The following is a 43550-nucleotide window of genomic DNA, read 5'->3' as shown; positions in this document are numbered from 1 at the left end:
CGATAACGCCTTGGACTTTATCCGTGTTAAAGACCACGCCTTTACCGTTGAGATCGTTACCAATATTAAAGGTAGTGGTGCCACCGACGTTGACTTGGCTATCGGCATAAGTGACTGAGTCGCTGTTAGCAAACCCTTTGCCTTTATTGGTGTTAAGAAATGGAAAAAGCTACGATTCATGAGAGATTGTAGCTTTTGATTAAGTCTAGTTTTTTTTATATATTGCAAGCTCTATATAGACCACATACTAAAATATACTACTCGACATACGGAACATAGTTATCAAATTCCCAGTGAAAATATTTTGATAAACTAACCAATTGTTCATCTAAGCCTTTATTAAGAGTACTTTTTTTTACTAAGTCCTTGATAAAACAAAGTAAATCATGTTTATTAAATACTTCCATTACGAATATACCTTTCTCTCTGAAGTAAATATTTTTATTTTCAATAATAATCTTATCAGAACTTTTTTCGTAATCATTAACTAAGTTAAAATGATATATATCACTTCCAAGCTCATCACCTAATAGTAAGTTGATCATCAAATTAAAACCATCATAACCTTTTAATTCAAAATCAGCGAAGTCTTGATGATCTTCGAATGATATATATTGTAATGTAAGCATTTTTTAGTCCTTAATATTCAAATGTGCGTTTACGATAACAGATCTTTTCTCAGTTGGCTTAGCACCTATAGGCACTTTACTTCTGTCATAAATTATTTCAATCTGTTCAAAATTAGCTTGTACACCAGTTGTGTTATATTGAGAAGGTCTTTTTGTAGTTGGTGCTCTATAAACTCTCATGCCATCACTACTTACAAAGACATTTGCATCACTTTTACTAACTCGATAACCTGATCCTACCCAGGCTTTACCCATAGCTTCAGCTTCTGCTCGCGTTGCTGTACCCATACCTACGTTACCTTTATTTTTAGATACATTCCTCAACATTCCTGACATTCGAGCCATTTGTTGTATTTCTGCTTGACTAATTTGTCTTGAGGCGATAGACCCAGCACCAGAACCAATGAAACCGCTACCAACGAAAGCAACAAAATATGGATCTTGAATTCCGTCTTGCCAACCTTTTAGATAACCAGAGAAACTACCTTCCATTACTGACATCTGCATTTGATTTAATGCTTTAGGATTACCTTCCGTGAGGTTGCCCATATTTACAATATTTGCGATAAGGATAGGTGTCGCGTTCATAAAGTCCTGAATTTCATTCTTACGAACTATAAAATCAGTTTTTTTGGTTAACTTGTTATAAGCAGTGTATCCAATAGTATCTCCCTGTTTATTTACTACCTCAACTAATTGCCATTGGCCGTTACTCATCACCGTAGGGCGATACGTTGCTCCCTGCCCTCTAAATTCATCAATACACCTCGTCCAATTCAAGCATTGATCTTGAAGTTTATTTAAAGCATTTTCCTCAACTGCAACCTTGCTAGTCTCAGCCGCATTTACAGCATCTGTGACATTTCCTGTAGTCGCACCTACAGTTAAACCAACTAAGCTAGTAATGCTACTAATAACATCCTTTTGTTCAGCAGATAGTTCACTTGATTTTTTCTGATAAAGTAGATTAGATAATAGCGGTGCGGTGGCTTCACCTGCACTGGCTGACAAACCACCCGTTAAAGCATCATTGCCAGTAGCGTAGCTAACAGCTGCTCCTAGTAAAGCATGGGCTAGAATATGACCCGCTTGCTGTCCATTGGTCAGTCCATCCGTTTGATCAGCTTCTAGCCCTTTATAATACTGTCCAACCTTGAACGATACTGCTGGACTGACAGCTTTCGCCACATAACCTGTAACGCCATTAGTATTCGGTCCGTAAATAGCGCCAGAGACAGCGTCAAACAGTAACCCTTGTTTTTGAACTTTATCTGCTTGCAGTAGCAAATTATCTCTATCAACTGTATTTCCTAACTGATCTTGTTCTTCAGCCTCTTCTCTTAAACCCTGCTCCTTCTTATTAAGCTCCGTCTTAATCTTACGCCGCTCCTGATCAAAGGCTTGGGTGATCTCTACCTGCGCCCCCAGCTCCTCATTGACTCGGGTTTCATCAAACCCATTCTCAAGCGCCCTTGCATACTCCTCTCGATTGTCAGTGGTGATGCCACTGTTACCCGCGATACCAGTTATGCCCGCACGGGTAGTACTGCTATCATTATCACTATCCGTGCCATAACCTAAACCGTTAGTATTGCCTTGAGGCTTGTTATCCGTCATACCAAGACTGATGCCAACTTGAATAGCATCTCCGTCATAGCTACTGGTGTTCTCTATGTCTTGAGTAGTAATACCGCCTTTACTGACATACTTGTTTAGACCCAATTCTAGCGCTTTGTCTGTGGTGGTAATCGCACCACCTATCAGCGTGGTTTTACCACCAACTTCTAGATCAAAGCCACCGTCTCCTGTGAAGATGCCCGACTGCTGACCCACCGCTTTATAGTCGGCATTAATGTCAGTCTTACCACCATTGACAGATAGACTAGACCCTGCACCCTCTAAAGCCACATCAAGGGTAAAGCCGATATTCTTTTGATTACTGTCGTAGGTTGCGGTGTCTTGTAGCGATTCGATGTTGACGTCGCCAAGGATTTGGCCTTGGGCTTTATTGGTGTTGATGACCCCGCCTTTGATATTTACATCATTACCGATGTCGAAGGTAGTGGTACCACCGACGTTGACTTGGCTATCGGCATAAGTGACTGAGTCGCTGTTGGCATAGCCTTTGCCTTTGCTGGCACTGGCGGTGATACCGACACCGCTACCTGTTGATGCATAGCCCCCAATAGCCGCACTTGAGCTTGAGTTATCACTACGAGTATTGCTGTTTTGTGCCACGGCGTTAATATTTAAGTTGTTATCCGCTTGGAACAGCGCGTCATTGGTGACGTTAAGATTACTGCCATTGATGTTGATGTTGCTATCGGTGCCACCGCCGGTTGCAATAAGGGCTAGGTTATTGGTAGTGATGTTTGAGGCGTGGTTGACCTCAGTGTAGCTTGAGCTGTTTGATTGACTCTTTTGAGTGCCTATAGTGGCTTGGATACGGGTGTTGCCCACGCCTTTGAGATTGCCATCGAGTAGATCGTACCCCGCACTATTGGCCTCGGCAGCTAAGGCTTTTACCTTTAATAACCCAGCAGCACCTGCCATACCTTTCATACGTACGCTTTGGGTATTGCCACCAGCATCGACTAGGGCGTCAATGCTCTGAGCACTGTCAATCAGGCTGTTTGAAACTGACACCGTTAGACCGCTTTGTTTAAACGTCTCTTCGCTTTGATTGGTGTAGACATCTTTGACACTATCGATGTTGATCTGTTTGGCGCGGACAATAGTGTTGCCACGCTCCGTGGAATTGATGTCTTTGTCGCTATCAGCGCCCATACCAGCAATCAAGTTACTACCTGTTTGCTGGTATTTACCGCCTGCCGTGATGATGACGTTGCCGTCGATTGCGCCAACATTGCTGGCAGTATGGGTCAAGGAGGTGCTGGTGTTACTTTCATCGGTTTGCTGGCGACCAATAGTGATACTGGCGCCACCTGTGCTAAACATGCCTGACTTTTTCTCTTGCGAGATATTAGTTTTACTTGAGGTGTTCTGGGCGGCTAAGATGCTGACATCACCCTTAGTCGCAATAAGCTGAGTACCACGGTCACTGAGGGCGTTAGTGCCTGTGAGGCTGATGTTTTGTCCTGCTTGGATAAATACTTTATCACCCTCAATGTTGCTACTGATGGCGGTATCGCTTTCACTGTTAAAGCGCTCTTGGCTGGTTCTTTTACTTAAGAAGCCACTGCTGCTCATTTTACTGGCGGTTGAGAAGTCTGTGGTGGCACGGCCCTCTGTGAAGGTGACGTCATTGTCGGCAACGATACTGGTAGTGCCTGTTTGACTGTTTAGGGTAGTGGCAACGCCTGTGACGTTGTTACCTGCTACGGTTAAGTTGCCAAAGCTAGTAACATTACTACCGTTATCTTGGGTCTGACCATCAGTGTAGTAGTTATTGCCATCACCAATGGCACGAACCTCATTGCCTGTATTGATCGCATTGAATTTGACGTCGCCTTTCTCGGAGATGATTTGGGTGTTGCCACTCTTGTTACTGGCGACCCCTGCGGCAAAGACAACATCATTCTTGGCGGCAATGGATAAGGTGGTTAAGGCTTGACCATTCTCATCCACTTGTCCTTTGAGGCCATCGCCTACGCCAATTGATCCCACTTGGTCAATGCCTGTGCGCGTGGCACTACTTGCGCCAAGCTGATTGCTGGTGCTATAGGTACTACTGGCATTGGTGATGGTATTGGCTTTTAACCCTAGCGTATTATCGGCATAAATAGTAGCGCCGATGTTGCTAATTTTATCGTCAGCGGTGATTCTAGCATCAGCACCACTTAAGCGACCGCCATTGGTATTGTTGACGTTGTTAGCGTTTACGTTAAGGGTTTTATAACCGTCAATAAGTCCTTGATTGTTGAGGTCTTCCTTGAGATTAATATTGACTTGGGCTGCGGCAATAAAGCTACCATCACCTTTGATCGCGCCTTGCTTAGCTCGTACGTAGACTTTGGGGGCAAGCACTGTCTGTGTGCTACCATCGGCAAGCGTGACTTGTTGCTGCTCAAGCCAGACGATGTCACTAGTTAGATTAGCCACTTGGCTTGCTGTGAGGGCGATACCTGGACGTATATTTAGCGTTTGAGCAACACTGATGCCCGCATCCATAAGCCCTTTATACTGCTCGTCCTGATTACTATAGTCACCTAAGTAGTAGCGACCTGTGAGCATCATGATCTGGTCGCGGATATACTGCTGCTCGTAGTAGCCATCCCCCAAACGCTTTTGGGTAATGTTAGGGTCAAGCTTTAGGCGCTGTAGCATATAGTCTGAGGTTAGCCAGTTTTTATAGTTAGCAAAGGCAGGATCCGTCTCTACTAAGTAGCTATTGGTACTATCGGCATCGATAGTGTAGAGGCTGTTATTGGGCAGACTTGTCGCACCATCGACACTTCGAATCTCATCGCCTGATGGGGAGACAGCTACCGTAATTGAGCTATTGTTGGTGGGAGCAGCTCCGCCTTGTAGAGCTGATACTGCTGAGCTATTACCATCGATTTGATTATCAACGGCAATCGTATCTTGTACGGATGGGGATAGATCAGCAAACTCCTTAAATCGCGCTACTGGTAGCTTAATAGTGCTCTCTTGAGAGTCAGTAAAGGCTATTGAGTCATCATTATCACGTTGATGATAGCGCTTAAACCCGCCGCGCCACCGTGACTCACTAAACTGACTAGTACCATTTTGAATAACTAATAGTTTGCCTTCACCATCTAGCTGCTCAAGGGTACTGTTACTTTCATCAAAGTCAATACGACCCCCTGCTAGAATTTGGCTTTTGTCATTGAGGACATAATCAGCATCCAGCGTCATATTACCACCAGCAATGATCTGCGCTGGGGCTGAGTCTAGCACTACGCTTTGTCTTTGACGCTCATTAACTATAATTTTTGTCCAAGCTCTAATCTCAACACGTCCATAACCTTCGTTATAAGCGCGTACCGCATTATCTAGTGCTTCATACTTTTCACTATCTTGCTCCTCCCAACTGTTAAGCTCAGCACCATAAGCTTGCAAGGCAGTATCATACTCTTTTTGCTGCTGCTTATATTGCTCAAGCGCACTATTGTACGCACTGCAAGCTGCACTGGCAGGATCACTACAGCTCTCTTGACCTGTAGGCGGCGTAGGCTTAGTAAGGGTAGGCTCAGGTGGCGCTTCTCTATTGGGCGGGGTCAGCTCAAAGTACGCCCAAACAGGATCACTATTCTTATAATTTAAGGTGCAGACGCTAGTAGGCCCATCATCACAGGTAGTCGCACTAGGTATTGGCGACTGACCCAGCTGACCCTCTTCAATAATATTATCATCGTCCTCAGCATATCTATATTGACCTGCACGGCTCCAAGACTCCCATTTTAATTTATCTAAAGGTATTTTGTTGTCAGTGGCTTTAGGTATGATAAATGTCTTTTGGTTCTCACTGCCTGCAACGTCTTGGATCTCAGTCTTAAACGATAGATTTTTATTAGTCAATTTATCAGCAGTGATTGACATATCACCAAACGATTCGATACGACCACTTAGATTGTTAACTTCTTTGGCATTAGCCGTAACCACGCCCTTGTCATCGATAGCGCCACCAATGGTTAGATTTTGATTACTAAGTATCCATGCATTATCTTGTGCCTTACTATTGGTAACAGTGCCACTTTGGTTATTGATCGTATCAGCAATGATCACCATATTGCCTCTTGAGGCGATAATAGCGCCTTTAGGGTTAGAGCGAGACCCTTGGTTATTTACGGTATTTGCTTTGATTAATACGGTTGTACCATAAATCTTAGCACTGTCATTATCAAGATAATTGGCCTGCAAATTCAAATCATTGGCATTGATTAGGCCTTTATTATGCAAAGTCTCAGTCGCTCTAAGCGCTACGCTATCGCTTACAATCGTGCCAGTACTATCGTTAGTGATATTATTCGCTTGTAGAGTAAGTTTATTACCTGCTTTGAGCTCAGCTTGGTTATTAAATCTACCAAGTGTTTTAATAGAGAGCTGATTATTAACTTGCAGATTATCGCCTGCTTGATGCGTATAATCTTGCTTGAGTGTGATGCTTGCATCGCCTTGACTGATAACAGAGCCTTGAGCATTGCTAAATTTATCAGCGATTAGCGTTATGTCTTTATCGCTTTTAAGCTCACCTTCTGCGTTAGACAGTGCTAAGGTTTGCGCATCAGTACCTATAGTTAATGCGTCTTTACCGTAGATATACCCTTTGGTATTTTGCAGGTCTTGTGAGAGTGATAAATTATTAGTAGTACCACTGATGTACCCTTGGTTATTATTTAAGGTTTTAGCATTGATAGTAATACTTGGCGCTTGTATGCCACCTGTGAAGTTTTTACCCTCCAGCTGATCGCTATTGCTAATTTGCTGCGCGGTAATATTTATCGCTTTATCAGATAATAATAATGAGTTTTTACCGACGTTCTCTACAGTATCAAAGCCAATATCTAATAAGCCTTTGCTACGGATGGTGCCCGAATTATTAGTGAGCGCGCCGTTTGGATTTTCTTGTTTGAGGCTAATTGTTGAATTGGCGTACAGACTACCTTGGGTATTATCAATACTCGATGCCAAACCATCGATCTGATTGGCAGATACTTCGCTATAGCTTGAATTAATGCGTTTAGCAGCACCTAATGATATTTTATCATCGGCAAAGACTTTGCCATAGCTTAGATCAAGGTTCTCAGTATTTGCATTGAGTTGAATATTTTTAGCTTGCAATGTGGCTTTGTTTAAATCTAACTCACTACCTACTAGTGTTAAGCTACCAGTAGCAATCGTCTGACCTTGATTGCTTTGTTTATTTTGACTGGTAATGTTCAGATCATATTCATCAGCTGATAAAGTGCCATCCTCACTCATACCAGCAATCATTTTAGATGTCGCATCTTGCACGGTGTCTTTTGCTTGAATAAAGAGTGTAGTACCCGCAGCTATAGTTGAGTTGTCTAAATTATCTACTCGATCTTTAACCTTTATATCTATCGCTTTAGCGCTACGAACTAGTGCCTTGTTCTGTGAGATGAGCGATTGACTATCAATATCGACATCTTGCTTAGCACTTATAAGGCCTTGGGTGTTATCCAGCTTACCGCTTAGCGTCACACCAAGCGTATCCTCTGCATAAATTTTGCCTTGGGTGTTGTCCAGCTGATTAGCTTTAGTCGTAACCGTTAGACCTTGCATTAGACCTTGAGTATTATTGATATTAGCTTGCGTGATAAGCGTAATATTTTTTTGACTCGCTAAAATACCCGCTGTGTTATCAATCCCTTGCTGACTGGTTATATTAAAACCTTGTTGACTGATTATCTGACCTTGTCTATTGTCAAGTTTCGCTAAATTCCAGTCAGCGTTACTCACCTGAATACGGCTGTTATCATTGTTCAAACGATTATTTAATTGCTGGTTATCAGTAATGAGCGTATCGACGGCTATGCTCGATTTTTTTAAATTACTAATATCATTTGCTTGTACATTCACCACACCAGTAGCACTGATTCGCGCATTGCTCGTTGTGTTGTTAATAGTAGTGGCTGTGATTGAGCCATTAGCGGTTACAGGAGTGAGTATAGGAGAGGTTGCGGGCACATCAGGGTTAGGTGATGGGTTCGCAGTATTATCTACAACTTGGGTTTGTGTGCCCGTATTAGCCGTACTAGGCGCTGTATTGACACTTGGCGTCGTCGCGATAGGTTGATTTTCATAAAGCGCTTGCCCAATGATCGCCTGATCTTGATTAATGAGCTTTTGGCTTTGTACTGCTAGCTTACCCGTACCTGTTTGCTCAATAAGACCCGTATTATCTAAAGTGGCAGTCTTTATATTAAGCTGTCCACTACTAATAGTGCCAGAGTTTTCAATACGTTGCTGATTGATCGCTTCAGTTTTGTCAAAGCTACTAATAAGACCTGAGTTAGTTAGGTCTTGACTGTCTAAAGTTATGGTCTTTTGACTGCTGCTGATGGTGCCTGAATTATTGATGCTACCTGTTTTTTTGACATTCAATTCTTCTTTTGAGGATAGCATACCTGAATTAACGAGATTACCGTTGCTATCGAGCTGCAAGCCGCCAACATTGGAGGCGATGATGCTCCCTGCATTGGTGACCCCCATACCTTTGTCAGTGCCGATCAGACGGATCTTGCCGGCGTACATCGCTCCCAACGCTGAAACGTCGAGCGCCACGCCTGTCGCTTGATTGCTTGCAGCACTATTAGGAGTAATAACCGTATCTGCCGCATCGGTCTCATAGCTGACTCGATTGCTACCAGTGATGACATCTAAACTCTTAGCATAGACTGCCGCATTAATCTCCGTGGTTTTGGCGAGGATCTGGGTGTAGTCAGCACCGCTAGTATTTAAGCCCTCACCTTCAACCCGAACCGCACCCTTACTGATATCAAAGCCCATCAAGCGGCCTTGATCCATCAGCGCCTCACCGGTAGTCAAGGTAGTGCGCGAGGCATTGATAAAGCCGCAACCGGCGCAAGTGATACCAGCGGGGTTAGCGATAATCAGCTCAGCACGGCCACCAGCAATCTCAGTAAACCCGCTCAAGCGGCTAGGATCGCTTGAATTGACCTCATTAAGGATAACCCGAGCCTCACCGCGTGCTAAATAAGGATTGCCCTCGACCCAACCGGCGAGCTGGGTTTGTGCATTGACGCGACTGTTATTCAAAATAGCGCCATCAGCGCCAACATCGAATTTGCTAAAAACGTTACGCGATACCCCAGCGGCGCTTGGCGATTGAATGTTGACTTGAGTTTTACCGTTTGAGGTATTCAGTATTGTCGCTTGTTGATTGGCCGCCGCATTGCGATCAGCGACTATAGTAGTGCTATCGGCATGAGCGGAGAGGCTGACGCTTGTTGCTACGATAGTGGCAAGACCTAATGACAACAGTACCTGTGAGCGTAGAGTGTCTAATTTGCCACCTTGATAGCTGCCTGCATTACCAGAAGCATTGAGCTGTCCAGACCTTTGACCGTTAATCTGCGAAGCACCAGCCACTTGACTGATATCGCTGCCACCCTCGCTTGCATTACTGGTTTTACCTTGCGATCTAGCGGCTTCGGACACCACCATGAGCATGCCACGGGCCTTGTTAAATACTACTCGATAGCATTGCTTATTCATAAAGATGTCCTTGGATATGTTTTTTGCAAAATAAATATTTTTAAAATTAACTGTGGTTTATATAGTGACGCTTATAGAACAGACTTAATACTGCCAGCCCAAGCTAAAGCCGGTGACCCAGTCTTTATCACTGAAGTTATCTGGCTGAGCTAATGGATAGCCGGCGAACAAGTCGTAACTAGTGCGCAGTGGAGTGACATAACCTTTAACGCCTACTACCCCGCCGACTAAATGATTGCCTAGCAGTAGATCATCTTGTGCTGTATTGTCCAACTTTACATACCCGGCATCGATACCGGCATAGACCGCATGGGGTCTGTCGCCTAGATAAGCACTTAGCTCTTGGCGGATCAGTGCGCCATGATCACCACTCAAGCTGCGCCCACCATCGAAACCGCGCACACTATAACGACCCCCAATGACAAAGCGTTCACTGGGAACTAACGCCTCTGTAGCATACTGCCCCTTTAAGGTAGTTTGGTATCGTAAAGCCTGCTTACCAATAGTCAGCGGACGACTCATATCGACATCGACTTTCACAATCCCAGCACGAGCACTACCTTCATTAAACAAGGCTTCAGGGGGATCTATCGCATCGAAGGCTCCTGTACCACGCTGATAGATAATATCGCCAAGCCATTGGCTCTTTCCAATACTAGTTTCATAACCTACCCCCAGCTTATAGCCTGCAGTACGGCGGCGTTGTACTTCAACTTCGGTATCATCAATATAGTTGTTTTGTTGCTTGGCGAAGCCGCCCGCTTTTAGATAAGTCTTACTGTGACTGTCACGGTGTACTAGCTGGCTGACTAATGCTTCCGTGTTATAAGACTCACCGCTGTAGACATAATCTTGATTGGCACCGGCAACCGTCTGATCATAGTTATAACCGCTGTGTGTGAGTGTCAGTTGAGTATTATCAATGGGTAATACATATCCGACGTTATAACCCCAACTACCATCATTCTTGTCGTTCCCACCATCAAGATCATGGTTATAAGACAGATATAACAAGTCGTTGTGCCAAGTTGGGTTGTCTAGTGACAAAGTAACGTTACCTTGATAGATGCCAGTGCTCTCTTGACCGGAGTCATCGACAGTTGCAGATAAGCGCCAGCGCTTATTTTGTTGCCATTTGACTTGAATATCACTATAGCCCGGTGTACTTATACGGCTGCTAGGACTAATAGAAAAATCAGCATCGGCAGTCGGTACCCGCTTAAAGTTCTCCAGCGCCTGTTCAATATCCCGCACGTTTAATAGATCGCCAGATTGCATCGGCATAGCTGGAGCAAAGTTAGCAGGATTACCGCTATTATCGATATATATTGGTCGACTGGCTTTGACATCTATCGGCGTTATTTGATCAATACGACCAGGGATAACTGTCAGATATAGATTACCGGATTTAAGATTTTGGTTATCAATTAGCACCCGAGTAGTGACATAACCCTGCTCAATGATACGGTTTTGTACCTTAGTGACTAGCTGATTGATATCATTTAAGGCCAGACAACTGCCTATTATAGAAGCCTTGCCTGTCGTAAAAGGGGTTAATGCAAAAGTGAATTTTTCGCTTAATTCACCAATCAAATAGATATTATTAATATCAAAACATGGCATAGCTGCTAAGTCAGTATTTTGCTCATTGGTAGCGGCTAGTGGTGAGGTAACTTCAAAAGGCCGAGTGTCAATAGTAACAGTAGGAGTGCTCAACTGCTGCTGCTTCAAGGCCTCAGTGCGTTGCTGTTGATACTGCTCAGGAGTGATAGCCTGAGCACTTATACTGACCCCAACACTGGCTATGCTGAGAACCAAGTAATGCCAAGCAGCGGTTGTTTTATTATTGCAATTGTGCTTATAGTGGCTTATTTTGGGATTAAAGGTTATTGTGTACATACGTTCACCATAGATATAATAGCGAAATTATGCTCTCAACAACTGTTGATTGCAACAATTTTATAATTTTTTTTAACGCTATGCTATTGCTTTTGAACCCTTATTTTTCACAGCTTATTTCTATAGCAATATTAGCGTGTGTTGAGCGTTAGGACACGTTAAGTATTAGAACCTATCGAGCATTAATGAATGAGACGCTAATAATTTTACTACTGAGCATGCATTATGAAAAAAATTGTATTACTAGTCATCACTAGCACAGTAGCAGCTGTCCCTGTCTATGCGGCAAACTATAGTAGTTTTATTGCTCCCAGCTCTTTAGGTAAAGATGTAGAAGTCTTAAATAGTCAGTATAAGCTGGGTCTAAAGAAGCAAAATTGGAATGGCTACAGTAATGCTGGCGCTGGTGCTTGCCAGCTGGATGTTGAAGTCACTAAAGGTAACAAAATCCGCTCCATTAGGATCATCAATAGCGCAAGTTGTCGTTATATAACTAAGTCAAATGTCACTTATAACAGTAAGACCAATACAACCAAAGACTTACTTAGCCAAGTCGATGTTGAAAATATTCAGTTTATTCCGGGTTGCTTTAACTGCCCCTCAACCATTGCGATCAGCGATAACTTGCTGATCGATCGCTCTATAGACCCTTACTACACTAAGTTTGAAATATCAGGTTATAACAAATCTTACTTAGGCTATATTGCCAAAAAGCTGTTCGGTAACCCGGTTGGTGGCAATTACAATGCCATGATGGACATGCTGGAATTAAGAGCCGCGCAAGAGATAGACTTTTACGATCGTAATGCCTTTAAAATACAAGCTATCAAGAGTTATGATCTGCAAGATAAGCCTTTAAGCTACACCATTATTGTTAAATAGTTTGGGGGCATGCTACTGTTGACAGTGTCATCCCCGCTGTTCCTGTTCCTCTTCCTCTTCCTGTCCGTGTTCCTATCAGCATTGTTACCTCTATTGCTCCTGTATAGCTCCTAAGCTTTATTCAGCATTTAGTCCCTCAGCTTTTGTCGCATAGATACTCTTATACATTGGCAAGGCGCTAAATAGCATCTTCCCTATCGTAGTACCGCCACCGTTACGGTAATAGTCAGCAAGCTCAGTACTATATTGTCTTATATCAACGCTGTTACTAGCATTAGGTAACTGCGCATCAGCGGGCAAGTTTGGAAACATAGGCTCTTGGCCTCTTAATGGCAGATAGCGCTGCAGAATGTCAGTGCTGATCTGACTGCCAAGCTTAGCTTGACTATCCACTGGCGCATAGCTACGGTTATGATGCCACTGCAACTGACCGCGATTATCGAGGCCATACAGGTCTTGTATTGGCAAGCTTACTAGTGTCTCTGACTCCACTGGCTGTTGTTGCTCTGGCTCATTGCTAGCTTTTTTCATCAGTGCCAATAGCTGCTCAACTAGCACCTTACTAGTAAAGGTCTGATCCTCTGCTGATGCATTACTCAGCTCATCATCTTGGCTTGGGGTGATTAGTTGCGGATACTGTTGAGTGATATCATGATAAAAGCTCTCGGCATAGTCGCTATAAGACTGTTTATAGCTGTCAAGACTACGGGTGCGCCTAATAATTTGAGCGCTTTGTAGCATCGGGTTCAGTTGCTGGGTGGATAATTTAGGGGATAGAGCCGTCAAACTATTCGGCGCTATAAAGTCGAACTGGCTAGCGTCAGCATTGGCGTAGTTATTATCCAAAGCCTTGAGATGGGCTTTGATAACCGCACTGCCAAAACCTTTGGGCAAACTGCCATCGTCCAGCGCTAACTTCAACCATTTGTTCTGCCATTTAGTGCCTAATTTATTATCCAACAGCTCTGAATTAAACAGTGCAAAATTATCAGCCCAAAGATAGATATTGCCGCCCTTAAAATCGATATAAACCGGCTGATTCATACTAGTTTGATTATTGCGCCCTTGATACTGCACACTGCCGAGCATAGTGAATCTGCCAGCTAATGGCTGATAGACGCCTTGAGCGTTAATCGATAACGGTTTGAGTAAATAGGCATCTAGTAGTTGCGCTTTTTTATTATCCGTTACTGAGGCCATATCCTCGTAGTTATCGAACAGCTGCTGATAATAAGGCGATACTACTGCGCCTCGGCTAGTACTAGCTGCAGCAATAGTGCTGCTACTGCTTGTAGCTTGATTTTTAGCGCCCTTAATACGGCTAGTCTCAACGATAGTCGCGCCAGCCGCGCCAGAGGTTTCGCTGTTAAGCTTAGCACCCGCTTTTAGCGCTACCGCTGCGTCACGACTATCTATGCTATAGGCTGTGCTTTCACCTTCATCACTATAATCGCCATAACTGCTATCATCTTCAGGATACTGATTGGCATCCCAAGCCAAATAAGCCTCATTACAAGCTAAATAGTTCTGCTTTAGCGCTTGGCGCTGAGTCTCATAAGCGCTAGTAGAAATATCTAACTGCTGCGCTTGAGCTTGCACTAATAGATCGGCATAAGCTTGGTCATGAGTATCCTCACAGTAGTCATCGATATAGCCTGTTTTCGCTAAGGGTTGTATAGCCGCTGGCGTTGTATTGCCAGCGCTAAATTGCGCCTCATTACTTATTTCGACATTGCTATGATAGCTAAAAGACTGGCGACGCTGCTGCTGTAGCGCCGTTGCTAGAGCCGTTTTTGCAGCGCTGGGCGTGTTATTAGTGGCTATATTAGCTTGGCTCAAAGCAGTGGACTGGCACCCTGCCAATAACAAGCCGGCGCTTACTAATGCTCCTGTTAGCACTAGGCTAGTGGTTTTAATTGATTGCAAACGAGCGAGAGTAGATGCAGGTGCTATGTTCATTTTTTATCCTTAAAGCATAGTGTTAGACGTAACAGATGACCGGGAGCTGCTGTTAATTAGGTAGCCCCTACCTTTGCTAGTTAGAATCATTGACTATCAAGAGAGATATCCGCATCTTCAGTCTTTACGGCATCAACAGCGTCTATATAGTCTTGGGTAGTTTCATAGGTACTGTCGTCATCATAGCTATAGCGAGCATAGCGCGCTTGTCTCAGTTGCTCTGTGCGTTGGCGCTGGCTAGTTAACCAAGCATTACCATCCATAGCTGGTTGCGAGTTGGGGCCAAACGACTGGGCTAATAATGGCGTTAAGGCATGTTGGTTAAAGCTAGCTTGGTCATAGCGAATTTGATTGAGGACCGCAGTGCGTGCACCCATCAAATCGCCGCCGATGTTTATAGTCTGCTGTTTGGCCAATAGTCGATCTGCCCGGTCTAAATAGTAATAGTTGACCTGATTAAAGGAGATAGGACCTATAGCTTCTATCAGCTGTAGTAAGGCGCCAACATCAGCGCTTTGGTAGCCCTTATTATAGAGTTGGATTTTATTAATGGCTTTTTTCAGCGCCGCATCATCAGTATATTTATCAGGGTTAGCCTCGACATAGCGGGCTAAAGAGCGGCTGACATATTTGAGCATCTTACCGATCATCTCACCGCTTTGTTGACTACCGAAATAGACTTTTACGGCGCGTTCAGCCCCGACTTCTTTAGCAAAAGCATCGTCACGGATATCGACCGCACTGAAGTTTTCGGCCGACAACTCAGCCATACTATCTGGTATAGCAGCGATCACAGCATCATAAATCACTGCAGAAGGTAGCTGTGAGGTAATCGTTTCCGGTAAGCCAAAATTCACAGTATGGCTGCTCATTTGTTCAGGCAAAGGCGTATGTTCAGGGTTGACTAAGGCTACTAAAGGCAGTAGAGCTGAGGGGTCAATAGTGATACGGCTGTTGTTAAAATCGATCGCTAGTGGTATCTGCACTGAGGAGCTAAGCGTTGGGGTGCTATAGTCATAGCTATAAACACTTTGCAGCTGTTTTTGCTTAGGCTGATAGTGGCTAACACTATTGAAGGTTAAATGCTTATACTGATATGCATTCATCGCCTCTACTTGCTCTGGCGTACGTTGCAACATACCTAAAGCTATGCCGATCATGCCAGCGAATGGATCGTACGCAGCAGCGCCACCTTGCGTAGCCGCTTGCTGTTTCTGGTTTTGCATCGCCTCATAATCTCTTAGCAGACCCTTTGGATTTAGCCTCCCTAGTCTTGACGAGCTGGCACTGCTGTCCTCCTCATCTGAGTTATCGCCATAAACGCCGTCTTTATCATAGCCGTACTCATCCAAGCCGCGATTGTCAAAACCATTTACATCATAGCCATCGTAGTCATAACCTTGATAATCATAACCGTCTGTATTGTAGCCATCTTGGTCATAACCCTCTCGATCGTAACCGTCTTGATCATAGCCATATTGGTTAAAACCATCAGCATCGTATGACTCTGCTTCATCACTATTTATTGCCGCTACCGCAGCAGCGACAGCTGCTTGTGCTGCTTCTACCGCTTCATCGTCAGTATAAGCCTCTGCTGCATAGTCAATATCAGAGTCTACAACACAGACTTCATAAGCGTCATCGTTACTATTGTCATTACAGCTATTTGATTGCGCTGCCTCAAGCTCTGCCCTAGCCTCAGCGACTTGTGCATCAGTATCACTATCACTATAGTCAGCTGAGTTTTGGTTTTTATAAGCATAAAGCTCGATCATGGTTCGCAGTAAACTACTAGATCCAGCATCGATACTGTCGGCTTTGGTAAAAGGTACTACCTGATAATGGGCTTGCGCTACCGCCACTTGTTCGCCTGCTAGATGCTGGCGGATGGCGCTAAGCAAACGTGATTTGGCTTGGGATTCGCTATTAGGGTATTTAGTCTGATCAAATAGCTGCTGATAGCGTTGATCATTGGCTAACAGCTGAGCATTAAATGCGCTTCCTTGTGCGCTATCGACTTTATTAAAATCAATCATCGCTTGGCTAGCGTTCTTCGAGGGCGTTGGGCTAGTCTGACAACCTGACAGCACTACAGCGGCGCTACCGAACACTAACAGATAGGCGGCGGTTATTACTGCAGGTTTTTTATTATGAGGGTCAGCTGACTTCCTGAGCTGCCCCTTATAACGACGCTGGAGGTAATGCGTAGGCAATGACATAAAAATCCCTTTATTCATGCTGATAGCTATTTTTGATTACTGTTTTTGCTTGCTATTTTTGCTTAATAAGGTCGAATATTCAATGCTCACTAATGAGCTGTGCATTGGTAAAAATTAATAAAAATAGCGTCTATATTGCTATTTATAACACATAAAATTACATATTAGTAATTAATAAGCAATACAAAAATACTTATATATTGACTGCTATTACCAGTGGTAGAGCAAGGAGCATGGCAAGCTGCATTGCAACTAGCTGAACTAGGGTTTTCATGGTGGATAAACACAGCCAATTATTGAGCTTATAGAGGTAAATAGTCTGATGTATAAACTTCTATCCATAAAAAAAGCATAATCTTTACTAGATAATGCTTTTTGTTAGGCCGTGTTAGCTTTGACTGCCATGAGCTCATAGGAGTAACTCACCATAAGCGAATGTGCTCTTTATTATTTTGGTCTTGAATAACTAGACCGTTATAAAAATTTAAACTAAACCCATCATTATTATCAGTTTTGTAATGATAGCTCCTACTATCGCCTAGATTAATTAACTTATAAACCTCATCACCGCCGATATCTAAATAGCGACCAACATCACCATCTGGCCATTTAATAGTCAGCAGCTCTAAATCTGCGCGGCTACCAAAAATCTTTTTCGCTCGACTATCTATCGATGATTTGACATTAGTTAAAGTTACTAGACACTTTTTATTGGCAATCTGCATCTTATAAGCACAATTATAATAACTAGAAGCTGGGGCTTCTTCTTGTATGAACTCTTCAATTGAAGGGGCGGCTCGTACTTGGGTTACGCTAAACATAACGGCTAAACCCATAGCGGTTGCGAATAGTTTTTTCATAATGATCTCCAGATAGTATTAATAAGGTGACGACCAGGATAAAATTTTATAACAAACTATAGTCTAAGCTTTCACTCATTAATATTACTATTAAACCACTAGCTTTTGAAGTGTTAAGCTGGTTATATATAACGGACAATTCTAGCAGATAAATTGACCTGCCTATCCCTCTCGTAAAAAGGACTTTGCGATGCAAAAACCAAGCTTACAGTCTCAACAGAATCTAGCCTCCATAAAAGCTGCTATTTTTGTTATCAGTAGCTCTTTTTTAATATCGGTATCAGCTAATGCTGCTGTGCCAATCCATAGCACTATAAACAACAGTGCTATAAATACTAGTGCTATTAACCTAGCTATTATGACTGAGGCTCCAACGGTAGTGTCCGAGACTAAGCGTGTCACACGTGCCGCTCCTAATAGCCTCAAGACTATGCCTGTTACCAGACCAGCTACCGCTAAAGCGGACCAAGCTATTTATTCAAACGATGCTATCGAGCATCCGCTTTGGGCTAAGAACGGTATGGTCGCCAGCCAAGAAGCCTTAGCCTCTGATATTGGCTTACAGATACTCAAACAAGGCGGTAATGCCGTTGATGCTGCAGTAGCCGTAGGCTTTGCGTTAGCGGTAACTCTGCCTCGTGCTGGCAATATCGGCGGTGGGGGCTTTATGATGATTTATGATGCCAAGCAGGGCAAAACTATAGCGCTTGATTACCGTGAAAAAGCACCTAGTAGTGCTACCCGTGATATGTATTTGGATAAAGACAGTAATGCGGTCAGCGACTTGTCCCGCTATCATGGACTAGCAGTAGGTGTCCCAGGAACCGTGGCTGGGCTACTAAAAGCATTAGAGGATCACGGCACTATGAGCCGCGGAAAAGTGATGGCACCAGCGATTGCCTTGGCAGCCGATGGTATTGAAGTGACCCCTGGCTTATCCGAATCTCTAGAAGCCCTAAAAGATCGTATGCAAAAGTGGCCAAGCACTAGCAAGATATTCTTTAAACCTGATGGTAGCACTTATCAGCCCGGTGAGCGTTTGCGTCAGCCGGAGCTAGCTCAGTCTCTCAAACTCATTGCGGCACAAGGCAATGATGGTTTTTATAAAGGCGATACCGCCCGTAAGCTCGTCAAGGCAGTCAATGAGGCAGGGGGTAGTATGAGCTTGCAAGACTTAGCAGATTATCAAGCCATTGCTCGCCAGCCGGTCACCGGCAACTATCGCGGTTATGATATTGTCTCTATGCCACCACCCTCCTCTGGCGGTATTCACATCGTGCAGATCTTAAATATTTTAGAGGGTTATCCCCTAAAAGACTATGGGCAAAATAGTGCCCAAACTATTCATTTAATGGCCGAAGCAATGCAGTTAGCTTATGCCGATCGCTCAGAGTATTTAGGCGATTCTGACTTTATTGATGTTCCTAGTAGTGGTCTTACCGCTAGACCTTATGCCGATAAGTTACGCCAGTTAATCGATCCCAATAAAGCCACGCCAGCAGCAACTATTAAGGCCAATAATCCGCTCCCTTATGAAAGCGATCAGACAACCCATTTCTCTGTCGTTGATAAAGACGGCAATGCAGTAGCCAATACTTATACCCTTAACTTCTCTTATGGCACCGGCTTAGTCGCTGAAGGTACAGGGATTTTGTTGAATAACGAGATGGATGATTTCTCTGCCAAGTCTGGGGTGCCCAATGCTTATGGATTGATTGGTGGTGAGGCCAATAGCGTTGAAGCTGGCAAGCGCCCGCTGTCTTCTATGAGTCCTACTTTAGTATTCAAAGACAGCAAGCCTTATATCGTCACCGGTAGTCCTGGTGGCAGTCGTATTATTACTACTGTTACTCAAATCATCTCTAATGTCATCGACCATGATATGAATATCGCCGAAGCCACTCATGCTCCGCGTATTCATGACCAATGGCTACCCGATGAGATTCGTATCGAAAAAGCGCTCAATGTCGATACTATAAATAAGCTGCAGTCGATGGGACATAAAGTTAGTGCGCAACAAGCTATGGGCTCTACTCAATCTATTATGCTAACCCCAACAGGTATTTACGGCTCATCAGATCCACGCATTGTTGATGCGGCAGTAGTCGGCTATTAATCGTACGTAATGTGCTTCTAGGTAAATTTGTATTATCGACTAAAAACGCTTGGTTTTTGGTCGATTTTCAGTTAACAATAAATGACAGCTAGAAGTATTTTTGTTGACCAGCAATCTAAGCTCGGTTAAGGGCAAGACCACGAATGCCAGACCGCAAAATAATTATCATCAACCCAGTTAACATAAGCTAGGGAGAGCAGTATGAACCAGAGCCAAAGACCTAATAAAGCCGAATTAGTACAGATGTTTAGTGCCTTTATTAAGCCTGAGTATGTGATTAGCGACGAAGAAACCCAGCGGCCTTTTGAATGTGATGGCTTGTCTGTTTATTGCGATATGCCGTTAATAGTAGTGTTACCAGATACCGTCGAGCAGATACAGCAAGTGATGCGACTTTGCTATCGCTATCAGATTCCAGTGGTAGCTCGTGGTGCTGGCACTGGCCTTTGTGCTGGAGCGATGCCCAACCCTGATGGGGTGCTGCTAGTACTGTCTCGCTTTAAGCATATTCTCGGTATCGATCCCCTTGCCCGTAGCGCACGTTTGCAACCAGGCGTACGTAACTTAGCTATTAGCGAAGCTGCAAGCGCTTTTGGCTTGTACTATGGTCCAGACCCTTCTTCACAAATCGCTTGTACTATAGGTGGTAATGTGGCCGAAAACTCGGGCGGGGTCCATTGCCTTAAATATGGACTAACCGTTCATAACTTATTAAAAGTGGAAATGGTTACCGTTGAAGGCGATTTAATCACTATTGGTAGTGAAGGTCTGGACAGTAATGGCTTCGATCTGATGGCTCTGATTACTGGTTCTGAGGGACTATTAGGGATAGTTACTGAAGTCACCGTCAAGCTATTACCTAGCCCCGAAAAAGCGCAAGTGATTATGGCCGCTTTTGATAACGTGCAGACTGCAGGGGACGCCGTAGGTAGCGTAATTGCCAAAGGTATTATTCCAGCCGGACTTGAGATGATGGACAGCTTAGCTATTATAGCTGCCGAGGCTTTTGTACATGCCGGCTACCCTACTGAATCCAAAGCGCTGCTGCTATGCGAATTGGATGGTAGCGCCGCTGAAGTTGCTGAGCAAATAAATGAAGTCGAGCAGCTATTTATTGAGCTTGGTGCCACCTCAACTCGGGTGTCTCAAAGTGAGGCGGAGCGTGCTTTATTATGGAAAGGTCGTAAGTCAGCGTTTCCAGCGGTAGGACGAATATCAGCCGATTACTACTGCATGGATGGCACTATTCCCCGTAGCCAACTTGCCTATGTGCTAACTGAAATGCAAAAAATGTCAGAACACTATGGCTTACGAGTGGCCAACGTCTTTCATGCCGGCGATGGTAATTTGCACCCATTAATCTTATTCGATGCCAATGTACCAGGTGATTTTGAAAAGACCGAAGAGTTTGGCGGTCGTATACTAGAGCTATGCGTAGCTGTGGGGGGCTGTATTACTGGTGAACATGGCGTTGGCATAGAAAAGATTCGCCAGATGAGAGTACAGTTCAACGAGCAAGAGTTAATCCAGTTTCATGCTATCAAACATGCCTTCGATCCTATTGGCACTCTTAATCCGGGTAAAGGTATTCCTGTGCTTAAACATTGTCAAGAGTATCGAGCACTCGATAGAGATAAAAACGAGCCAGCGCATCAGCATCAATCACAGGGAGCGCCAGCATGAGTGATATCAGTCAGCAGCTAATAGAGCAAGTCAAACAAGCTAGTGCTAATCGCACTGCGTTAACCATCACTGGCGGTGGCAGTAAGGATTTTATGGGTCGTCAGTCTCAAGGTGAGCCACTTAGTCTAGCTGGACATAGCGGTATTGTCAGCTACGAGCCGATTGAGCTAGTGCTTACGGCGCGTGCAGGTACACCGTTAGTGGAGATTAATGCCGCTTTAGCTGAGCATAACCAACGACTGGCATTTGAGCCGCCTACCTTTGATGGACGAGCTACTTTAGGCGGTACCTTAGCTTGCCATTCATCCGGCCCAGGACGACCTTGGAACGGCTCAGTAAGAGATCATGTCTTAGGTATTCGCTTAATCAATGGCCGTGCAGAAGAGCTGCGCTTTGGCGGGCAAGTGATGAAAAACGTCGCCGGATATGATGTGTCACGCCTGCAGGCTGGGGCTATGGGTACTTTAGGGGTTATTAGTGAGGTCAGTCTAAAAGTGATGCCTAAGCCCGCCGCTACTGTAACCCTTAAGCGCGAAATAGATGCTGCCCAAGCCATTACCGAGATGAATCGCTTGGCAGGTCAATCTAAGCCGCTAACAGCAGCTTGTTGGATTGACGGCCAGTTATATTTACGCTTAGAAGGGGCAAGCAGTGCCGTTGCCAGTACTGTTAGTCAATGGCAGGGCACTGAACTAGAAGACAGCGATGATCTATGGACTCAGTTACGTGAGCAACAATTGAGTTACTTCGCTGGTGACAAGCCTTTATGGCGGTTTTCAGTTAATAGTAATGCCGAGCACCTATTGGCCAAGGAAGATTGGCTAATTGATTGGGGTGGCAGTCAGCGTTGGCTGCGTGGGGATTTTGTAGCTGCCGAGTTAAAAGCATTAGCTAACCGTGCTGGTGGGCAAGTCAGTGTCTATCGGGGTGGTGATCGCTTGCAAGAGGTCTTTCATACTCAGCCTGAAGCACTGCGTAAGCTACACCAGCGCCTAAAACAAGCCTTCGATCCGAGTGGTATTTTTAACCCCGGTCGTCTCTATAGTTGGATGTAATAAATTAACCTACTCGTTAAGTGTAATAGCTAAATAGCATAAGAGGACATCATGCGTACCCAAATTAATGTGAAGTACCTAGAGCATCCAGATATCCAACAAGCCGACTCTATTTTGCGTAGCTGCGTACACTGTGGATTTTGTAATGCCACTTGCCCTACTTATCAAGAGCTAGGCGATGAGCGCGATGGTCCCCGTGGACGTATTTATTTGATCAAACAAATGCTAGAAACTGGTGAGGTCAGTGAAAAAACCCAGACCCATTTAGATCGCTGTTTAAGCTGCCGTAGTTGCGAGACTACTTGTCCTTCTGGGGTGAAATACGGTCGCTTAGCTGAAATAGGTCGTGACATTATGGAAGATCAGCTGCCGCGACCGATGGATCAAAAGGCGCTGCGTTGGCTGATTCGTAAAGTTCTGCCCTACCCCAACCGCTTTGGGTTCTTTCTGCGAATTGGTCAGATGCTGCGAGCATTCTTGCCCCGTAGTTTAAAAACCAAAGTACCAGAGCGACAGCTTAAGCTGTCCTTACCCGTACAACAGCACACTCGCCAAATGTTAGTATTAGCAGGCTGCGCTCAACCTGTAGCCACTCCGAACACCAATATTGTAGCCGCACGAGTGCTAGATAAATTAGGCATCAGCTTACTCACTGCCCCTGAAGCTGGCTGCTGCGGTGCGGTGAGTTATCATCTGTCCGCTCATGAAGAAGGGCTGGCCTTTATGCGCCGTAATATTGACGCTTGGTGGCCTTATATTGAGGCAGGAGTAGAAGCCATTGTCATCAGCGCTTCTGGCTGCGGCTCGATGGTCAAAGAGTATGGCGAAAAACTAAGCCACGACAGTGCTTATGCTGCCAAAGCACAGCGAGTAGGCGAGCTGGCCAAAGATCTAGGCGAGGTATTAGTAAAAGAAGATTTAAGCCAGCTGCAGTTACAAGGCTTAGGCCGTAAAACAGCCGTACACTGCCCTTGCTCACTGCAACATGCTCAGCAGTTAGGCGGCTTAGTCGAGCAAATTTTGCAGCAAGCCGGTGTTGAGCTGACCCGCACCCAAAATGGACATTTATGCTGCGGTTCTGCCGGTACTTACTCGATCCTACAGCCTGAGATGAGCCAGCAACTACTCTCTAATAAGTTACGAGACTTGACTGTTGGCAATCCTGAGCAGATAGTCACTGCTAATATTGGTTGTCAGCTACACTTAGGCACGAAGTCTTCGGTACCAGTGAAGCACTGGATTGAATTGTTAGATCCGCAGTAGGGCTTCCTAGATAAGCTATCGTTGCTATTTAAGCCCTCGATATTATGATGATAGCGAGGGTTTTTTTGTAACTAGTACTAACAAAAGCTATCACGGCAATTAACTAAAGGCTTTCAAGATTCGCTATTAGGCATTGATCTAACCATTTTTATATCTACTATTTTACTGCCCTTATACCATTCTTCGCTACTGTGTGCACTAGCTACAAAGCCATGCTGTTGATAAAAACTGCTAGCCTTAACGTTAGTTGCTAGTACCCATAAATACAGCTTAGCTCGACTATTAGCCGCTAGGATATGGTCTAAAGCGCTGTTCATTAATTGGCTACCAATGCCTTGGCCTTGATAGTCAGGTAAGATGTATAGAGTGGTTATTTCCCACTCACTATCTTTGTTAAAACAACTGATAAACCCTACGCCATGCTCACAATCTTCATCATTTTTATCTTGAGCTACCCAAGTGCTCGCTTCAGGATGCGCTATGACTTTTTGCCACATCTCCACTTTGGCTGCTAAGCTATCTTGCTCCTTGATATAAGCGCTTGGCAACAGCTCGCCATAAGCAGCACTCCAGCTAACTAACTGTACTTTGGCAATAGCAAGACTATCGCTGCTATTTGCTTGGCGAATAGTAAACATTTTTTACTCCCAGTGTTATTGACTACTCTCTATCATCGTTAAAAACAGTTTATCAACATTAGCTTACTATCAAATCACTAATGGACTACTAGCCGTAAAGCAGATAATAGACATCACTATTACTCTAGCAGCAAAGTCGCCTTGGCCAATTCACTACCTGCACTACCTCAACGTCATATCGGTACTAATATTCAGGCTGATACTTAAGCTGATACTTAAGCTAATACTTAGGCTGACTCTTAAGCTAAGATTGAGCTTGCTGATCTGACACTGTGCGCCTTGAATTGGTGGCTGTTAGGCGCAAATAATGCTATTATTAGCCGCTAAGATTAAGTCCGTTATCGAGCAACATCAATCAGAACGACTAAGGGTATTATTAGCGTATGGCGGTCTTTACAGACAGCTAAAACACTGATAAATAGCCTTTATTTGCAGTTAGTGTAAAACTGATAGCAGTCATTAACTTTAGCCTTTTTTAACCCTTTAGCAAGAGTATTCTATGGCATTTGTACACCTTGGCATTCACAGTGAATATTCGATTACCGATTCTATCGTACGTATCAAGCCATTAGTCAAAGCGGCAGCCGCCGATAATCAGCTAGCATTAGCCTTGACTGATTTATCAAACTTGTATGCGACTGTTAAATTCTATCGCGCTTGCTTGAGTGCTGGTATTAAGCCGATCATTGGTAGCGAAATCATTATGGACGATGAAGAGTCGCGTCTAGTGCTATTAGCGATGAACGATGAAGGCTATCAGAATATTACTCGCATTGTATCCTCAGGTTTTACTGAAGGTCGTGCTGACCCTGCCAATCACGGCACCCCTATTGTTAAACGTAGTGAGGTTATCAAGTACGCTGCTGGGGTCATCGTGCTGTTTACCGAAAAGTCAGATGTCGGACAAGCTTTAGTAGGCTCCATGCCAGAAAGAGCGGATGAGCTATTAATAGACTGGCAAGCGGCGTTTGCTGATCGCTTGTATTTTGCGATTAAACGGACTAACCGTAGCGGTGAAGATGCTTTTATCCAAGCGACTATTCATGCTGGTGCTAAACATCATATTCCTATTATTGCCCATAATGATGTGCGCTTTTTAGAGCAAGATGACTTCGATGCCCATGAAGCTCGTGTCTGTATCGCTGGCTCTTATGTGTTGGCCGACCTTAATCGCCCGCAGACTTATTCAGATGAGCAGTATCTAAAGACGCAAGAGCAAATGCAGCAGTTATTTGCAGATATTCCGCAAGTGATTGACAATACTTTGCAGTTAGCGACTCGCTGTAACGTGACGCTAGTATTAGGCATTAACGTACTCCCTGAGTTTCCAGTGCCTGAAGGCGAGACTACTGAATCTTTTTTTAGAGCTGAATCGCAGCGTGGTCTTACTCAGCGCTTAGCTAAGCTGTTCCCAGTTGAGGCCCGCAGTGATACTTGGGATAATATTAAACAAAAATACGATGAGCGCTTAGAATATGAGCTGGATGTCATTTTATCGATGGGCTTCCCGGGTTATTTCTTGATCGTTATGGACTTTATTCGTTGGGCAAAAGCCAATGGTGTCCCAGTAGGCCCCGGCCGAGGTTCCGGTGCTGGCTCGTTAGTGGCGTATGCGCTGAATATTACCGATCTTGATCCGATCCATTACGATTTATTATTCGAGCGCTTTTTGAATCCTGAACGGGTATCTATGCCCGATTTCGATATTGACTTTTGTATTGATGGGCGTGATCGAGTGATTGATTATGTCGCTCAAACTTATGGTCGTGACGCGGTTTCGCAGATCATTACTTTCGGTACTATGGCGGCCAAAGCGGTAGTTCGTGATGTGGCACGGGCGCAAAGTAAGTCCTATTTTCTAGCCAGCAAAATGTCCAAGCTAATACCTAAAACCCCAGGTATCACTCTCAGTCAAGCTTTAGAGCAAGAGCCACAGCTAAAAGATCTTATCTCCAATCCAGACAATATGGATTATGAAGACGCTATTGAAATTTGGGAAATGGCCATTAAGCTTGAAGGTATCTGCCGTAACGTTGGTAAGCATGCTGGTGGGGTCCTTATTGCGCCAAATAAAATAACCGATTTTAGCGCTATCTACTGTGATGATGACGGATCACGGGTTAGCCAATTCGATAAAGATGATGTTGAGGCTGTAGGCTTAGTAAAATTCGACTTTTTAGGGCTACGTAACTTAACAGTAATCGACGCTGCTGTTAAGAATATTAACAAGCGCCGAGTCAATGAAGGCTTAGAGGAGCTGATCCTAGAGGACTTGCCGCTAGATGACAGTAAAGCTTACAAACTACTGCAAGATGCCAAAACTACGGCCGTATTCCAGTTAGAAAGTATGGGCATGAAAAAGTACTTAGCTAAATTGCAGCCGACTAACATCGAAGACGTGATCGCCATGTGTGCGCTTTATCGTCCCGGCCCACTAGATGCCGGTATGGTTGACATGTATATTGATCGTAAGCATGGCCGCGAAGAGGTCATCTATGATCACCCTAATCTAGAGCCTATTTTAGAGAATACTAACGGCGTTATCGTCTATCAAGAACAAGTAATGCAGATATCGCAAGTCATGGCCGGCTATAGCTTAGGCGGTGCTGATATGTTACGCCGAGCGATGGGTAAGAAAAAACCTGAAGAGATGGCCAAGCAGCGTGATATCTTCTTAACGGGCGCCACCGCACAAGGTATCGATGAGGTGACCTCAGGTGGGGTGTTTGACCTAATGGAGAAGTTTGCCGGCTACGGTTTTAACCGCTCGCATTCTGCTGCTTATGGGGTGCTGGCTTATCAGACTGCTTATCTCAAGCAATACTACCCTGCCGAGTTTATGGCAGCGGTATTGACTTCAGATATGAACAACACTGACAACGTAGTGTTCTTTATCAATGACTGCCGCGAGAACTTCAATCTTACTGTAGTTAACCCTTCGGTTAACCGTAGTGAATGGCACTTTGTTGCTGATACTCCGACCAACATTATTTATGGTTTAGGCGCTATCAAAGGCGTTGGTGAAGGGGCAGTTGACTCTATTGTGGAAGCTCGCCGCCGCGAGGGTTATTTTAAAGATTTGTATGATTTTTGCCGACGAGTTGATATCAAAAAAGTTAATAAGCGTACCCTTGAAGCTTTAGTAAGTGCTGGCTGTTTTGATGATTTTGCAGCGACCTTACGCCCAGACTTGCCAGCAGAGGAAGCCTACGAGATTCGAGGGGCGCTGATGAGTCAATTGCCTAGCGCCGTACAAGCAGCTGAACAGGATCGCCAGAATCGTGAGATCGGCATGATGGATCTGTTCGGTGAGATGGATGGCGTAGTCGCCGCCCCACCGTTAGTGATGACCAGCGATCTAATCTGGGGCGATAAGCACCGACTAAAAGCTGAAAAAAACACTTTAGGACTGTACTTAACTGGTCATCCTATAAATGAGTATTTAGAAGAGCTTAAGCACTACACTTCAGGGTTACGCTTAAACAAGCTAACGGATACTGGCTATAACGGTAGCTGCTACTTTGCTGGGTTGGTCATCGATATGGCAAACTTCGGTAATCGTAATGTGATTACTTTAGATGATGGTACTTCAAGATTAGAAGTCAGCTGCTATGCCGAGCGCTTCAATCGAGTCAAAGAGCAACTAAAAGTGGATGAAGTAGTGATCATAAAAGGCAGTATACGTGAGCGTGATGGACGCCTATTCGCCCGTCTTGATAACGCCATGACTATGATCGATGCCCGCTTACGCTGGTTAAAAAAAATCAGTATAAAAATTCATGGTAATGATCTTGAGTTATTGACACAGTTACAACCATTACTAAAAGCCTCGCAAGCGAGTATCATTCCAGCGCCACGCTTAGCTTATGACCAAGATCAAGAGGATCAGGCTAATACCTTCTTTGATCCATCTTTAGGTGGTAGCGTATACGATGAAGCTGGTAACGACTTGATGGCACAAGCGCCAAATCCAGCGCAAGGTAATCACGAATTATCTGAACCTAACTTTGCCACTAACGATGCTCCGATCAATGATAACTGCACTATGCTCGGCTTGAGCGTCTACGCTGATTATGGCATTGCCAATGTGGCATTGTCTGAGCATTGGCGGGTATATCCTAATGATGACAATTTGCAGAAGCTCAAGGAGCTGATTAGTGAAGATAATTTGCACTTTCATTATAGTTAATAGCCTTTAAATGACTATCGAATAATGACTAGTTAAACCGCTGTCGACCTATAGTTAAATAATGGCTAAATATTAAATCTGTTGTAGCCCTCATCAGCCCTTAATAAGTAACCGATGATACTGCTGCTAGTAGCACAGTATTATCAATGACTCTGTTTTATTATACTTGCCTATGTTTTATTTTAAATTGACTATACTAAAAGAGTTTATTAGCCGCTAGTTGTTAGCTATTAGTTATTTTTTAAGGTGGTATACCATGTTCGAGTCTCAACTTAGCAATGCCTTTAATAAGCCTTTAGTAGAGGATCAACTGCTAGCAGATAGCTATCAGCTCCTAGATGAGGAGCAGTTTGCAGATATGCGTGAGCTACTTGAAGAGGACTTCGCCGACTTGCTGCGGACTTATTTTATAGACAGTCTGCAACGTATTAAGCTTATGCATTTAGCGCAAGCTAGTAATGACAATGCTGATGGTTTTGAGGCGGCTCATGCGCTAAAAGGAGCCAGTGCTACATTAGGCGCTAAGCGGTTAGAGTTATTGTGTGGTCAGCTACAACAGCTTTGTCGTGAGCAGAAACTTGGTGAGCAAGCCGCCCTTATCGAGCAAATATCAGTAGCCTTGCGAGATACTGAACAAGAAATTAACCACCGTTTGGGTTTGTAATACTTATGATTAGTACTCCTGTAGCAGCTATCCCCTCATCTACGTTCACAGTTAGCGACTATCTGTCTTGCTTGCAAGTGGTAATGGTCAATACCACATTACCAGCTAATATCGGCTCAGCAGCACGAGCCATGCATACTATGGGTTTATCTCGACTGACGGTCGTTGATCCTAAGCTCCCGATTGATGAGACTAGTATCTCTCACGCCGCAGGTGGTAGTAAGATCTTAGCAGCAGCCACTATTACTAGCACTTTAGAGGCTGCTATTAGCGATTGTCAGTTGGTTTTTGCTGCTAGTAGTCGCAGTCGACACTTACCACGGCCTGTAGTGACACCTAGCCAAGCGGCTAAAATCATGCTGGACTTTATAGATAAGCAAAAGGCTATCGATCACTCTGTAAGTAGTCAGCAAACAGACCTCAGTACCGTTAAGCCAAACATCGCCATTTTATTTGGTCGTGAGGATCGTGGTCTAACCAACGAAGAGCTGGCTTACGCTGACTATCATATTCAGATTGATGCTAACCCAGAATACCCAGTACTCAATGTCGCTTCTGCAGTACAAGTCATTGCTAGCTTTATCTTTACTTACATTCAGAGTCATGTTAATAATAGCAGCCATCACAGCGCTTGTAACGCTGAAGCAGCTGCGCTAGACGATCAGTCAAAACAGCCCATGCTAGATACTTATATACGCCAGCAATGGGATGAGCCTGCCATTACTCAACAGCAGTTACAGCAGCTGACTCAGAGTACCACTGAGCTTATGGTTGCGCATGGTCTTGCTAATAGCGATCATTTGAGATCACTACCCTCACGCTTATCTCGTTTAGGTTCACGTATTCAACTTGATCAAAAAGAGTATCAACTACTAAGTGCCTTGATGGCAAAACTTCTAAAAGGCTAGCGCTTATATAAGCTAAGGCTTGCCAAGTTTTTGATCAGCACTGTTAAGGGTTGATATTGTCAGTATGGCCGGTTAATACTGGCGGCACTGTGCAATTGTTAGCTTACTAGCAGTTGTACCTCATTTAATAATAAAACGGAGTTAACTATGAAGTGGACAGTCTATTTATCTGGAGAAATTCACAGCGACTGGCGTCAAAAAATTATGCAAGGTGCTAAAGAACATGGCCTCAATATTGATTTCACCTCAGCGGTGACTGAACACGAAGCTAGCGATGCTGCTGGTGATGTATTGGGTAAAGACGAGAACTCGTTCTGGCGCGATCATAAGTCATCAAAGGTTAATTCTATTCGTACCAAAAACTTAATCCAAAAATGTGATATTGCTATCATTCGTTTTGGTGATAAATACAAGCAGTGGAATGCAGCATTCGACGCTGGCTGTTGCGCAGCTCTAGGCAAGCCTTATATTACCTTGCATGCTGAGGATATCATCCATCCGCTAAAAGAAGTTGATGCAGCCGCAATGGCATGGGCGCAAACCCCTGAGCAAGTGGTTGAACTGCTAAAATATACTACTAGTGATCACTAAAAAGTAGCGCATGCTGTTTGTCAGTTAAGCTTTAGTATCCCTGACAAGCAGCAACTGCCTTTAGCTGCAAGCTAAGTATAAAATAAGTATAAAAATAGCCGACAAAACTACAATGTTTTTGACTCTTCGATCCTAGCATAAGCAACTACACTACTAAGTTTTTACCTCCTTGGGCATAGAGCTTGGCGTAATTAATAGCTAGCAACCCTACCTATTTATTATACAACCAACAGACCTCTACCCTGATTTTCACTTTGTACCACTCTTCCATTGCTGCTAATTAATAATTCATAGCTGTATTTAATGATGCAAAGCTGCTATAACTAAAAAAACTGTAATCAAAAATACGATAGGACGCGTTATGTTATCGCCAACCGCCTTGTTCAAATCATTTGCTCGCATAAAAAAAGATCTCAAAGAAGATATCGATGCAGTATTTACTCGCGATCCTGCTGCACGCAATAGCTTGGAGGTAGTACTTACCTACCCTGGTATTCACGCGCTGATTCTGCATCGCAGTGCCCATTATTTATGGCAACATGATCATAAGCTCTCTGCTCGGGTCATCTCCTACGGCTCACGCATTCTAACTAGTATTGAAATTCACCCGGCTGCCAAAATCGGCAAGCGCTTCTTTATCGATCATGGCGTCGGCGTAGTGATCGGTGAGACTGCTGAGATTGGCAATGATGTCACCTTATACCATGGCGTCACTTTAGGGGGAGTTTCATGGAATAATGGTAAACGTCATCCCACTTTAGAAGATGGGGTCATCGTCGGTGCTGGGGCAAAAGTATTAGGACCATTCACGGTCGGTAAAGGCGCTAAAATTGGCTCGAATGCGGTAGTAGTCAAGCCAGTGCCTGCTGGCGCCACTATGGTTGGCAGTGCTGCAAGAATGATATCTGAGCATCATGACGAAAAGGGTAATCCTATCGTCAAAAAGGGTAATGATATCAAGCAACAAGAAGCTGCTGCCCAAGTGAATACTACCGAAGATAATGCTCAAGATGCTAGTAGCGATCAAACGCAAGCTCGGCATCAAAGCGCAGCACGAGCCACTACTTTTCAAGCTTATGGTATCGATCAATCTTCACAAGACCCAGTGGCCGAAGCTTTTGCGAAGATGCTTGAGCATATCCAACAGTCTGAGAACCGTCTTGATCAGCTGCAAGATGCTATGTGCAAGATTGATCCGAACTTCTGCAAAAAAGAATATGACAAGCTGTGCTTGCAGGATTTAGATGTGATCGGTCAAAGCGATATGGCGGCAGCCGATGCTAAGCAGAAGTAACTTGAACGTTTATAAGAGGCTGGGCTAAATGCTCAGCCTATTTTTTTGCTATTGATAAAATACCTATTAATGTGACTATTAACGCTGGTTGCTAAAGCTAGTTGCTAAAGCTACTCAGTAAAGCTAGTAGCTCTACAACCTTTGCCTATACTCTAACTAGGAAATACCATGTCTGGTTATCAAAACCGCCTACAAGATAAAGTGATTATTATTACTGGGGCTGCTCAAGGTATGGGGGCAACTCATGCCCGTTTATGCATTGCAGCAGGGGCTAAAGTCGTATTGACCGACCAACAAGCAGATAAGGGTCAACAGTTAGCCGATGAGTTGGGGAACAACGCTTTATTTATTAAGCACGATGTTACTAATGAGCAGGACTGGGCCCAAGTTATCCTTAAAACCGAAGAGACCTTTGGAGCCATTAATGTACTAGTAAACAACGCTGGTATTACCAGCTCTAAATCTATCTTAGACACTTCACTTGATGACTACCGCCGCATTATTGATATCAATCAAGTCTCTGTATTTTTAGGTATGAAAGCTGTCATCCCCTCAATGCAAAAAACCAAGCAAGACTCGATCATCAACATCTCATCTATCAATGGCTTAGTTGGCGGTGCCATTGGCTATACCGACTCGAAGTTCGCCGTACGTGGTATGACTAAAGCAGTTGCTTTGGAGTGTGCGCCTTTTGGTATCCGTGTCAACTCAGTACATCCAGGGGTAATTGCGACACCTATGATTATGCAAGGAGATACCAAAGCAGCTGTAGAAGCTTTTGCCAAAACTATTCCCATGCAGCGCGTCGCAGAGCCGGAAGAAGTGAGTGGCATAGTACTGTTTTTAGCTTCAGATGATTCAAGCTATGCTACTGGCTCAGAGTTTATCATTGACGGTGGTATCACTGCGCGCTGACCAAATAACTCGATAGCTTTTAACATCACCTAGTGCTGGGCTAAAAGCCTAGCCTACAACGACTAAAAGTAGCTCTGTGTCGTTATTCAAACAAATATTACCCTCATTAATCATTTATTTAGTCACTTATGAGGGTTTATAAGATATAGTCGAAGCTAGCAACACTTATAAAATACAAATTCATATGCGTAATATTAAGGATGATACGATGCTCAAATTTGGAAGCGCCTTACTGCTGGCTGCTGGTCTGATTTTAACCCCTCTAACCCAAGCGATAGCTGCTGAGCGTCAAAGTATTGCTGTATTAATTCCCGGCAAACATAATGACAACGGCTTTATGCAATCTGCCTATCGGGGTTATGAGAAGATTAAGAATGAGCTGGATGTTGATGCCAGTTATGTCTCTAATATATCTGCAACTTCAGATCCAGTACTGTTAACTGACGCTATGCGTAAACTGGCTCAACAAGGCCCTGACATGATTATCGCTCATGGCGGTCAGTGTAATGGTCCGGCAGAAACAGTGAGTAAAGAGTTTCCCGATATCAAATTTGTAGTCATTCAAGGTCATGTACAAGGAAACAATCTGTCGAGCTATGTCGTACGCCAAGAAGATTCAGCTTGGTTAGCAGGTGCCCTCGCCGGCCTGACCACCAAATCTAATATTGTTGGTCATATCTCTGGTGCTTGGCCTAAGCCCGGCTTGATGGGTCGTGCTGCCTTTTACGATGGTCTAAAATACGTAAATCCTAATGCCAAGTTTCTGACGTGGTTCACCGGCGACTTAGATAATACTGATATCAATTCAGCAGCAGCCTCAGCAGAGATTTATAAAGGGGCAGATGTTATTTACACTATGCTCAATGCGGGTCGTCAAGGCGTGATTGATGAAATCAAAACTCATGACGGCACAGTGCGTCACATCGGTAATGTATCTGACTGGACTCAAGTGGATGATAGTTTTGTCGGCTCAGCGGTAGCCGATGCTAGCGTTGCTATTCTTAATGCGGCGCAAGATCTAACGACAGGTAAATGGCAACCTAATCAAATACAAGAAATCGGTCTAGGTCAAGGGGACGTAGTTAAGTTGGCTTTGGCTGATGATGTATCGCCGCAAGTAAAAGCAAAATTAGACGCTTTGGCTGCTAAAATTGTCAGTGGTGATATTAGTATTTCGACCACTTACAGCGGTAAAGAATTTAACCCAGCTACCGGCAACCTTGTCGATCAGTCGTTTAAAGAAACTTTGAAAAATTTTAAAAACTAGTTATAGGACGCCCCTAACTTATGGACTATCGCGGATAGTCTATAAGCTCACCACAGCCAACTCTTCAATTCCTGCACGCTCATGCGCTTTAAAAGGGTAACGATCTAAGACCACTATCCAGTCATCAGCATCATTTTCTATCTGGACTAATAAAATATCAATGTCCATCGTCACTTGCCGTATAGCTGATGCTGGGTGTTGACGACACCTATTACAATCATCTTCGAGCTGTTTAAATACCTGCTGTAATTTGTGCAAACTCATCGGCAAGCTTAGAATTAGATAAACACACTGATTGATATAATCGGGTTTTGCTTGCTGCAAACTGGCGGTAAAATCAGGATTTTGCAAAGCACTAGACAGTTTTATCTTACCGAGTTCGGCAAGATTTTTACCAATGGTCATTAAATGCTGTTCAGAGTCATGATTGCTACCCAACGCTAACAATACTGCGGTCACTGTCTGCATTTGCAGCTGCTCAGACGACTGTCCTTTTAGTTTAGCTGGCGTTAATTGTAATGCTAAATCTAAAGACGCTTGGTCTATATCTTTATGCATCAGCAGACTTATCATCAGCAGACTTATGGACAGCCGTCTCATTTTCAGTGCTTTGGTCTTCAGCAGCTTTTGCATAGCGGGTAATCTGCACCCCAACTGCGTCTGCTTGTTGTATAGCGGTAGGCTTAGCGACACTTAAAGTAATTTTTTGACAGTCATAGCGGGCGAACAGCCTAGCTACCAGTTGCGCAGCTAAGTGTTCAAGCAACTGGGCTTTGATTTCTTGACACCAAATCGTGACATCATCGCAGACCTCTTTATAGCTCAAAGCATCTTTTACCTCATCTGAGAGCGCCGCATTACGAATATCTGTCTCTAAGGCAATATCGATCAAGATTGGCTGATCAATAGTGCGCTCCCAATCAAAAACTCCTATCACTGCTTCTACTTTTAAACCTTTTACAAACACCACATCAGCTTCAGTATGGAACATATTTTTATCCTTATTAGTGACTTACTAACTTTTATCTTATTATGCTTTTATAGGGCTTCATTATTTAAGGCTGCTGTTTTTGACAGTTTACTTGGGCGATGACGCCACAAATCAATGCTGAATAATAACAGACCTAACCAAATTAGACCAAATACCGCTAAGCGATGTAAATCAAACGCTTCTTTATAATAGAATACTGCTAAGAAGAAGATAAAGGTCGGGGTCAGATAGTTCATAAAACTGAGAATACTGTAAGCCACTTGCTTAGTGGATTTATTAAACAATAATAAGGGTATTAAAGTAATCGGACCTGCCAGCATTAATAGCCAAATATTGGAGCTGAACCAAAAGCTGAGTTGACTGCTCGCTACATCGGCCTGCCAAAACCACCATAAGCATATAGGCAATAGCATAGTAGTCTCAACAAACATAGCATCGACAGCCGTCAGTGGCGTTTGGCGCTGAATAGTACCGTAAGTACTAAAGCTAAAGGCTAAGATCAACGATATCCAAGGCACACTGCCGAGCATGACGACTTGAATCACTACTGATAACAGCGCAAAGCCAATAGCTACCCATTGCAGAGTACGCATACGCTCTTTGAATAAAATCATCGATAGCGCGACCCCAACTAATGGCCCGATGAAATATCCCAGACTGGCTTCTAGTATCTGATCGTTATTGACTGCCCATACATAAGTGAGCCAGTTGATGGCAATAATTATTCCGGATACAAAAGTAAGCGCAATCCATTTTGGATTTTGCTTTAACACGGCAATCCATTGCCAGCGCTTAGTGACCACCAATACTACTAGCAGACAAAGGAACGTCCAAACAATACGATGACCGATAATCTCAGTAGCGTTATAAGCAGCCAATTGCTTGAAGTATAAAGGGAAGGCGCCCCAAATAGAAAAAGCGATTAGCGCAGTGATTATGCCACGTTGAGTGGTCTTGATAGGAACAACTGGTTTTTTGACAACATTTTGGGTGGTCATAATAAAAAACAACTTTTTAGAGCAAAGCGCGCATCTGATTCAAAAAATGATTAAGAATCAGCTATAAAAACGCTGGATTACTGTTGGTGAAATGGAAAATAAAAAGTAATGTGCTAACGCCAACATAGACATCAACACATTGCTAACAAAGATATTACGGTTCCAGCCATACTCAATAATTAATACTTAATGGCTGACAGGGCTGTTATTTATTGGCACTGTTATTAGTACTGACATTGGTACTGACATTAGTGCTGTTATTAGTACTGTTGTCAGCAAATCAATCAGCGTCAGTAACAGTATCAGCACCCCTATCTACTTCGACTGCCATACCGATTTGGTTGGCAAGCTCAGCGAAACCTGGGAAGCTAGTGTTAACGGTCTCCACCCCTTCGATGACGATCTGTTTAGAGGCACGCAAGCTAGCAACCGTAAAGCTCATAGCGATACGATGGTCGTGATGTGAGGTAATATGACCACCACCAAATACTGGATGGCTATTATTTACCACTTGACTGTCACTGCCCTCTACCCCTTGCCCTTCAATGATCAGACCATCTTCGGTAACTGTGCAATCAATACCAAGAGTTTGTAATCCTTCTGCCATCACCGCAATGCGATCTGACTCTTTGACTCTTAGCTCTTTGGCACCAGTCAACACGGTACGACCTTGAGCACAACTAGCAGCAATGAATAATACTGGGAACTCATCGATAGCCAACGGCACTAGCGACTCTGGTATCTCAATGCCAACTAGATTAGAGCTACGAATAGTGATGTCAGCCACTGGCTCACCACCAACGTGAGTCTCATTACTCAAGCTGATATCAGCATTCATGAGCTTAAGAATATCGATAATACCAGTACGAGTTGGATTGATACCTACTTGGGTCAAGGTCAGGGTACTACCTTGGCTGATAGCTGCTGCCACCATAAAGAACGCTGCCGAGGAGATATCTGCAGGTACTGCAATATCACCACCTATAAGCTTACCACCGCCTTCAACACTAATGCTATTGCCTTGTACTTTTACCTCATAGCCAAACGCTGCTAGCATACGCTCAGTATGGTCACGGCTGACCTCTGGCTGAGTAACCGTAGTCGTTCCTTGCGCCCATAGTCCTGCTAGCAATAAGCAAGATTTGATCTGCGCTGAAGCTACTGGCAGGTTATATTCAATGCCTTGTAACGGCTTACCAACGGTAGCGCGACCGGTGATGCTCAATGGCGAAGTGCCGCTAGTACCAGTGCTTTGCACTACTGCACCCATCTGGCGTAATGGCGCAGCTACACGCTCCATTGGACGCTTATTTAGGCTAGTATCACCAGTCAATACACTATCGAAGCTTTGTGCTGCTAGAATACCTGCTAGCAGGCGCATACTAGTGCCAGAGTTGCCCATGTAGATAGGAGTTTTGCTAGGCTTTAAGCCATTCATACCAACGCCATGGATAGTCAACTTGCCTTTGTCAGGCCCTTCAATAGTGACCCCCATATCGCGAAAGGCTTGCAAAGTGGCTAGAGCGTCTTCGCCTTCTAGAAAGCCAGTAACTTGGGTGACGCCTTCAGCAAGGCTACCTAGCATAATACTGCGATGAGAGATGGACTTATCACCAGGAATGGCGATAGTACCAGTGACGGTATGACTGGGCGAGATAATGTAAGATGCTGACATGGTAGAGATATCCGTATAAGGAGTGCTGGCTAACATATGGCCAAAATGTCGCCGTGCGGCTTGCGCGCGGCCCAAAAGTCCCATCAGGGCGGTTGAATCTTTATCGATAATAAGCTGACGTATATTGTTCAGATAACTACTGTATTCATCAAGAGCACTGACTATCGAAGTTTGATTGGCAAAGAATATATCGTGCCACATCTTAGGATCGCTGGCGGCAATACGAGTAAAGTCACGAAAGCCTCCTGCAGCGTAGCGAAACATATTTAAATTGTCATCATGACTAGCCAATTGGTCGACTAGATTGAACGCTAATAAATGCGGCAAATGACTAGTATGCGCCAGTATCGAATCATGGTGTTCAGCATCCATAGCCATTACTGTCGCGCCAATAGCCTCCCACAGCTGTCGTAGCTTAAAGATGGCTGTACGACTAGTCGTTGGTAGCTCACAGATAATGACGCTGTGATTGACGAATAAATCGCTGCGCCGAGCATGATATCCTGAATTCTCAGCACCCGCAATCGGATGCGCAGGCACTAAACCTATAGGCAATGAGGCAAATACGCTTTGAGCGGCCTCGACCACATTGAGCTTAGTAGAGCACACATCACTGATGATACAATCAGCTGCCAATCGACCGCTGTCTATCAGCGCTTTTATATCGATAAATACCGCTGATACCGCTTGTACTGGTATGGCAATGATGATCAAATCGCTACCAGATGCCACTGCACTTAACTCAGTACTGCCAGCATCTAGCAGTCCTTGCTCTATGGCTTCAGTCAGACTGAGCTGGTCTCTATCGACTGCTACTATTCGTGCGCTCAGCTGCTGGTCTCTTATCGCTTGCGCCACACTAGCACCAATCAAACCTAAACCTATAATGCATACTTGTTGAAACATAGGCGCATTGTCTAGCTGGCGTTTTTTATTGACTAGCGCCGCAACCGCTATGGACGGCTTATCATTATTGTTCTGTAGGTTGTGCTCAATGTGGTTATTAATACTATGCTGACTGTTCACGGTTGTTCCCGTTATTCAAACTCACCTCTGTAAGCTTAGTTATAAGTTCAACTATCTGTTTATTGAAAGGTTAAGTAGTAAGTATAAATGGCAGTAAAAAGCTACCGCCAGCAAAACCCTAGGCGTTATCTTGTAATCAAGAATTAATAACTAATCACTAAGATAAAAAGTCTTGCCAGCTAGTAGTCATTGTATTAGCGAATTAATCGTTAATCAATATAGACCGCAAGGTATCAATCAGACGGGTGTTATCTTCGGCTAAACCGACGGTAATACGCAACCAGTTCTCCAAGCCATAGCCTAGTAGCGGACGCACAATAACACCTTGCTCGAGCAAAGCTTGGTTGATAACGGCGGCATCTTCTATTTCTACCATGATAAAATTGGCATGCGATTTAACAAAGCCTAAGCCTAACGCATCGAATTGTTTTTTTAGCCAACGCATCTGCCCATCATTGATTCGGCGTACTTCTGTGATAAAATCCTGATCAGATAACGCGGCAGCAGCAGCGGCTAATCCCAAACGACTGACGTTAAAGGGTTGGCGAATACGGTTCAATAAATCTGCTACTGCTGCTGAGCTAAGTGCATAACCAATACGTAATCCTGCCAGCCCGTAAGCTTTAGAAAAAGTACGCACGATAATCACATTATCGAACTCATCTAATAGCGCTCTATTATTACTTTCAGGGCTATATTCGATATAAGCCTCATCTAATACTACTAGTACTGAGGTCGGCAAGCTGGCAACAAACTGGTACAGCTCATCACGATCTAGCTGAGTACCAGTAGGGTTGTTAGGATTTGCAATGAACACAACTTTAGTATTGGGATTGTCTTCTACCGCCTGAAGCATAGCTTTTAGATCATGACCGAAACGCTGTGCTGGCACTTCAATACCAGTTGCGCCCTGCATTTTAGCCAACATTGAATACACCACAAAGGCATATTGACTATAGACAATAGCGTCATTAGTACCGACGAAACTGCGTGCTAAAATATCGAGCAAATCGTTAGAACCATTACCCAAAGTAATGCATTCAATAGCAACGTTATTAAAATCGGACAATGCTTGCTTGAGATAGTAGCCATTGCCATCTGGATAACGCGCCAGCTGAGATAATTGCTCAGTAATCGCTAACGTCACGTAAGGCGAGCAGCCAGTCGGATTCTCATTACTGGCAAGCTTTACCACATCTGAGACCCCATATTCACGTGTCAACTCTTCAACGGGCTTACCCGTTTGATAAGCTGCCAGCTCTAGAATACTGTCATAAGCGGGCGCTGGACGTGTTGAGGGCTGATCAAAATCTTTCGAGGACTGCATAAGTTATCCTTAGATAGTATATCCATCTATGACTGGCTATTGATTACTAGCATTATTTATTATCTTTTCCAGTATTTCGCTGTTCTAAACTAGCGCTTATAGCACCGCCTTTGGATAGGAGCCTAAGATACGCACATCTTTTACTAAGGGGCGAATATCAGCGATAGCGGCACTCACGTTAGGGTCTTGAATATGACCATCCATATCAATGAAGAACACATAAGCCCATTTATTCGGACGCTCAGGACGAGTCTCGATACTAGTCATCGATACCCCATGATACGATAACGGCTTCAATATTTCGATCAGCGCCCCAGCTTTGTCATGAGCTGATACTACGATAGAAGTCTTATCTTGCCCAGAGGGAGCAATCGACTCGTGACCAATGATTAAGAAGCGAGTAGTGTTGCTAGGGTTGTCTTCAATGTTGGCATACAACTTATGTAAGTCGTACTCTGCTGCGGCAACATCGCCAGCGATAGCGGCTGAATGCCATTCATTTTTTAGACGTCGGGCCGCTTCACCATTACTAGAAACTGCGACACGCTCGACATTAGGATAATTGACATCTAACCAATGACGACACTGCGCCAGCGACTGCTGATGTGAATAAATACGGCTAATACCATCAACTTTGGTATGCTCAGCAACTAAAAAGTTCTGATGAATAGGTAACTCGACTTCACCAATTATCTTTAGAGTTGAGGATAAGAAGCCATCCAAAGTATGATTGACTACGCCTTCAGAAGAGTTCTCAACGGGTACTACCCCGTACATAGCTGTGCCCGCTTCTACTTCGCGAAAGACGTCAGTAATAGTACTAAGGGGCAAAGTATCAGCCGCTTTGCCAAAGTGCTTTAGAGCAGCGGCGTGGGTAAAGGTTCCTAAAGGCCCTAAAAAGGCAATACGCTGCGGCGCTTCTAAATCGAGACAGACCGACATAATCTCTCGAAACAAACGAGCCATTTTTTCATCAGCTATTGGGCCGACATTACGCGCCATTACCGCCTTTAATACTTGCGCTTCACGCTCAGGACGATAAAAAATAGGATCACGAGCTAAAGGGTCATCGCTGTTAGCAACTTGAGATTTTTTGACGGTCGCTACTTGTTGAGCCAGCTTTGCACGATCATTAATCAACGTATGAATTTCACAGTCTACCGCATCAATATCTTGGCGCAGACGATTAAGAACCATTTGCTCAGTTGAAATATAGTTAGAGTCTTCAACGCTTGGATTTGAATTATTATTTTGCTCTGCTGACTGCTCGCTCATTAGCGCATATCCTTTATTATTTCTGTTAACGATTATTAGCTTGCAAGAGACTACTGTGTTTAGCTATTAGCAGATAATCACCTGACCTTAAAGCATAACTTACTTGTCGCCCCTACTATAACAAAAACTGTGCATAGTGCCCACGGGTAAATAGGCTAAATGCGGTAAACAGCTTAAAATCAGACGCTTTAGCGCTCAGTATTCTATTGGTAGATAAATTAAAGTCTAAACTATGTTAAAGTTTCAAACTATTGCCTGTCAAAGTAATTTTTCTAACAGCGCAAACTTAATAGCAAGCAAAAAAGCAACACTGCTAAAACACTGAATTAATTATACGTTAAGGATTCCCAATGAGCGCACTACAGCAGCTTCGCACTATGACTACTATTGTTGCTGATACTGGCGATATTGCCGCTATTGCACGCCTAAAACCTATCGACGCTACTACCAATCCCAGCTTGATTACCAAAGCACTGCTGCAGCCTGATAACCATGCAATGCTAGCAGATATGATGAATCGTCATCAGGGTGATGTCGATGCAGTTATTGAGGCGCTAACCATTCAAATTGGTTGCGATATTCTGCAGTTGATCGAAGGGCGAGTATCCACTGAGGTGGATGCTAGACTCTCTTATGATACTCAGGCTACTATCAACAAAGCTTTGGATTTTATGGCCGCTTATGATAGAGCCGGTATCGACTCTGAACGAGTATTGATTAAAATGGCGGCGACTTGGCAAGGTATTGAGGCGGCGCGTTATCTGGAGACCCAAAATATCCATTGCAATTTGACTTTGCTCTTTGGGCAACATCAAGCGATTGCTTGTGCTGATGCTGGAGTGACTTTGATATCGCCATTTGTTGGCCGTATTCTAGACTGGCAAAAACGCCAACAGAATCGTCAAAATGTCCCCGCTTCTGATGATATGGGCGTACAGTCGGTCAAGCTTATCTATCAATATTACAAACAGCATGGCTACAAAACTCAAGTTATGGGCGCCAGCTTCCGTTCTGCTGAGCAAATTCTAGCGCTAGCCGGTTGTGACTTATTGACTATCGCACCGAACTTAATCGATGAGCTAGCAGCAATGGATATTGAGGTTAGTCGTCAGCTATCCCCTACTATGTCAACTGATATGGCTATTATGAATAAGGTAAGCTTGACCCATGAACAGTTCAGTCAAGCCTATCAGCAAGACAAAGTCACCCAAGACTTATTACCCAAAGGTATCGATGGTTTTATCAGTGCACGCGATGAGTTGGCGCAGACTTTAGCGGCTATTCGCTAGTTAATCAGTATGGACTTTAACTATAAGCTAAACTGGTTTTGTTTTAAATAAGAAAACGCCCCTATTGATTTAGCTAAAAGTATTTATAAAGTCTGCATTTATCCTTTATTTAGCCTGTCCTTAGTCTATATTTCAACTATGATTAGCTGATTATAGAATAACTATAAACTGTCTTTATCAGCCATTATTTCATCTTAATGTAGTTACCGCATGATAAGCTCAATAAAATAGTAATTTTAATCCACTATAAGCAAAACTTAATACCTATTTTGCTAACCAATGTATTATTATACTCAAGTAATACTTACTCACAGGACTGAACTATTGATTTGGTTCTGTTTTAATTAATAAGGATGTTCCATGCTAAATTCTAAAACCAAAAAACAACCACAAGAAGTTTTTATCCATATCGTTCACAGTAAGCGCCTAAAGCCTTTAAAGAAGCAGCCAGCGGTTGAGTGTGTCCAAGCAACAGGCCACATTGATCAACATTATCTAGCTGAGCTAGCGGGTTCTGAAGAGTATATCTCAATCGCCTTTTGCTATAAAAACTATAACGAAGAAGCCAATCCACGCTTGAGTGAAAACGAGAGCTGTGCGGTAATCAGTGTAGCCAAAGCCAAAGAGTTATTACATACTGAAGTTCTAGCCGAAGAAGCTTTGAGCGCGGTAAGTATCATTTTGTTCAGCGCTGTATCACAGACTTTTGGTGGGTTCTTGACCGATGGCGAAACCAACAAGCGTTATGTACT

The 43550-nt window shown here is 43.9% G+C and carries 27 protein-coding genes and 1 pseudogene; 14 read left to right on the top strand and 14 right to left on the bottom strand.

Annotated features, from left to right (window positions below; translation table 11 throughout):
* From KZA12_RS15075 to KZA12_RS12215, 4 genes and pseudogenes are all read right to left on the bottom strand, one after another.
* Positions 1–145 (bottom strand): annotated as a pseudogene (locus KZA12_RS15075) (hemagglutinin repeat-containing protein); the annotation flags it as partial.
* A gap of 112 nt (positions 146–257) precedes the next feature.
* The gene (locus KZA12_RS12225; protein ID WP_216580540.1) at positions 258–629 is read right to left on the bottom strand and encodes an Imm8 family immunity protein; all 372 of its coding nucleotides are present in this window, start codon (positions 627–629) and stop codon (positions 258–260) included.
* A gap of 3 nt (positions 630–632) precedes the next feature.
* A complete protein-coding gene (locus KZA12_RS12220; protein ID WP_218690405.1) occupies positions 633–9815 on the bottom strand; it encodes a hemagglutinin repeat-containing protein in 9183 nt (3060 codons plus the stop codon).
* Between the two features lie 84 nt (positions 9816–9899).
* A complete protein-coding gene (locus KZA12_RS12215) occupies positions 9900–11714 on the bottom strand; it encodes a ShlB/FhaC/HecB family hemolysin secretion/activation protein (protein ID WP_218690404.1) in 1815 nt (604 codons plus the stop codon).
* Between the two features lie 225 nt (positions 11715–11939).
* Between KZA12_RS12215 and KZA12_RS12210 the strand changes: the two genes are divergently transcribed.
* A complete protein-coding gene (locus KZA12_RS12210; RefSeq protein ID WP_218690403.1) occupies positions 11940–12596 on the top strand; it encodes a hypothetical protein in 657 nt (218 codons plus the stop codon).
* A gap of 117 nt (positions 12597–12713) precedes the next feature.
* On the opposite strand, the gene KZA12_RS12205 is transcribed toward KZA12_RS12210, so the two are convergent.
* The 3 genes from KZA12_RS12205 to KZA12_RS12195 form a co-directional block, all read right to left on the bottom strand.
* Positions 12714–14555 (bottom strand): hypothetical protein, encoded by a 1842-nt coding sequence (locus KZA12_RS12205; RefSeq protein WP_218690402.1) that lies wholly within the window; start codon positions 14553–14555, stop codon positions 12714–12716.
* An 86-nt stretch (positions 14556–14641) separates the two neighbouring features.
* Complete coding sequence (locus tag KZA12_RS12200; RefSeq protein ID WP_218690401.1) at positions 14642–16774, bottom strand: hypothetical protein; 2133 nt, start codon at positions 16772–16774, stop codon at positions 14642–14644.
* Between the two features lie 422 nt (positions 16775–17196).
* Entirely contained in the window at positions 17197–17634 is a 438-nt protein-coding gene (locus KZA12_RS12195; RefSeq protein ID WP_216580548.1) for a hypothetical protein, read from the bottom strand.
* Positions 17635–17824: 190 nt separating this feature from the next.
* Between KZA12_RS12195 and ggt the strand changes: the two genes are divergently transcribed.
* The 4 genes from ggt to glcF all read left to right on the top strand — a co-directional run bounded on the left by ggt (position 17825) and on the right by glcF (position 23751).
* Positions 17825–19750, top strand: coding sequence for a gamma-glutamyltransferase (gene ggt / locus KZA12_RS12190; protein WP_218690400.1), 1926 nt, complete (start codon positions 17825–17827; stop codon positions 19748–19750).
* Positions 19751–19951: 201 nt separating this feature from the next.
* Positions 19952–21433 carry an FAD-linked oxidase C-terminal domain-containing protein gene (locus KZA12_RS12185; RefSeq protein WP_201622861.1) on the top strand — a complete coding sequence of 494 codons (1482 nt, stop codon included), beginning with the start codon at positions 19952–19954 and terminating at the stop codon, positions 21431–21433.
* On the top strand, positions 21430–22488 hold the full coding sequence (glcE, locus tag KZA12_RS12180) for a glycolate oxidase subunit GlcE (protein ID WP_218690399.1): 1059 nt from the start codon (positions 21430–21432) through the stop codon (positions 22486–22488). The genes KZA12_RS12185 and glcE overlap by 4 nt, the downstream gene beginning before the upstream one ends.
* A gap of 51 nt (positions 22489–22539) precedes the next feature.
* Positions 22540–23751 (top strand): glycolate oxidase subunit GlcF, encoded by a 1212-nt coding sequence (gene glcF, locus KZA12_RS12175; RefSeq protein ID WP_216580552.1) that lies wholly within the window; start codon positions 22540–22542, stop codon positions 23749–23751.
* Between the two features lie 113 nt (positions 23752–23864).
* On the opposite strand, the gene KZA12_RS12170 is transcribed toward glcF, so the two are convergent.
* The gene (locus KZA12_RS12170; RefSeq protein ID WP_218690398.1) at positions 23865–24389 is read right to left on the bottom strand and encodes a GNAT family N-acetyltransferase; all 525 of its coding nucleotides are present in this window, start codon (positions 24387–24389) and stop codon (positions 23865–23867) included.
* A 499-nt stretch (positions 24390–24888) separates the two neighbouring features.
* Between KZA12_RS12170 and dnaE the strand changes: the two genes are divergently transcribed.
* The 7 genes from dnaE (at position 24889) to KZA12_RS12135 (ending at position 34217) form a co-directional block, all read left to right on the top strand.
* Positions 24889–28578 (top strand): DNA polymerase III subunit alpha, encoded by a 3690-nt coding sequence (gene dnaE / locus KZA12_RS12165; RefSeq protein ID WP_218690397.1) that lies wholly within the window; start codon positions 24889–24891, stop codon positions 28576–28578.
* A gap of 256 nt (positions 28579–28834) precedes the next feature.
* Positions 28835–29242 (top strand): Hpt domain-containing protein, encoded by a 408-nt coding sequence (locus tag KZA12_RS12160; protein WP_201622856.1) that lies wholly within the window; start codon positions 28835–28837, stop codon positions 29240–29242.
* 5 nt (positions 29243–29247) lie between these two features.
* Positions 29248–30150 carry an RNA methyltransferase gene (locus KZA12_RS12155; protein WP_218690396.1) on the top strand — a complete coding sequence of 301 codons (903 nt, stop codon included), beginning with the start codon at positions 29248–29250 and terminating at the stop codon, positions 30148–30150.
* Between the two features lie 147 nt (positions 30151–30297).
* Positions 30298–30741, top strand: a complete 444-nt coding sequence (locus KZA12_RS12150; protein WP_201622854.1) for a YtoQ family protein — start codon at positions 30298–30300, stop codon at positions 30739–30741.
* Positions 30742–31102: 361 nt separating this feature from the next.
* Entirely contained in the window at positions 31103–32035 is a 933-nt protein-coding gene (cysE, locus tag KZA12_RS12145; RefSeq protein WP_201622853.1) for a serine O-acetyltransferase, read from the top strand.
* A 168-nt stretch (positions 32036–32203) separates the two neighbouring features.
* Positions 32204–32950: a glucose 1-dehydrogenase gene (locus tag KZA12_RS12140; protein ID WP_218690395.1), complete on the top strand. Its 747-nt coding sequence runs from the start codon at positions 32204–32206 to the stop codon at positions 32948–32950.
* A gap of 208 nt (positions 32951–33158) precedes the next feature.
* Positions 33159–34217, top strand: a complete 1059-nt coding sequence (locus KZA12_RS12135) for a BMP family protein (RefSeq protein ID WP_218690394.1) — start codon at positions 33159–33161, stop codon at positions 34215–34217.
* A 39-nt stretch (positions 34218–34256) separates the two neighbouring features.
* On the opposite strand, the gene KZA12_RS12130 is transcribed toward KZA12_RS12135, so the two are convergent.
* The 6 genes from KZA12_RS12130 to pheA all read right to left on the bottom strand — a co-directional run bounded on the left by KZA12_RS12130 (position 34257) and on the right by pheA (position 41431).
* Positions 34257–34775, bottom strand: a complete 519-nt coding sequence (locus tag KZA12_RS12130) for a 2-amino-4-hydroxy-6-hydroxymethyldihydropteridine diphosphokinase (RefSeq protein ID WP_218690393.1) — start codon at positions 34773–34775, stop codon at positions 34257–34259.
* Positions 34768–35208, bottom strand: a complete 441-nt coding sequence (folB, locus tag KZA12_RS12125; RefSeq protein ID WP_218690392.1) for a dihydroneopterin aldolase — start codon at positions 35206–35208, stop codon at positions 34768–34770. The genes KZA12_RS12130 and folB overlap by 8 nt, the downstream gene beginning before the upstream one ends.
* A gap of 47 nt (positions 35209–35255) precedes the next feature.
* Positions 35256–36206 (bottom strand): EamA family transporter RarD, encoded by a 951-nt coding sequence (gene rarD / locus KZA12_RS12120; RefSeq protein ID WP_218690391.1) that lies wholly within the window; start codon positions 36204–36206, stop codon positions 35256–35258.
* 280 nt (positions 36207–36486) lie between these two features.
* Positions 36487–38787: a bifunctional prephenate dehydrogenase/3-phosphoshikimate 1-carboxyvinyltransferase gene (locus KZA12_RS12115; RefSeq protein WP_218690410.1), complete on the bottom strand. Its 2301-nt coding sequence runs from the start codon at positions 38785–38787 to the stop codon at positions 36487–36489.
* A gap of 322 nt (positions 38788–39109) precedes the next feature.
* Positions 39110–40234: a histidinol-phosphate transaminase gene (gene hisC, locus KZA12_RS12110; RefSeq protein ID WP_218690390.1), complete on the bottom strand. Its 1125-nt coding sequence runs from the start codon at positions 40232–40234 to the stop codon at positions 39110–39112.
* Between the two features lie 96 nt (positions 40235–40330).
* Complete coding sequence (gene pheA, locus KZA12_RS12105) at positions 40331–41431, bottom strand: prephenate dehydratase (protein ID WP_227677212.1); 1101 nt, start codon at positions 41429–41431, stop codon at positions 40331–40333.
* A 428-nt stretch (positions 41432–41859) separates the two neighbouring features.
* On the opposite strand from pheA, the gene KZA12_RS12100 reads away from it, so the two are divergent.
* The gene (locus KZA12_RS12100) at positions 41860–42798 is read left to right on the top strand and encodes a transaldolase (RefSeq protein WP_218690388.1); all 939 of its coding nucleotides are present in this window, start codon (positions 41860–41862) and stop codon (positions 42796–42798) included.
* A gap of 360 nt (positions 42799–43158) precedes the next feature.
* A partial coding sequence (locus KZA12_RS12095; RefSeq protein WP_256932958.1) for a hypothetical protein occupies positions 43159–43550 on the top strand: 392 nt, incomplete at its 3' end.

Source organism: Psychrobacter sp. BF1 (assembly GCF_019279065.1).
Classification (GTDB): domain Bacteria; phylum Pseudomonadota; class Gammaproteobacteria; order Pseudomonadales; family Moraxellaceae; genus Psychrobacter; species Psychrobacter urativorans.
The sequence above is the reverse complement of the archived record's forward strand: the minus strand, read 5'-3'. Positions and strand labels throughout refer to the sequence as shown.

Bases quoted from the DNA above. Each gene is read 5' to 3' on its own strand.
- KZA12_RS12225 (WP_216580540.1), bottom strand. From the start codon at position 629: ATGCTTACATTACAATATATATCATTCGAAGATCATCAAGACTTCGCT.
- KZA12_RS12220 (WP_218690405.1), bottom strand. From the start codon at position 9,815: ATGAATAAGCAATGCTATCGAGTAGTATTTAACAAGGCCCGTGGCATG.
- KZA12_RS12215 (WP_218690404.1), bottom strand. From the start codon at position 11,714: ATGTACACAATAACCTTTAATCCCAAAATAAGCCACTATAAGCACAAT.
- KZA12_RS12210 (WP_218690403.1), top strand. From the start codon at position 11,940: ATGAAAAAAATTGTATTACTAGTCATCACTAGCACAGTAGCAGCTGTC.
- KZA12_RS12205 (WP_218690402.1), bottom strand. From the start codon at position 14,555: ATGAACATAGCACCTGCATCTACTCTCGCTCGTTTGCAATCAATTAAA.
- KZA12_RS12200 (WP_218690401.1), bottom strand. From the start codon at position 16,774: ATGTCATTGCCTACGCATTACCTCCAGCGTCGTTATAAGGGGCAGCTC.
- KZA12_RS12195 (WP_216580548.1), bottom strand. From the start codon at position 17,634: ATGAAAAAACTATTCGCAACCGCTATGGGTTTAGCCGTTATGTTTAGC.
- ggt (WP_218690400.1), top strand. From the start codon at position 17,825: ATGCAAAAACCAAGCTTACAGTCTCAACAGAATCTAGCCTCCATAAAA.
- KZA12_RS12185 (WP_201622861.1), top strand. From the start codon at position 19,952: ATGAACCAGAGCCAAAGACCTAATAAAGCCGAATTAGTACAGATGTTT.
- glcE (WP_218690399.1), top strand. From the start codon at position 21,430: ATGAGTGATATCAGTCAGCAGCTAATAGAGCAAGTCAAACAAGCTAGT.
- glcF (WP_216580552.1), top strand. From the start codon at position 22,540: ATGCGTACCCAAATTAATGTGAAGTACCTAGAGCATCCAGATATCCAA.
- KZA12_RS12170 (WP_218690398.1), bottom strand. From the start codon at position 24,389: ATGTTTACTATTCGCCAAGCAAATAGCAGCGATAGTCTTGCTATTGCC.
- dnaE (WP_218690397.1), top strand. From the start codon at position 24,889: ATGGCATTTGTACACCTTGGCATTCACAGTGAATATTCGATTACCGAT.
- KZA12_RS12160 (WP_201622856.1), top strand. From the start codon at position 28,835: ATGTTCGAGTCTCAACTTAGCAATGCCTTTAATAAGCCTTTAGTAGAG.
- KZA12_RS12155 (WP_218690396.1), top strand. From the start codon at position 29,248: ATGATTAGTACTCCTGTAGCAGCTATCCCCTCATCTACGTTCACAGTT.
- KZA12_RS12150 (WP_201622854.1), top strand. From the start codon at position 30,298: ATGAAGTGGACAGTCTATTTATCTGGAGAAATTCACAGCGACTGGCGT.
- cysE (WP_201622853.1), top strand. From the start codon at position 31,103: ATGTTATCGCCAACCGCCTTGTTCAAATCATTTGCTCGCATAAAAAAA.
- KZA12_RS12140 (WP_218690395.1), top strand. From the start codon at position 32,204: ATGTCTGGTTATCAAAACCGCCTACAAGATAAAGTGATTATTATTACT.
- KZA12_RS12135 (WP_218690394.1), top strand. From the start codon at position 33,159: ATGCTCAAATTTGGAAGCGCCTTACTGCTGGCTGCTGGTCTGATTTTA.
- KZA12_RS12130 (WP_218690393.1), bottom strand. From the start codon at position 34,775: ATGCATAAAGATATAGACCAAGCGTCTTTAGATTTAGCATTACAATTA.
- folB (WP_218690392.1), bottom strand. From the start codon at position 35,208: ATGTTCCATACTGAAGCTGATGTGGTGTTTGTAAAAGGTTTAAAAGTA.
- rarD (WP_218690391.1), bottom strand. From the start codon at position 36,206: ATGACCACCCAAAATGTTGTCAAAAAACCAGTTGTTCCTATCAAGACC.
- KZA12_RS12115 (WP_218690410.1), bottom strand. From the start codon at position 38,787: ATGTTTCAACAAGTATGCATTATAGGTTTAGGTTTGATTGGTGCTAGT.
- hisC (WP_218690390.1), bottom strand. From the start codon at position 40,234: ATGCAGTCCTCGAAAGATTTTGATCAGCCCTCAACACGTCCAGCGCCC.
- pheA (WP_227677212.1), bottom strand. From the start codon at position 41,431: ATGGTTCTTAATCGTCTGCGCCAAGATATTGATGCGGTAGACTGTGAA.
- KZA12_RS12100 (WP_218690388.1), top strand. From the start codon at position 41,860: ATGAGCGCACTACAGCAGCTTCGCACTATGACTACTATTGTTGCTGAT.